51 protein-coding genes and 2 tRNA genes (1 of these 53 only partly in view) are annotated in these 55,608 nt (G+C 72.7%); 29 read left to right on the forward strand and 24 right to left on the reverse strand.

Annotated elements, in window-relative coordinates; all coding sequences use genetic code 11:
• Positions 1-143 precede the first annotated feature (143 nt).
• Together ACGFZN_RS22290 and ACGFZN_RS22295 are read right to left on the reverse strand one after the other, a co-directional pair.
• A complete protein-coding gene (locus ACGFZN_RS22290) occupies positions 144-839 on the reverse strand; it encodes an ABC transporter ATP-binding protein (protein WP_393860215.1) in 696 nt (231 codons plus the stop codon).
• A gap of 22 nt (positions 840-861) precedes the next feature.
• Positions 862-1,395, reverse strand: coding sequence for a PadR family transcriptional regulator (locus ACGFZN_RS22295; RefSeq protein WP_393860216.1), 534 nt, complete (start codon positions 1,393-1,395; stop codon positions 862-864).
• Positions 1,396-1,574: 179 nt separating this feature from the next.
• On the opposite strand from ACGFZN_RS22295, the gene ACGFZN_RS22300 reads away from it, so the two are divergent.
• The 3 genes from ACGFZN_RS22300 to ACGFZN_RS22310 are packed head-to-tail and all read left to right on the forward strand — an operon-like array spanning position 1,575 to position 4,320.
• Positions 1,575-1,868 (forward strand): hypothetical protein, encoded by a 294-nt coding sequence (locus ACGFZN_RS22300; protein WP_393860217.1) that lies wholly within the window; start codon positions 1,575-1,577, stop codon positions 1,866-1,868.
• Positions 1,869-4,031, forward strand: a complete 2,163-nt coding sequence (gene malQ, locus ACGFZN_RS22305; RefSeq protein ID WP_393860218.1) for a 4-alpha-glucanotransferase — start codon at positions 1,869-1,871, stop codon at positions 4,029-4,031.
• A gap of 4 nt (positions 4,032-4,035) precedes the next feature.
• Entirely contained in the window at positions 4,036-4,320 is a 285-nt protein-coding gene (locus ACGFZN_RS22310; RefSeq protein WP_393860219.1) for a hypothetical protein, read from the forward strand.
• A gap of 126 nt (positions 4,321-4,446) precedes the next feature.
• On the opposite strand, the gene ACGFZN_RS22315 is transcribed toward ACGFZN_RS22310, so the two are convergent.
• The gene (locus ACGFZN_RS22315; RefSeq protein ID WP_393860220.1) at positions 4,447-5,919 is read right to left on the reverse strand and encodes an MFS transporter; all 1,473 of its coding nucleotides are present in this window, start codon (positions 5,917-5,919) and stop codon (positions 4,447-4,449) included.
• Between the two features lie 242 nt (positions 5,920-6,161).
• Between ACGFZN_RS22315 and ACGFZN_RS22320 the strand changes: the two genes are divergently transcribed.
• Positions 6,162-7,046: a helix-turn-helix domain-containing protein gene (locus ACGFZN_RS22320; protein WP_393860221.1), complete on the forward strand. Its 885-nt coding sequence runs from the start codon at positions 6,162-6,164 to the stop codon at positions 7,044-7,046.
• Positions 7,047-7,142: 96 nt separating this feature from the next.
• On the opposite strand, the gene ACGFZN_RS22325 is transcribed toward ACGFZN_RS22320, so the two are convergent.
• Complete coding sequence (locus tag ACGFZN_RS22325) at positions 7,143-7,739, reverse strand: TetR family transcriptional regulator (protein ID WP_393860222.1); 597 nt, start codon at positions 7,737-7,739, stop codon at positions 7,143-7,145.
• A gap of 179 nt (positions 7,740-7,918) precedes the next feature.
• Here ACGFZN_RS22325 and ACGFZN_RS22330 point away from each other — a divergent pair, with 179 nt between their 5' ends.
• Positions 7,919-9,421: an FAD-dependent monooxygenase gene (locus ACGFZN_RS22330; protein ID WP_393860223.1), complete on the forward strand. Its 1,503-nt coding sequence runs from the start codon at positions 7,919-7,921 to the stop codon at positions 9,419-9,421.
• Here ACGFZN_RS22330 and ACGFZN_RS22335 read toward each other — a convergent pair.
• On the reverse strand, positions 9,418-9,924 hold the full coding sequence (locus ACGFZN_RS22335) for a MarR family winged helix-turn-helix transcriptional regulator (protein WP_393860224.1): 507 nt from the start codon (positions 9,922-9,924) through the stop codon (positions 9,418-9,420). The two genes, ACGFZN_RS22330 and ACGFZN_RS22335, sit on opposite strands and share 4 nt — an antisense overlap.
• Before the next feature lie 139 nt (positions 9,925-10,063).
• Between ACGFZN_RS22335 and ACGFZN_RS22340 the strand changes: the two genes are divergently transcribed.
• The 4 genes from ACGFZN_RS22340 to ACGFZN_RS22355 are packed head-to-tail and all read left to right on the forward strand — an operon-like array spanning position 10,064 to position 13,670.
• Entirely contained in the window at positions 10,064-10,993 is a 930-nt protein-coding gene (locus tag ACGFZN_RS22340) for an EamA family transporter (protein ID WP_393860225.1), read from the forward strand.
• Positions 10,994-11,032: 39 nt separating this feature from the next.
• A complete protein-coding gene (locus ACGFZN_RS22345) occupies positions 11,033-11,938 on the forward strand; it encodes a DMT family transporter (protein ID WP_393860516.1) in 906 nt (301 codons plus the stop codon).
• 16 nt (positions 11,939-11,954) lie between these two features.
• Complete coding sequence (locus ACGFZN_RS22350; protein ID WP_393860226.1) at positions 11,955-12,908, forward strand: LysR family transcriptional regulator; 954 nt, start codon at positions 11,955-11,957, stop codon at positions 12,906-12,908.
• 51 nt (positions 12,909-12,959) lie between these two features.
• Positions 12,960-13,670 (forward strand): type 1 glutamine amidotransferase, encoded by a 711-nt coding sequence (locus ACGFZN_RS22355; RefSeq protein ID WP_393860227.1) that lies wholly within the window; start codon positions 12,960-12,962, stop codon positions 13,668-13,670.
• Between the two features lie 65 nt (positions 13,671-13,735).
• Here ACGFZN_RS22355 and pepN (ACGFZN_RS22360) read toward each other — a convergent pair whose 3' ends face one another.
• Complete coding sequence (pepN, locus tag ACGFZN_RS22360; protein WP_393860228.1) at positions 13,736-16,312, reverse strand: aminopeptidase N; 2,577 nt, start codon at positions 16,310-16,312, stop codon at positions 13,736-13,738.
• 112 nt (positions 16,313-16,424) lie between these two features.
• On the opposite strand from pepN (ACGFZN_RS22360), the gene ACGFZN_RS22365 reads away from it, so the two are divergent.
• On the forward strand, positions 16,425-16,898 hold the full coding sequence (locus tag ACGFZN_RS22365) for a DUF1203 domain-containing protein (RefSeq protein WP_393860229.1): 474 nt from the start codon (positions 16,425-16,427) through the stop codon (positions 16,896-16,898).
• A gap of 94 nt (positions 16,899-16,992) precedes the next feature.
• Here the strand turns inward: ACGFZN_RS22365 and ACGFZN_RS22370 are convergent, their stop codons facing one another.
• A complete protein-coding gene (locus tag ACGFZN_RS22370) occupies positions 16,993-18,012 on the reverse strand; it encodes an aspartate-semialdehyde dehydrogenase (protein ID WP_393860230.1) in 1,020 nt (339 codons plus the stop codon).
• A gap of 331 nt (positions 18,013-18,343) precedes the next feature.
• Between ACGFZN_RS22370 and ACGFZN_RS22375 the strand changes: the two genes are divergently transcribed.
• Positions 18,344-18,901 (forward strand): RNA polymerase sigma factor, encoded by a 558-nt coding sequence (locus tag ACGFZN_RS22375; protein ID WP_393860517.1) that lies wholly within the window; start codon positions 18,344-18,346, stop codon positions 18,899-18,901.
• Between the two features lie 658 nt (positions 18,902-19,559).
• Complete coding sequence (locus tag ACGFZN_RS22380) at positions 19,560-20,348, forward strand: hypothetical protein (RefSeq protein ID WP_393860231.1); 789 nt, start codon at positions 19,560-19,562, stop codon at positions 20,346-20,348.
• A gap of 29 nt (positions 20,349-20,377) precedes the next feature.
• Here the strand turns inward: ACGFZN_RS22380 and ACGFZN_RS22385 are convergent, their stop codons facing one another.
• Positions 20,378-20,920 (reverse strand): CGNR zinc finger domain-containing protein, encoded by a 543-nt coding sequence (locus tag ACGFZN_RS22385; protein WP_393860232.1) that lies wholly within the window; start codon positions 20,918-20,920, stop codon positions 20,378-20,380.
• Between the two features lie 109 nt (positions 20,921-21,029).
• On the opposite strand from ACGFZN_RS22385, the gene ACGFZN_RS22390 reads away from it, so the two are divergent.
• The 6 genes from ACGFZN_RS22390 (at position 21,030) to ACGFZN_RS22415 (ending at position 27,516) form a co-directional block, all read left to right on the forward strand.
• On the forward strand, positions 21,030-21,476 hold the full coding sequence (locus tag ACGFZN_RS22390; protein ID WP_393860233.1) for a VOC family protein: 447 nt from the start codon (positions 21,030-21,032) through the stop codon (positions 21,474-21,476).
• A gap of 2 nt (positions 21,477-21,478) precedes the next feature.
• The gene (locus tag ACGFZN_RS22395; RefSeq protein WP_393860234.1) at positions 21,479-22,357 is read left to right on the forward strand and encodes a pyridoxamine 5'-phosphate oxidase family protein; all 879 of its coding nucleotides are present in this window, start codon (positions 21,479-21,481) and stop codon (positions 22,355-22,357) included.
• A gap of 9 nt (positions 22,358-22,366) precedes the next feature.
• Positions 22,367-22,852, forward strand: a complete 486-nt coding sequence (locus ACGFZN_RS22400; protein ID WP_393860235.1) for an NUDIX hydrolase — start codon at positions 22,367-22,369, stop codon at positions 22,850-22,852.
• Positions 22,853-23,053: 201 nt separating this feature from the next.
• Positions 23,054-24,811, forward strand: coding sequence for a TIGR03767 family metallophosphoesterase (locus tag ACGFZN_RS22405; RefSeq protein ID WP_393860236.1), 1,758 nt, complete (start codon positions 23,054-23,056; stop codon positions 24,809-24,811).
• Between the two features lie 94 nt (positions 24,812-24,905).
• The gene (locus tag ACGFZN_RS22410) at positions 24,906-26,045 is read left to right on the forward strand and encodes a serine hydrolase domain-containing protein (protein ID WP_393860237.1); all 1,140 of its coding nucleotides are present in this window, start codon (positions 24,906-24,908) and stop codon (positions 26,043-26,045) included.
• A 151-nt stretch (positions 26,046-26,196) separates the two neighbouring features.
• Positions 26,197-27,516, forward strand: coding sequence for a glycosyltransferase (locus ACGFZN_RS22415; protein WP_393860518.1), 1,320 nt, complete (start codon positions 26,197-26,199; stop codon positions 27,514-27,516).
• Between the two features lie 10 nt (positions 27,517-27,526).
• Here ACGFZN_RS22415 and ACGFZN_RS22420 read toward each other — a convergent pair whose 3' ends face one another.
• The 3 genes from ACGFZN_RS22420 to pepN (ACGFZN_RS22430) form a co-directional block, all read right to left on the reverse strand.
• Entirely contained in the window at positions 27,527-28,336 is an 810-nt protein-coding gene (locus ACGFZN_RS22420) for an SGNH/GDSL hydrolase family protein (protein WP_393860238.1), read from the reverse strand.
• A 107-nt stretch (positions 28,337-28,443) separates the two neighbouring features.
• Positions 28,444-29,481, reverse strand: a complete 1,038-nt coding sequence (locus ACGFZN_RS22425; RefSeq protein WP_393860239.1) for a hypothetical protein — start codon at positions 29,479-29,481, stop codon at positions 28,444-28,446.
• A 207-nt stretch (positions 29,482-29,688) separates the two neighbouring features.
• On the reverse strand, positions 29,689-32,268 hold the full coding sequence (gene pepN, locus ACGFZN_RS22430; RefSeq protein WP_393860240.1) for an aminopeptidase N: 2,580 nt from the start codon (positions 32,266-32,268) through the stop codon (positions 29,689-29,691).
• Positions 32,269-32,409: 141 nt separating this feature from the next.
• Between pepN (ACGFZN_RS22430) and ACGFZN_RS22435 the strand changes: the two genes are divergently transcribed.
• Positions 32,410-33,060 (forward strand): DsbA family protein, encoded by a 651-nt coding sequence (locus ACGFZN_RS22435; protein WP_393860241.1) that lies wholly within the window; start codon positions 32,410-32,412, stop codon positions 33,058-33,060.
• A 121-nt stretch (positions 33,061-33,181) separates the two neighbouring features.
• Here ACGFZN_RS22435 and ACGFZN_RS22440 read toward each other — a convergent pair whose 3' ends face one another.
• From ACGFZN_RS22440 to ACGFZN_RS22475, 8 genes are all read right to left on the reverse strand, one after another.
• Positions 33,182-33,829 carry a superoxide dismutase gene (locus tag ACGFZN_RS22440; protein ID WP_393860242.1) on the reverse strand — a complete coding sequence of 216 codons (648 nt, stop codon included), beginning with the start codon at positions 33,827-33,829 and terminating at the stop codon, positions 33,182-33,184.
• A 126-nt stretch (positions 33,830-33,955) separates the two neighbouring features.
• Positions 33,956-35,341, reverse strand: coding sequence for an amino acid permease (locus ACGFZN_RS22445; RefSeq protein ID WP_393860243.1), 1,386 nt, complete (start codon positions 35,339-35,341; stop codon positions 33,956-33,958).
• Between the two features lie 119 nt (positions 35,342-35,460).
• Entirely contained in the window at positions 35,461-36,357 is an 897-nt protein-coding gene (locus ACGFZN_RS22450; RefSeq protein WP_393860244.1) for a TauD/TfdA dioxygenase family protein, read from the reverse strand.
• Positions 36,358-36,370: 13 nt separating this feature from the next.
• Positions 36,371-37,705: an LLM class flavin-dependent oxidoreductase gene (locus ACGFZN_RS22455; RefSeq protein ID WP_393860245.1), complete on the reverse strand. Its 1,335-nt coding sequence runs from the start codon at positions 37,703-37,705 to the stop codon at positions 36,371-36,373.
• Positions 37,702-38,436 (reverse strand): ABC transporter ATP-binding protein, encoded by a 735-nt coding sequence (locus tag ACGFZN_RS22460; protein ID WP_393860246.1) that lies wholly within the window; start codon positions 38,434-38,436, stop codon positions 37,702-37,704. The genes ACGFZN_RS22455 and ACGFZN_RS22460 overlap by 4 nt, the downstream gene beginning before the upstream one ends.
• Entirely contained in the window at positions 38,412-39,257 is an 846-nt protein-coding gene (locus tag ACGFZN_RS22465) for an ABC transporter permease (RefSeq protein ID WP_393860247.1), read from the reverse strand. The genes ACGFZN_RS22460 and ACGFZN_RS22465 overlap by 25 nt, the downstream gene beginning before the upstream one ends.
• Positions 39,254-40,294 (reverse strand): ABC transporter substrate-binding protein, encoded by a 1,041-nt coding sequence (locus ACGFZN_RS22470; protein ID WP_393860248.1) that lies wholly within the window; start codon positions 40,292-40,294, stop codon positions 39,254-39,256. Before ACGFZN_RS22470 ends, ACGFZN_RS22465 begins: the two co-directional genes overlap by 4 nt.
• A gap of 206 nt (positions 40,295-40,500) precedes the next feature.
• Positions 40,501-41,700: an ROK family protein gene (locus ACGFZN_RS22475; RefSeq protein ID WP_393860249.1), complete on the reverse strand. Its 1,200-nt coding sequence runs from the start codon at positions 41,698-41,700 to the stop codon at positions 40,501-40,503.
• Between the two features lie 534 nt (positions 41,701-42,234).
• Between ACGFZN_RS22475 and ACGFZN_RS22480 the strand changes: the two genes are divergently transcribed.
• On the forward strand, positions 42,235-42,816 hold the full coding sequence (locus ACGFZN_RS22480) for a biotin transporter BioY (protein WP_393860250.1): 582 nt from the start codon (positions 42,235-42,237) through the stop codon (positions 42,814-42,816).
• 106 nt (positions 42,817-42,922) lie between these two features.
• Here ACGFZN_RS22480 and ACGFZN_RS22485 read toward each other — a convergent pair whose 3' ends face one another.
• Positions 42,923-43,738 (reverse strand): Fpg/Nei family DNA glycosylase, encoded by an 816-nt coding sequence (locus tag ACGFZN_RS22485; protein ID WP_393860251.1) that lies wholly within the window; start codon positions 43,736-43,738, stop codon positions 42,923-42,925.
• A 94-nt stretch (positions 43,739-43,832) separates the two neighbouring features.
• Positions 43,833-44,318 (reverse strand): ribose-5-phosphate isomerase, encoded by a 486-nt coding sequence (locus tag ACGFZN_RS22490; protein ID WP_393860252.1) that lies wholly within the window; start codon positions 44,316-44,318, stop codon positions 43,833-43,835.
• Between the two features lie 251 nt (positions 44,319-44,569).
• On the opposite strand from ACGFZN_RS22490, the gene ACGFZN_RS22495 reads away from it, so the two are divergent.
• Positions 44,570-45,997 (forward strand): amino acid permease, encoded by a 1,428-nt coding sequence (locus ACGFZN_RS22495; protein ID WP_393860253.1) that lies wholly within the window; start codon positions 44,570-44,572, stop codon positions 45,995-45,997.
• 127 nt (positions 45,998-46,124) lie between these two features.
• On the opposite strand, the gene ACGFZN_RS22500 is transcribed toward ACGFZN_RS22495, so the two are convergent.
• The gene (locus ACGFZN_RS22500; protein WP_393860254.1) at positions 46,125-47,369 is read right to left on the reverse strand and encodes a GNAT family N-acetyltransferase; all 1,245 of its coding nucleotides are present in this window, start codon (positions 47,367-47,369) and stop codon (positions 46,125-46,127) included.
• A 174-nt stretch (positions 47,370-47,543) separates the two neighbouring features.
• On the opposite strand from ACGFZN_RS22500, the gene ACGFZN_RS22505 reads away from it, so the two are divergent.
• Positions 47,544-48,716 (forward strand): PP2C family protein-serine/threonine phosphatase, encoded by a 1,173-nt coding sequence (locus ACGFZN_RS22505; protein ID WP_393860255.1) that lies wholly within the window; start codon positions 47,544-47,546, stop codon positions 48,714-48,716.
• A 26-nt stretch (positions 48,717-48,742) separates the two neighbouring features.
• Positions 48,743-49,195 (forward strand): HD domain-containing protein, encoded by a 453-nt coding sequence (locus ACGFZN_RS22510; protein WP_393860256.1) that lies wholly within the window; start codon positions 48,743-48,745, stop codon positions 49,193-49,195.
• Here the strand turns inward: ACGFZN_RS22510 and ACGFZN_RS22515 are convergent.
• Positions 49,192-50,316 (reverse strand): acyltransferase family protein, encoded by a 1,125-nt coding sequence (locus tag ACGFZN_RS22515; RefSeq protein ID WP_393860257.1) that lies wholly within the window; start codon positions 50,314-50,316, stop codon positions 49,192-49,194. The genes ACGFZN_RS22510 and ACGFZN_RS22515 overlap by 4 nt on opposite strands.
• 534 nt (positions 50,317-50,850) lie before the next feature.
• Here ACGFZN_RS22515 and ACGFZN_RS22520 point away from each other — a divergent pair.
• Complete coding sequence (locus ACGFZN_RS22520) at positions 50,851-51,045, forward strand: hypothetical protein (RefSeq protein WP_055703542.1); 195 nt, start codon at positions 50,851-50,853, stop codon at positions 51,043-51,045.
• Between the two features lie 353 nt (positions 51,046-51,398).
• Here the strand turns inward: ACGFZN_RS22520 and ACGFZN_RS22525 are convergent.
• Positions 51,399-51,469: transfer RNA gene (locus ACGFZN_RS22525), tRNA-Gly, on the reverse strand.
• A gap of 175 nt (positions 51,470-51,644) precedes the next feature.
• Here ACGFZN_RS22525 and ACGFZN_RS22530 point away from each other — a divergent pair.
• From ACGFZN_RS22530 to clpX, 5 genes are all read left to right on the forward strand, one after another.
• Positions 51,645-51,721 (forward strand) — tRNA-Pro (locus ACGFZN_RS22530).
• 178 nt (positions 51,722-51,899) lie between these two features.
• Positions 51,900-53,279, forward strand: a complete 1,380-nt coding sequence (tig, locus tag ACGFZN_RS22535; RefSeq protein ID WP_393860258.1) for a trigger factor — start codon at positions 51,900-51,902, stop codon at positions 53,277-53,279.
• Positions 53,280-53,527: 248 nt separating this feature from the next.
• Complete coding sequence (locus ACGFZN_RS22540; RefSeq protein ID WP_393860519.1) at positions 53,528-54,133, forward strand: ATP-dependent Clp protease proteolytic subunit; 606 nt, start codon at positions 53,528-53,530, stop codon at positions 54,131-54,133.
• A gap of 67 nt (positions 54,134-54,200) precedes the next feature.
• Positions 54,201-54,866: an ATP-dependent Clp protease proteolytic subunit gene (locus ACGFZN_RS22545; RefSeq protein WP_059249543.1), complete on the forward strand. Its 666-nt coding sequence runs from the start codon at positions 54,201-54,203 to the stop codon at positions 54,864-54,866.
• Between the two features lie 168 nt (positions 54,867-55,034).
• Positions 55,035-55,608 carry the start of an ATP-dependent Clp protease ATP-binding subunit ClpX gene (clpX, locus tag ACGFZN_RS22550; RefSeq protein ID WP_225100891.1) on the forward strand. The gene runs 713 nt beyond the window's last position, so 574 of the gene's 1,287 nt are visible here — the first part of the coding sequence; the start codon lies at positions 55,035-55,037; its stop codon lies beyond the right edge, outside the window.

Here is a 55,608-nt window from a genome sequence, read left to right on the forward strand (position 1 = left end):
CGCATCGACGTCCTCTTCGCCATGCTCCGAGACGGCACCTTCTACCAGTCGCCCGCCCCGGCTACAGCTTGACGAAGCCCATAGAGGCACCTTTTCCGAGACACCGGCGCGTGGCCGCCCCGTCATACCGTCACCGCCTGCCGTCACCGCGCCACCTCCGCCGGCGCCACGGTGCCGTCGTGCAGCCTGATCTCGCGGTCCGCGTAGGCCGCGACCTGGGCGTCGTGCGTGATCAGGAGCACCGCCGTACCCGACGCGCGGACGCTGTGGACCAGGGCCGTCATCACCTGCTCGGTGGCGAGGGAGTCCAGCGCGCCCGTCGGCTCGTCGGCGAAGACCACCCTGGGCCCGGTCACCAGCGCGCGGGCCAGGGCGACCCGCTGCTCCTGGCCGCCGCTCATCTCGCCGGGCCGCAGCGCCTGCTGTGCGCGCACCCCGAACCGCTCCAGCCACTCACCGGCCCGCTCCCGGGACTCGGCGCGGCCGGCTCCCGCCAGCATCAGCGGCAGCGCCACGTTGTCCACGGCCGTCAGCTCCGGGATCAGCTGCCCGAACTGGAAGACCACGCCGAAGTCGGTACGGCGCAGCTCGCTCAGCCGCTTCTCCGGGAGCCGGTCCAGCCGCTGCCCCGCGTACTCGACGGAGCCCGCGTCCGGCCGGACGATGCCCGCCAGACAGTGCAGCAGCGTGGACTTGCCGCTGCCGCTGGCCCCCGTCACGGCGAGGATCTCGCCCGCGTGCAGGTCGACGCCGGCGCCGCGCAGCGCCTGCCTCCTGCCGTGGGCCTTGACGAGGTCCCGGCCCGTGAGAACCGGGACCGAAGTGCCCAGTGCGCTCATGCTGCGATGCCCCCCTGCTCGGTCATGCTCCGTCGACCTCCGCGGTCAGAGTGGTGAGCCGGGCCGCCGTGGTGTTCATCCAGCGGAGGTCGGCGTCGAGGTGGTTGATGGCGTAGTCGGCCGACAGCACGGTCGCCAGATCGGTGCCGGGGTCGGTCTTGACGGCCGTGAGCTGCCGCATCCGCTCCATGTGCGCGGCCCGTTGGGCCCGCAGGTAGGCGGCCGGATCCCCGCCCGCCAGGATCGACACGACGACCTTGGCGAAGATCTCGTTCGTCACGAAGGGCGCGGGCGGTGCGATCTCGGCCGCCCAGCGGGCCAGTTCGCCCGCGCCGGCGTCCGTCGAGCGGTAGAGCGTCCGCTCCGGGCCGCCGTCCGCGTCGGTGCCCGCGACCTCCGCGAGCCCGTCCCGGACCAGGCGCTGCAGGGTCGTGTAGACCTGCCCGTACGCCAGCGGACGGGCCTGCGGGAAGCGTTCGTCGTGGCGTCGCTTCAGGTCGTAGCCGTGGCTCTGCCCTGCCGCGAGCAGCCCCAGGAGGATGTGACGGGTGCTCATGCCGATCATTATGCACTCACTACATGTACTGAGTGAATAGTGATCGCGCGAATGCCCGCGCACACCCCGCCGTCCCCTGTTCGACCGGTTGGCGAGAGTGGTCGCGTCGTCTTGGGGTAGGCCTGCCGTAATCCGTTCAAAGCGACAGCATCCGACCCGTCACCGACTAGGAGACCACCGTGGCCGCACTGGCTCACCTCTCGTTCCCGGCCCAGGCGAAACCCGGGGCGGAGCCCTCCGCCGACCACTACGACGCTCCGGCCTGCGGTTTCAGCGCGGAGAGCGCCTGCGCGCAGGCCCCGCTCACCAGTGAGCCGCCGCTGCCCGACGCCGAGCCCCTGACCAGTGAGCCGCCGCTCGCCGACGCCACCCCGTCGAGCAGCGAGTCGGACGCCTACGCCACGCCCTCGTACGAGGCCGACGACTTCCCCGCGCCGTCGTACGCACCCGGCGTCCACGGCACGGGAGCGTAGATGACCGCGGCGTCCGAGGACGTGGAGGACATCGGGGACTTCGAGGACGAGGACCTCGCCCGGCTCGCCGAGCTGCACGGCGTCGCCACCTCCTACAGCCCCGCCCCGGACCGTACGGTCGCCGTCCCCGCCTCCGCCGTGGCCGCCGCCCTGGCCGCCCTCGGCGTCGACGCGGCTGGACCCGCCGCCGTACGCGCATCGCTCGCCGCGCGGGAACGCGAACTGCGCGAGCGGCTGCTGCCGCCGACGCTCGTGCACTGGGCCGGCGACCCGCAGGGCCCCGCCGCCCTCGCCGCGCTGCCGCCCGGCACCTGCCTGAGCGTCGAGACCGAGGAGGGCGAGGAGCGGGACACCGCCGCGGATCTGCCGCTCGGCGTCCACCGGGTCACCGCCGTCGCACCCGACGGGCGCACCGGCCGCGCCCACCTCGTCGTCGCCCCCGACCGGCTGCCCGCCCCGCCCGGCCGCTCCCACGGCCTCCTCGTCCAGCTGTACTCCCTGCTCTCCCGCCGCTCCTGGGGCATGGGCGACCTCGGCGACCTCGCCGAGCTGGCCGGCTGGGCGGGCCGTACCGCCGGCGCGGGATTCGTCCAGGTCAACCCGCTGCACGCGGCCGTGCCCGGCGAACCCACCGACCCCTCGCCGTACCGGCCGTCCTCCCGCCGCTTCCCCGACCCCGTCCACCTGCGGATCGAGGACATCCCCGAGTACGCGTACGTCACCGACCGGGAACGGCTCGCCCCCCTGCTGGAGCGGGCCGAACGGCTGCGCACCGACGTCCTCGACAAGGGCGCCCTCATCGACCGCGACGCCGTGTGGGAGCTGAAGCGACAGGCCCTTCAGGCCGTCCTGGAGGTGCCGCTCGGGCCCGGCCGGCAGGCCGCCTACGACGACTTCCGCGCCGCCCACGGCCAGGCCCTCGACGACCACGCCACCTGGTGCGCCCTCGCCGAGATCCACGGCTCCGACTGGCGCCGCTGGCCCGGGGACCTGCGCGATCCCCGCTCGGCCGGCACCGCGCGCGCCCGCACCGAACTCGCCGGCCGCGTCGCCTTCCACGCCCGTCTCGCCTGGCTCACCGACGGCCAGCTCCGCACCGCCCAGCGCGTCGCGCTGGAGGCCGGCATGCCGGTCGGGATCGTGCACGACCTCGCCGTCGGCGTGCACCCCGACGGCGCCGACGCCTGGGCCCAGCAGGACGTGTTCGCCGCCGGCATGTCCGTCGGCGCCCCGCCCGACGCCTTCAACGCCCGCGGCCAGGACTGGGGCCTGCCGCCCTGGCGCCCCGACCGCCTCGCCGCCACCGGCTACGCCCCCTACCGCGACCTGCTGCGCGCCCTGTTCCGCTACGCCGGAGCCCTGCGCATCGACCACGTCATGGGCCTGTTCCGGCTCTGGTGGGTCCCGCAGGGCAGCGCGCCCACCGAAGGCACCTACGTCCGCTACGACGCCGACGCCATGCTCGCCGTCCTCGCCCTGGAGGCCACCCGCGCCGGGGCCGTCGTCATCGGCGAGGACCTCGGCACCGTCGAGCCCGGCGTCCGCGAGACCCTCCAGCGGCGCGGCGTGCTCGGCACCTCGGTGCTGTGGTTCGAACGCGACTGGGAGGGCGACGGCCGGCCGCTGCCGCCCGACCGCTGGCGCGCCGACTGCCTGGCCACCGTCACCACCCACGACCTGCCGCCCAGCGCCGCCCGGCTCACCGGCGACCACGTCGAGCTGCGCGACCGCCTCGGCCTGCTCACCCGCCCCGCGGCCGAGGAACGCGCCGAGGCGGACGCCGACACCGCCGAGTGGCTCGCCCTGCTCGGCAGCCTCGGCCTGCTGAACCTGACCGCGGCCGGGCCGCCCGGCACCGACGAGCAGGAGGAGATCCGCGCCCTGCACCGCTTCCTGCTGCGCACCCCGGCCCGGCTGATCGGCGTCTGGCTCCCGGACGGCGTCGGCGACCGCCGCCCGCAGAACCTGCCGGGAACCTGGGACCAGTACCCGAACTGGCGGCTGCCGATCGCCGACCGCGAGGGCCGGCCCGTCCCGCTGGAGGAGCTGACGGCGTCACCCGGACTGAGGGCGCTGCTCGCCGTGTTCACGCAGGTCGACGACGGGTCGGGCGCCGGTACGGGACCCCGGGCGCGCGGCGTTCGGGGTGGTTCGCTAATTTGAGACCGTGGACAAGAAGAACGCCCTGCGCGCCGGCGCCCTGGCCGCCGGTACGACGCTGATGATGCTGCTCATGTCGTCCCCCGCGCTCGCGCTGACCCGCGACGACGGCGACGACCCCGGCCCCGGCCTGAGCGTCATCCAGACGCTGGGCCTCTACGTGCTGATCCCGCTCGCGCTGTTCGCCGTCATCGCCGGCCTGGTCATGGCGCTGGACAAGTCGCACAAGAAGAAGGACGTCACCTCGTCCAACATCAGCGTGAAGTCCGGCTCGGACGCCGCCAAGGCCTGACCGGACGCCCGTTCTCCCGCCGGGGGCGCCGTCCTCCCGCGGTACGCGCCCGACGCCGTACCCGGGACAGGCCGGCGCCCGCGGCGTGTCCGCGCGCCGTCCGGCCGTCGCCCGCGTGCCCGGTGGTCAGCCGCGCGGCAGGAGGCGGCACAGGGCGGCGGTGGCGAGCAGGAGCGCCGCGACGGCGAGCAGGCCGACCCGCATGCCCGGCAGGGAGAATCCGCCGCCGGGCCCGGCGAGCAGACCGCCGAAGAGGGCGACGGCGAGCGCACCGCCGGTCTGCCGGAGCGCGTTCAGCAGCCCCGACGCGGTCCCTGCGCGCTCCCGCGGTACGGCGTCCATCAGCAGCGCGGTCAGCGCGGGCACCGCGAGCGCCCCGCCGACGCTCAGCGGCAGCAGCAGGACAAGCACCAGCCACACCGGTGTGCGCGCGGTCAGCGGCAGCAGCGCCAGCATCGCCAGGGCGAAGACCAGCTGCCCGGTGACGATCACCGGGCGCCGCCCGATCCGCTCCGCCAGCCGCGGCGAGACCAGGTTGGTCGCCGTCACCACCGCCGAGAGCGGCACGAACATCAGCCCGGCCGCGATCCCCGACATCCCGCGCACCTGCTGGTAGTACAGCCCGAGGACGAAGATCCCGCCGTAGAAGGCGGCGTTGACGGCGAAGCCCACCGCGAGCGGGACGGCCACCTCCCGCTTGGCGAGCATCTCCAGCGGGACCATGGGCCGGCGGTGCCGGGACTCCACCACGCGGAAGGCGTACCCCGAGGCGACGGCGAGCACGGCGGACCCCAGCACGGGCGGGCTGGTCCAGCCCAGGTGGCCGCCCTCGATCACTGCGAAAGCCAGCCCCGCGAGGGCCAGTACGGCGGTGATCTGGCCGCCGCCGTCCAGCGCGGCCGGCCGCCGCGGGGAGCGCGGCACGCGCACCAGCAGGCCGAGGATCACCGCGCCCACCGGCAGGTTGAGCAGGAACACGGCACGCCAGCCCGCCGTGTCCGTGAGCAGCCCGCCCAGCACGGGACCCGCGGCCATCGCCACCGAGCCGCCCACCGTCCACAGCGCGATCGCCCGGGCACGCGCCCGCGCGTCCTCGTACGCCTGCCGGATCAGCGCCAGCGAGGCCGGCATCACGATCGCGGCCGCGCCGCCCTGCGCCACCCGGGCGGCGACCAGTACGCCGATGCCGGGCGCGAGCGCGCAGCCGAGGGAGGCCAGGCTGAACAGGGCGACGCCCCAGGCGTAGGCGCGCCGGGCGCCGGCGCGGTCGGCGAGGGCGCCGGCGGAGAGCATCAGCGCGGCGAACATCAGCGTGTAGGCGTCCACCACCCACTGCAGCCCGGCCATCCCGCCGCTGAAGGAGCTCCGGATCGCGGGCAGGGCGATGTTCACGGCCGAGACGTCGACGGTGATCACGGTGAACCCGAGCAGGGACGCGACCAGCGAGACGCCGCTCCCGCGCGGCCCGGCGGCACCGGCGGGCGGCGCGGCCGGCCGCACCCGGTCCGGCCGTCGTCGCCGGACCGGGCGCCCCGTCGGCACGGGGGCGGGCCCGTGAGCGGAGGCGGTGGACGTGGACCGGGGCGGGGTGATCGGCATGGGGAATCCCTCGGGAGACGCTGTGACGGACGAGCGCGGTCGGTGGTGAGCGCGGCGGCAGCCGGCCGGGGCCGCGGTCCGGTGTCGTGCACCCCCTGGGCCCCGGCGGCCGGGCCGCCCGCTCCGCGTCCAACTCTGGGCCGCGCCACGGCCGTCGGGCAGACCGCGCTGTGCCGGGGGTGCCGCGTTCCAGGCCCTGACGCGGCCCCCCACGCCCCCGCCCCGCCTGTCACAATGACGGGATGGGGACTGCAGTGGACGCACGGGGCACCGAACTGGGCCGCTACCTGAAGGCCCGCAGGGCCCAGGTCCGCCCGGAGGACGTCGGTCTGCCGGCCGGCGCGGGCGTGCGCCGCACTCCGGGACTGCGCCGGGAGGAGCTGGCCGCGCTGGCCGGGGTGAGCGTCGACTACTACATCCGCCTGGAGCGAGGCCGGGAGACCAACCCGTCCCCCGCCGTCGTGGACGCCCTCGGCCGCGCCCTGCGGCTGCGCGGCGACGCCTACGAACGCCTGCACGAACTCGCCGAGCTGGCCTCCGGCCGGGTCTCGGAGCTGCCCGCCTGCTCCGACCACACCGTCCGCGACTCCGTGCTGCGCATGCTGGAGTCCGTGCGCCCGCTGCCCGCCTACGTGGTCAGCCGCCACAACCGCGTCCTGGCCGCGAACCCGCCCGGCCGGCGGCTGCTGCCCGGGCTCTGGGACTGGCCCGAGGAGCAGCGCAACCTGACCCGCTACCTCTTCCTCCACCCGGTCGGCCGGACGCTCTACGAGCCGTGGGAGGAGACCGTCGCCCACTCGGTCGCGCATCTGCGGGCGGTCGCCGGCGCCGACCCGGACGATCCCGAACTCACCGTGCTCGTCGGCGAACTCATCCTCAAATCACCGGAGTTCGCGAGGCTGTGGGAACGGTACGACGTCTGCGAGCGCGGCGGCGGCCAGAAGTGCTTCCGGCATCCGGCGGCCGGGCTCATGACCCTGACGTACGAGGTCATGCGACTCGCCCGGACGGGCGGCCAGCGGATGGTGGTCTACCAGGCGGCGCCCGGCACCCCCGACGAGCAGGCCATGCTCCGCCTGGAGAGCGCGGACGCGCGCCCGGAGCCGGCGGAGCCTGTGCGCGTCTGACCGGTCCGGCGGGCAGGTCCGCGGGCAGGAGTGGCCCCCTCGGCCGATGGGCGGCTCCGCCCTGTGCGGCGGCTCCGCCCTGTGCCGCCGCGCCGCTCAGGGGTGCGGCGCGGTGAGGTACCGCTGCACGGTCGGCCCGAGCCACGCCAGCAGCTCCGGACGGGTCAGCTCCCGCACCGGCGGCAGCCGCAGCACATAGCGGGTCAGGGCCAGCCCGAGCAGCTGCGCGGCGCACAGGGCGGCACGGGTGGGGACCTGCTCGGGGTCCGGGCACACCTGGGCGGCCACCGGCAGCAGCTGGTCCCGGAAGATGCCCTGCATCCGCTCGGCCCCGGCCTGGTTGGTGGCGCCGACCCGGAGCATGGCCGTCAGCTCCTCGTTCTCCTCCCACAGGCCGAGGAAGTGGGCGACCAGCGCGCGCCCGACCTCCTCCCTGGGCATCTCCGTCAGGTCGGGCAGCCGCAGGTCCAGCGCGACGGCCGCCGCGAACAGGCCCTCCTTGCTGCCGTAGTAGCGCATCACCATCGACGGGTCGATCCGCGCGTCCCGGGCGATCGCCCGGATGGTGGCCCGCTCATAGCCGTCGGCGGCGAACCGCTCGCGGGCTGCGTCGAGGATGGCGCTGCGGGTGGCATCGGAGCGGCGCGGCTGGTCGGAGGGGCGCGGCTGGGTCGTCTTCGAGCTGCCGGTCATGTCCACGAGCGTAGGCCAACATGCGTTGGCCAACAAGTGTTGACTCGCGTCTGCCGCCGGGCCTACCGTTGTCAACAAGCGTTGGCCAACAAGCGTTGACCCCCAGCGGGCGGCGTGCCCCCGGGTGCCGACCGACCCGCGGGCGTTGGCCAACAAGCGTTGGCATCCAGGAGGCCCTCATGTCCGGCACCACTGGCAACAACGGCACCACCACCGCGAAGGTCACCGGACCCGGCACCGACCCGCGCACCCCCTCCGTCATCGTGGTCGGCTCCGGCCCCACCGGCCTCCTGCTGGCCGGCGACCTCGCCGAAGCCGGCGTCCCGGTCACCGTCCTCGAGAAGCGCCCCCACAAGATCAGCAACCTCTCCCGTGCGTTCGTGCTGCACGCCCGCACCCTGGAGCAGCTCGACGCGCGCGCCGTCGCCGACGATCTCGAGAAGGCCGGGCAGCCCCTCGACCGCCTCCGTCTGTTCGGCCGGCTCGGCATCGACCTGGCCGCCCTCCCCTCCCGGTTCAACCACCTCCTGGTCCTCCCGCAGTACGAGGTCGAGAAGGTCCTGGAACGGCGGGCGGCCGAGGCGGGAGCCGACTTCCGGTACGAGACCGAGCTGACCGGGCTCGCCCAGGACGCGGACGGGGTGCGGGTCGAGGCGCGCGGCCCCGAGGGCGGTACGGAGACCTTCCGGGCGGCGTACGTCGTCGGCGCCGACGGCATGCGCAGCGCCGTCCGGGAGGCGATCGGACTGCCGTTCCCCGGCAAGTCGGTGATCCGGTCGGTCGTCCTGGCCGACGTCCGGCTCGCCGAGGAGCCGCCGGGCCTGCTCACCGTCAACGCCGTCGGCGACGCCTTCGCGTTCCTCGCGCCGTTCGGCGACGGCTACCACCGGGTGATCGGCTGGCACCGCGGCCGCAACGTCCCCGACGACGCGCCGCTGGACCTGGCCGAGGTCAAGGAGATCACCCGCCTCGCGCTCGGCCGGGACTTCGGGATGCACGACGCCCGCTGGATGTCCCGCTTCCACAGCGACGAACGGCAGGCCCCCGCCTACCGGGCCGACCGGGTCTTCCTCGCCGGTGACGCCGCCCATGTGCACACCCCGGCGGGCGGCCAGGGCATGAACACCGGGCTGCAGGACGCCGCCAACCTGAGCTGGAAGCTCGCCGCGGTCCTCACCGGGCACGCGGACCCCGCGCTGCTCGACACCTACCAGGCCGAGCGGCACCCCGTGGGCAGGGCGGTGCTGCGCAGCAGCGGCGGGATCGTCCGCCTCGCCATGGCCAAGCGCCCCTGGACCCTCGCCGCCCGCGCCGCGCTCACCACCTTCCTGAACACCGTCGGCCCCGCCCGGCGCCGGATCGCCGGCCAGGTCACCGGCATCGGCTACCGCTACCCCGCGCCCCGCGGCGCCCACCGGCTCACCGGCGCCCGTGTCCCGGACGTGGCCCTGTCCGGCGGCGGCCGCCTCTACGAGGCGCTGCGCGGCGGCCGGTTCGTGCTGATCACCCCGGAGCCGTACGAGGCGGGCCCCGGCCGCGCCGGCCGGCTGGCCGTGGCGCACTGGGCGAGCGGCCGCCGGACGAGCGTGCTGGTCCGCCCCGACGGATACGCGGCCTGGGCCGCCGACGCGGTCGGCGCTGCGGACATCGAGGCGGCGCTCACCGCGCACGTCGGAGGCTAGTGCGGGGCGTCCTGGGTTCCCGCGAGCAACTCCCGCAGCAAGCCGGCCAGTTGGCTGGCCTGTTCGTCGTCGAGGCGGGACAGGGCCGCCTGCTGCTCCGCAAGGCCCGCGCCGACCGCGCGGTCGACGATGTCGAGCCCCTTTCCGGTCAGCGTCACCTTCAGGCCCCTGCGGTCGTGCGGGTCGGGGGAGCGGCGCAGCAGGCCGGCCTTCTCCAGCTTGTCCAGCCGGCCGGTCATCCCGCCGGTGGTCAGCATGAGGGTCGCCGACAGCTGGCGCGGCGAGAGGGTGTAGGGCTCGCCGGCCCGGCGCAGGGTCGCCAGCACGTCGAACTCACCGCGGGAGATGCCGCAGGGCTGGTACGCCTTCTCCATGCGGTCGCCCATGAGGCGCGAGAGGCGGTAGATCCGCCCGAATACCTCCATGGCCCTGGTGTCGAGGTCGGGCCGCACGGCCGCCCACTGGTCGATGATCGCGTCGACCGGATCCTGTCCTGCGCTCATGCGCCGAGTATCGCCTCGCCGGATATGCACGGCAAGAAAGTAGCTTGCAAGCGAGTTGCTTAGTACTAAGCTAATTGCTGCCAAGCCATTTCGCCAAGCCATTTCGCCGAGCTACTTCGGCAGCCGAGGAGTCCCTGCCGTGAAGCGATCCGTCACCGTGTTCCTCACCGCGCTCGCCCCGGCTTCCTGGGGCACCACCTACGCCGTCACCACCGCGTTCCTGCCGCCGGACCTGCCGCTGTTCACGGCACTGCTGCGCGCCCTGCCCGCCGGGCTGCTCCTGCTGGCGCTGACCCGGGTGCTGCCCAGGGGCGGCTGGTGGTGGCGTTCCGCGGTGCTGGGGGCGCTCAACATCGGTGCCTTCTTCCCGCTGCTGTTCGTCTCGGCGTACCGCCTGCCCGGCGGGATGGCCGCCGTGGTCGGCTCGGTCCAGCCGCTGTTCGTCGTCGGCCTCTCGGCGCTGCTGCTGAGGCACCGCCCCGCACCGCGCACCCTGGTCACCGGTGCCGTCGCCGCGTTCGGCGTCAGTCTCGTCGTCCTGCGGGGGAGCGGAACGCTCGACGCGGTGGGCGTGCTCGCGGCCGTCGCGGCCACCGCCTCCATGGCCACCGGCACCGTGCTGACCAAGCGCTGGGGCCGCCCCGAGGGCGTCGGCCCGCTGGCGCTCACCGGCTGGCAGCTCACCGCCGGCGGCCTGCTCATCGCGCCGGTCGCCTTCCTCGCCGAGGGCGCGCCGCCCGCCCTGGACGGCCGCGCCACGGCGGGGTACCTCTACCTCGCCCTGGTCAACACCGCGGTGGCGTACTGGCTCTGGTTCCGCGGGATCGGCCGGCTCACCGCGACCCAGGTCGCCTTCCTCGGCCCGCTCTCCCCGCTGACCGCGGCCGTCACCGGCTGGGCGGCGCTCGGGCAGGCGCTCACACCGGTGCAGACGGCGGGCATGGCGCTGGCGTTCGCGGCGACGCTGGCGGGACAGCTCGGGACGGGCAGCCCCGGATCGTTCAGGACTGCTGAAAAGACTGATCGAGAAGATTCGATGGACCTGACCGGTCCGGCGTTGCGACGGTAGGGGCACACCCTCACCGGAAGGAGCCCCGTGGCCGCCGTCCTGCCCAGGACCACCACCCGATCCACCAGCACCCACCCCTCCAAGGCCGCACCCGCTGCCGGTCTCGCTCTCGCCGCCCTCGCCACGCTCGTCTGGTCCGGCAGCTTCGTCACCTCCCGGGCCCTGCACGACAGCGTGCCGCCCGTCCAGCACGCCTTCTGGCGCTGGGTCGTCGCGCTCCTCGCCGTCGCACCGTTCGGCGCCCGCCGGGCCTGGCGGCAGCGGGCCCTCGTCCGCCGCCACGCCCGGTACCTCGTCCTCGTCTCCCTCCTCGGCGTGGCCGGCTACAACACCCTCGTCAACCAGGCCGGACTGACCACACCGGCCCCCACCATGGGCCTGATCATGGCCGCCTCGCCGGTGCTCATGGCGGTGTTCGAACGGCTGGGCGGCGTACGGCTCGGCGCGCGGCGCACCACCGGGCTGCTCCTCGCCTGCGCGGGCGTCGCGCTGCTCGTCGGCGGCGGTACGGCCTTCTCGTCCGGCGACCTGTGGATGATCGCCGCCGCCTGCTGCTTCGCCGGCTACAGCGCCCTGCTGCGCCGCAGGCCCGCCGAACTCGACGGCAACGCCTTCCTGTTCACCACGTTCCTGACCGGCACGGTCCTGCTGCTGCCCGTACAGGCGGTGAGCGTGACCGCCCAGGGCACCTTCCACCCCGGTGCCGGCACGGTCCTGCCGGTCCTCTACGTGGGCGTGGCCTCCTCCGCCGTCGCCTTCTTCGCCTGGAACAAGGCCATCGCCCTGATCGGCGCGACCCGCGCGGGCATCGTCTACTACCTCCAGCCGGTCTGCGTGGCCGTCCTCTCCTGGGCCCTCCTCGGCGAGACGACCGGATGGCCGCAGCTGCTGTCCATGGCCCTCATCCTGGGCGGTGTGGTGCTGGGCGCGGGCGTCCGCCGGTGACGTGTAGCTTTCCGGCATGGCCGAGTGGGACATCCGGAAGCTGCAGATCCTGCGCACCCTGCGCGAGCGGGGGACGGTGACCGCGACGGCCGACGCCCTGCACATGACCCCGTCCGCGGTGTCCCAGCAGCTCACCAACCTCGCCCGGCAGCTCGGCGTGCCCCTGCTCCAGGCGCAGGGCCGCCGGGTCCGGCTCACCGAGGCGGCCCGCCTGGTGCTGACCCACACGGAACCGGTCTTCGAGCAACTGGAGCGCACCGAGGCCGCGTTGGCGGCGTACGTGCAGGGCGAGGCGGGCGAGGTCAGGGTCGGCGCGTTCCCGACGTCCGTGCCCGCCCTGGTCGTACCGGCCGTACGGGCGCTGCGGGAGGCGCACCCCGGGGTGACCGTCCGCGTGACGGAGGCGGAGGCCGCCGAGGCGTACGACCTCTTGACCGCCGGCGAGGTCGACCTCGCCCTGTCCCTCGCGGCCTCCGCGCCCGGCGCCGCCGACCCCCGCCTCACCCAGGTCCCGCTGCTCGCCGACCCGCTGGACCTCGCCCTGCCGCCCGGCCACCCCCTGGCCGCGGCGCCCGCCCCGGCCCTCCCCGACCTGGCGGCGGAACCCTGGATCTTCGGCGGCAGCGGCCCCTGGTCGGACATCACCCGCCGCGCCTGCGAGGCCGCGGGGTTCAGCCCCCACCAGGGCCACTCGGCCTCCGGCTGGACCGCCATCCTCGCCATGGTCGAGGCGGGCATGGGCGTCGCCCTGGTCCCGCGCATGGCCGCGGCCCGCCGCGACGGCGTGGTGATGCGCGACCTCGGCCCGGGCGGCCCGGTCCGGCACGTCACGGCGGCCGTCCGCAGGGGCGGCGAGTCGGCCCCCGCGGTGAGCCGCGTGCTGGAGGCGCTCCGCGAGGCGGGCCGGGCCCACGAGCGCTCCTCGCGGCGGACGGCTGCGGACGTGCGGCGCTTGCTGAGAGAGTCGTGACGGCGGCCGCCACCGCGGCCGTGGGCTGCGGGTGAAAGGCGGTGGCGGGCCATGGGACGTGCGGCCACGGCGCTGGTGGTGCAGCACACCGCGCACGGAGGGCCCGGGCGGTGGGGTGACTGGCTGGCCGAGGGCGGAGTCCGGCTGGAGGTGGTCCGGGGGGACACGCAGGCGTTGCCGGCGCGGCTGGAGCACGACGCGCTGATCGTGCTGGGCGGCGGGTACCTGCCGGACGACGACGAGCGGGCGCCGTGGCTGCCGGCGACGCGGGCCCTGATGAGCCGGGCCCTGGACCGGGACACGCCCGTGTTCGGGATCTGCCTCGGCGGCCAGATGCTCGCGCAGCTGGCGGGCGGCACGGTGGCAGCGGAGTACGGCGAACCGGAGTTCGGCAGCACCGCGCTGACCCTGCTCCCGGACGCGGCGCGGGACCCGCTCTTCGCGGGGCTGCCCGCGCGGCCGACGGCCGTGGAGAACCACGTCGACGCGATCGTCCGGCTGCCGCCCGGGGCACGCTGGCTGGCCCGCAGCGAGCGGTGCCCCCACCAGGCCTTCCGGATCGGGGACGCGGCCTGGGGAGTGCAGTTCCACCCCGAGACCGACCCCGACCGCATCGCGCGGTGGCCCGCCTCCCGGCTGGAGCGCTACGGAGTGGACCGGGCGCGGCTGCACCGCGACGCGCTGCGGGACGACGCGGCCGCCTCCCGGGTGTGGCGGCAGGTCGCCCTGCGCTTCGCGGCGCTGGTACGGGACCACCGGTAGCCGCGAACGGACAGGCGCCAGGGGCGCCCGGCACACGGTGCCGGGCGCCCCTGGCGCCGTACCGCCTACCTGCCCGCCGCGGCGTCCGCCGCCTGGGCCTTCAGCGCGCGCTCGATGCCCGCGCGGGACTCCGAGACGAGGCGGCGCAGGGCCGCGTTCGGCTCCGCCGTGGCCAGCCAGGTGTCCGTCCTGGCCAGGGTGGCCTCGGAGACCTGGATCGCCGGGTACAGGCCGACGGCGATCTGCTGGGCCATCTCGTGCGAACGCGACTCCCAGACGCCCTTGAGCACCTCGAAGTAGGCGTCCGCGTACGGCGCCAGCAGCTCGCGCTGGTCGGTCTGGACGAACCCGCCGATCACCGCCTCCTGCACGGCGTTCGGCAGCTTGTCGGAGTCGACGACCGAGGACCACGCCTCCGCCTTCGCCTCCTCCGTGGGCCGGGCCGCGCGGGCCGTCGCCGCGTGACGCTCGCCGGCGGCCGTCTTGTCCCGCTCGTACTCGGCCGCGATCTCCGCCTCGTCGTAGCGGCCGACCGCCGCGAGCCGCTCCACGAACGCCCAGCGCAGCTCCGTGTCGACGGCCAGCCCCTCGACGGTCTGCGTGCCCTCCAGCAGCGCCTCCAGCAGGTCCAGCTGCTCCGGGGTGCGGGCCGTGGCCGCGAAGGCGCGGGCCCAGGCCAGCTGGTGGTCGCTGCCCGGCTCCGCCGCCCGCAGGTGCGCGAGCGTCGCGTCGGTCCAGCGGGTCAGCAGGGACTCGCGGGCGGCCGGGTCGGCGTACAGGTCGATGGCCAGCTTGACCTGGCGGTGCAGCGACTGCACCACGCCGATGTCCGACTCCTTGCCGATGCCGGACAGGACGAGGGAGAGGTAGTCGCGGGTGGCCAGCTCGGCGTCCCGCGTCATGTCCCAGGCCGAGGCCCAGCACAGGGCGCGCGGCAGGGACTCCGTGAAGTCGCCGAGGTGCTCGGTGACGACCCTCAGGGACTCCTCGTCCAGGCGGACCTTGGCGTACGACAGGTCGTCGTCGTTGAGCAGGACGACCGCCGGGCGGCGCCGGCCCGTGAGCTGCGGCACGGCCGTCAGCGCACCGTCGACGTCCAGCTCGATCCGCTCGGTGCGCACCAGCTTGCCGGAGCCGCCGTCGAGGTCGTACAGGCCGATCGCGATGCGGTGCGGGCGCAGCACCGGCTCGCCCTTGGCGCCGGCGGGCAGCGCCGGGGCCTCCTGGCGGACGGCGAAGGAGGTGACGACGCCCTCCGCGTCCGTGGCGATCTCCGGCCGCAGCACGTTGATGCCCGCGGTCTCCAGCCACTTCTTCGACCAGGTCTTCAGGTCGCGGCCGGAGGTCTCCTCCAGGGCGCCGAGCAGGTCGGACAGGCGGGTGTTGCCGTAGGCGTGCCGCTTGAAGTAGGCCTGCACGCCCTTGAAGAACTCGTCCTCGCCGACGTAGGCGACCAGCTGCTTCAGCACGGAGGCGCCCTTGGCGTACGTGATGCCGTCGAAGTTGACGAGCACGTCGTCCAGGTCGCGGATGTCCGCCATGATCGGGTGCGTGGACGGCAGCTGGTCCTGCCGGTACGCCCACGTCTTCATCGAGTTGGCGAACGTGGTCCACGAGTGCGGCCAGCGCGAGCCGGGGGCGGCGGCCTGGCAGGCGATGGAGGTGTAGGTGGCGAACGACTCGTTCAGCCACAGGTCGTTCCACCACTCCATGGTGACCAGGTCGCCGAACCACATGTGGGCCAGCTCGTGCAGGATGGTCTCCGCGCGGACCTCGTACGCCGCGTCGGTCACCTTGGACCGGAAGACGTACTGGTCGCGGATGGTGACCGCGCCGGCGTTCTCCATCGCGCCCGCGTTGAACTCGGGCACGAACAGCTGGTCGTACTTGGCGAACGGGTATGCGTAGTCGAACTTCTCCTGGAACCAGTCGAAGCCCTGCCGGGTCACCTCGAAGATCGCGTCCGCGTCGAGGTACTCGGCGAGCGAGGGCCGGCAGTAGATGCCGAGCGGCACGCTCTGCCCGTCCTTCTCGTACACGCTGTGGACGCTGTGGTACGGGCCGACGATCAGCGCGGTGATGTACGTCGAGATGCGCGGGGTCGGCTCGAAGACCCAGACGTTGTCCTGGGGCTCGGGCGTCGGCGAGTTGGAGACGACGGTCCAGCCCTCGGGCGCCCGCACGGTGAACTGGAAGGTGGCCTTCAGGTCCGGCTGCTCGAAGGAGGCGAACACCCGGCGGGCGTCCGGCACCTCGAACTGGGTGTACAGGTAGGCCTGGTCGTCGACCGGGTCCACGAACTTGTGCAGGCCCTCGCCGGTGTTGGTGTAGGCGCAGTCCGCGACGACCCTCAGGACGTTGCGCCCCTGAAGCAGCCCCGGCAGGGCGATCCGCGAGTCCTTGAAGACCTCGGCCGCATCCAGCGCGTCCCCGTTCAGCGTGACCTCGTGGACGGCCGGCGCGACCAGGTCGATGAAGGACTCGGCGCCGTCACGGGCCACGTCGAAGCGCACCGTGGTCACGGACCGGTAGGTCGAGCCCTCCTGCGCGCCGGAGAGGTCGAGTTCGATCTCGTACGAGTCAACGGTGAGCAGCTCGGCCCGCTGCCGCGCCTCTTCGCGAGTCAGGTTTGTGCCAGGCACGCGGTCATCTCCTCGATATGTGTCGGTTGCGTCATCCTTCCACGGGACCCGCGGGGAACGCGATGTCCGGTTCCCGCCGGTCAACGCGGCGGCCCGGCGGGACGCTGGCGGTATGACGATCTACACGGCCCTCCCGATCCCGTCCGCCACCCTGGAGGAACTGCGCACCTCGGACGACGCCGGCCGCCCCCCGGCCCCCTTCACCGACGAGGAGGGCGGCGCCCCGCTGCGCTGCTGCCTGCGCCGCAGCGAACCCGGCGAACACATCGCCCTGGTCTCCTACGCGCCGCTGCGCCGCTGGGCCGCCGAGACGGGCGCGGACCCGGGGGCCTACGACGAGCAGGGCCCGGTGTTCATCCACGCCGGCGACTGCCCCGGCCCGTCCGGCGCCGGCCTGCCCTTCACAGGCGCCCACCGCACCCTGCGCCGCTACTCGGCCGACGGCCGCATCCTGGGCGGCCGCCTCGTGGAGAGGGACTTCCCCTCCGCCCTTGCCGAGGCCTTCGCCGACCCGGAGGTGGCGCTGGTGCACGTGCGGGCGGTGGAGTACGGCTGCTTCCTGTACGAGGTGCGGCGGCGGGGCTAGGGCTCTGTCCGCGGGCGACGGGCTCAGCCGGTGGGCGACCGGGGAAACGCCGAGGGGCGGCCACGTGACCGTGGCCGCCCCTCACCGTGGTGCGCTACTTCTCGGACAGCTCCGCCGCCACCAGCTCCGCGATCTGGACCGCGTTCAGCGCGGCGCCCTTGCGGAGGTTGTCGTTGGAGACGAACAGGGCGAGGCCGTTGTCCACCGTCTCGTCGCGGCGGATGCGGCCGACGTACGACGGGTCCTGGCCGGCCGCCTGCAGCGGGGTCGGGATGTCGGAGAGGGCGACGCCCGGCGCTCCCGCGAGCAGCTCGGTGGCGCGCTCGGGGGACAGGGGGCGGGCGAAACGGGCGTTGACCTGGAGGGAGTGGCCGGAGAAGACGGGTACGCGCACACAGGTGCCGGAGACCTTCAGCCCGGGGATCTCCAGGATCTTGCGGGACTCGTTGCGCAGCTTCTGCTCCTCGTCGGTCTCGTTCAGACCGTCGTCGACGAGGTTGCCGGCGAAGGGCAGCACGTTGAAGGCGATGGTGCGCTTGTAGACGTTCGGCTCGGGGAAGTCGACCGCCGCGCCGTCGTGGGTCAGCTTGTCGGCCTCGTCGGCCACCTTCAGCACCTGGCCGTGCAGCTCGGCCACGCCCGCCAGACCCGAGCCGGACACGGCCTGGTAGGTGGCGACGACCAGCGCCTCGAGGCCCGCCTCCTCGTGCAGCGGCTTCAGCACCGGCATCGCGGCCATCGTGGTGCAGTTCGGGTTCGCGATGATGCCCTTGGGGCGGTCGGCCACCGCGTGCGGGTTCACCTCGGAGACCACCAGGGGCACCTCGGGGTCCCGGCGCCAGGCGGAGGAGTTGTCGATCACGACGGCGCCCTGGGAGGCGACCTTCTCGGCCAGCGCCTTGGAGGTCGCGCCGCCCGCGGAGAACAGCACGATGTCCAGGCCGGTGTAGTCCGCGGTCGCCGCGTCCTCCACCGTCACCCCGTCCAGCACGGTGCCGGCCGAGCGCGCCGAGGCGAACAGGCGCAGCTCGGTCACCGGGAAGTTCCGCTCCGTGAGGATCCTGCGCATGACCGTGCCGACCTGACCGGTGGCTCCGACGATTCCGACCCTCACAGTGACTCCCTCTTTGTGTCTCGTGCCTGACCGGGGCTTTTCCATGATGCGGCCGACCCCGGTCCACCTGTCCAATTCTTTGCGACGCCTGCCCGAGGAGTGGGACACGATCAACCGCCGGACGGTTCCGGACGTCCCCCGCAAGCCCCGTCGAGCTGCAGAAATTCCCTCCGCCGGGCGCCTGGGCCGCAAGCCGTGCTGTCCGGCCCCTGCCCGTACGGTTTCCGGCCACACCGCGGTGTGACGTACGCCTCCGAGGGCCGCCGGAAACCCGTCCGAACGTTTCCGCCCGCTCCCGCGTCGTAGGGGCAAAGGCGTGAGGGGGTGGCTTGTGCTGCGCGGAGGGGCGCGCCGCGACCGGGGGGCGTACGCCGCCGGCGCGGACCGCGGGGACCGTACCGGCGGCGATCCGCTGGACGCGGCCCAGGAACGCCGTGTGCGGGCCGTGCTCGCGCTCGGCGGGGTGCCGCAGTCGGACCTGCCGGACGGGGTGCAGCAGGTACGGCTGCGGCTGCTGGAGCGGACCGCGAGCGGGCGGGAGGCGCCGCGGGACGTGTCGGCGTGGGCGGCGGTGGTCGCCTCCAACCTCGCCATGGACTGGCACCGGGCGAAGCGGCGCCAGGAGCGGCTGGGGGAGCGGCTGGCCGCGCTGCGCGAGCCCGCGCACGCCTCCGGCGAGGAGACCAGCCTGCTCTCCCTCGCCGTCGCCCGGGGCCTGGACGAACTGCCCGCCGCCCAGCGGCAGGTGCTCGTCCTCCGCTTCTTCGCCGACCTGCCCGTCCGGGACATCGCCGAGGAACTGGACATCCCCGAGGGCACGGTCAAGAGCAGGCTGCACACGGCGGTCCGCGCCCTGCGCGCCCGCCTGCACGAGGACGAGGTGGTGTGACATGACCGCCGGGCAGCACAGCACGGGGGACGCGGACGAGGCGGGACGCGCGGGGGACGCGCGGGGTACGGGGAGTTCCGAGGGCGTGGGGGGTGCGCGGGGCACAGGGGGTTCCGGCTCGGGGGGTTCGGGTGACGTCGGCGGGCTGCGGGGCTCGGGGGAGTCCGGTGGCATTGAGGGGCCGCGGGGTTCGGGTGGCGTGGGCGGGCCGCCGGGCTCGGGGGGCTCCGGGGGCTTGGGTGGCGCCGGCGAGCCGCGGGGCTTGGGGAGTTCCGGCGGCGACGGGGGTGTGCGGGGCTCCGGGGGGTCGGGCTCCGGGGGTTCGGGTGACCTCGGCGGGGTGCGGGGCTGCGGAAGTTCCGGCGGCGTCGGGGGTACGCGGGGCTCCGGGAGTCCCGGCGGCGCCGGCGAGCCGCGGGGCTTGGGCGGTTCCGGCGGCGTCGGGGGTGTGCGCGGCTCGGGGGGTCCTGGCGGCGACGGGGGTGCGCGGGGCTCGGGGGATCCGGGCAGCGACTCGCGCGGATCGCACGGCGAGAGCGGTGCTGCGGGGGCACGGGGACCGCAGAGCGAGAGTGGCGTTGCGGGTGCTCGGGGCACCGAGCACCCCGGCGGCTCGGTGAACGGTGTGGGCGGTGAGTACGGCGGTATGGACGCGTTGATGGCCGCGATCACGGGGGAGCCGCTGTCGGAGGAGGCCCGCCGGGATCCCGCCTTCCTCGCCGGGCACCGGGCGGCCGAGGCCGATCTGGCGGTGCTGAGGGATCAGCTCGGCCGGATCGCGCAGGCGCTGACCGGGGAGCAGGCCGAAGGTGTGCCGCGCACCGGGGAACCGGTGACACATGCCGGGGCGGTGCCCGCGCCCGGGGTTCGCGCCGGGCGCCGCCCCCCGCGTCCCGGCCGGCCCTCCGGGTCCCGCCGGGCGGTGCGGGTCGCGTTCGGGGCGCTCGCCGGGGCCGGGGCCTTCGCGCTGGTCGTCGGGTTCGGCTGGATGGTGACGCACTCCGGGGGCTCGGACGGCTCCGGTTCCGCCGCGGCGGCGAAGAGCGCGGGCGACGCCCGGGCCGGTGTCTCCCAGGACGACGGGCGGCCGACCGACCCGGTACGCGCCCTGGCCTGCTCCCGGCTGGTCGTGGAGGGCACCGTGGCGAAGGTGGAACCGCGGGAGCAGTCGCCCTGGAACCGGATAACGCTGAAGGTGATCCGCTCCTACAAGCCCGCGCACGGACCCGCCCGGGTGAACTTCCTGCTCGACGCCGGTGCGCGGCCGGCCCCGCGCACCGGACAGCACGTCCTCGTCCAGGTCGGCGCGGGCCGGCCCGACGCGAGCGTCTGGGCCGTCGGGGACACCCGCGTGGCGGTGAACCGCGCCTGGATCACCCAGGCCCTGCCCGCCTCCCGGCACACCACCTGCCCCACCGCCGAAGAGGCGCCAACGGGCACGCCGTGACCCCCTCGCGGAAGGGCCCGGCGCCGACGTCAGCCTTCCCTGGAGCGCGCGTAATGCCGTGAGGCCTTCGCGCGGTTGCCGCACGCCGCCATCGAGCACCAGCGGCGGGTGCCGTTGCGGGACGTGTCGAAGAAGTGCAGGATGCAGCCGCCCCCGGCGCAGGTCCGGATCCGCTCCGGCGCCCGGCTGATCAGCTCCAGGTAGTTCCGGGCGGCGAGCCAGGCCGGCCCCCAGGACGGGTCGGCGAACTCCGGCTCCTCGGCGGGGCCGTCCGCGGTCAGCCGGGCCCGGATCCGCCCGTGTTCCAGCACGGCGTCCACGAGCGGCGCCGCCTCGGCCGGCGGCCCGTCCACCGCCGCCTTGAGCGCGGTGCGCGCCGCGCGCAGATGCTCCAGCGCCTCGGGGCCGGCCGGGTGGTCCCCGGCCAGCCCGTTGCTCGCGAGCCACACCGCGAGGCCCTCCGTGCCGGCGAGCAGGTCCTGGGTGACGCCGTCCCGGTTCCACCGGGTGTTGAGCAGATCGAGCGCGAGCGGCTCACCGGTGAGCGGACGGGGATCGCGGCTGCTGGGCATGGAGCACTCCTTCCGACCTAACCACTCAAGTGTATGTGACCGGTTGACCCCGGCACATCTAACCCTCTACTGTCGAAGACAACAGTTAGGCACCTGGAAGGGAAGAACCATGGCCCCGCACCTCGCGCACGCAGGACTGAACGTCACCGACCTCGACCGCTCCCTCGCCCTCTACCGCGACCTCCTCGGCTTCGCCGTGCTCGCCGAGGGCAAGGAGGACGACCAGCGCTGGGCGATGCTGGGGGAGCCCGGAGGCGCCCCGCTCGTCACCCTCTGGCAGCAGGCGCAGGGGCCGTACGACAGCGGCCGGTCCGGGCTGCACCACCTCGCCCTCGCGGTCGGCTCGGTCGACCGCGTCCGCGCCTACGAGACCGTGCTGCGGGCCGCCGGAGTGGACTTCGCCCACGACGGCGTGGTCGCCCACCGCGAGGGCGGCGCCACGGGCGGGATCTTCTTCCACGACCCGGACGGCATCCGCGTGGAGATCTCCGCCCCGCTCGGCCCCGACGGCGCCCCGGCCCCCCACGCGGACGCCCCGACCTGCGGTTTCTTCTAGTCATGGGCGCCTACCACGCGGGCTCGCTCGCCCTGCAGGACCTCCTGGGCGTCCGCGACCGCGCCGCCCACGTGGGCCGCTCCCTCGGCCAGGACATCAAGCCGGTCGCGGCGGCCTTCCTGGAGATGCAGCCCCTGCTGGTGGTGGGCGCGGCGGATCCGGGGACGGGGCGGGTGTGGGCGTCGGCGCTCACGGGCCCGCCGGGCTTCGTCCGCGCCACCGGGCCGCGCCAGGTGTCCGTGAGCACCGGCGCCGGGCGGCTCGCCACCGCGCTGCAGACCCCCGGCACGCCCGTGGGCACCATCGCGCTGGACCCGCGCACCCGGCGCCGTATGCGCGTCAACGGCCGCCTGCGGCCGGCACCGGAGGGCTTCGCGGTGGAGGCGGACCAGGTCTTCTCCAACTGCCCCAAGTACATCCAGCGCAGGGCGTCGTACGAGACGGTCGCCGGCCGTACCCCCGCCACGCCCCGGCGGATCACCGAACTCACCGCCGAACAGGCGGAGTTCGTCCGGGCGGCCGACACCTTCTTCCTGGCCACGGTCCACCCCGGCGGAGCCGACGCCAGCCACCGGGGCGGCAACCCGGGGTTCGTCCGGGTCGTCTCCCCGCGCGAACTGACCTGGCCGGACTACCCCGGCAACGCCATGTTCCTGTCCCTGGGCAACCTGCGCAGCGACCCCCGCGCGGGACTGCTCCTCCTCGACTGGACCACCGGCACCACCCTCCAGCTCACCGGCGAGGCGCACACCGAGTTCACCGCCGGCGGCGGGCGCAGCGTGCGCTTCACCCTCACCGAGGCCCTGTGGACCCCGGCCGCCCTGCCGCTGCGCTGGTCGGCGCCCGAATACTCACCGGCGAATCCGGGCATCCCGCGCTAACGTCCGCGCATGCGACGGAACCTGAGGGTGGCGGCCTACGCCGTGTGCGTCCGCGACGAACAGATCCTCCTGGCCCGGTCACCCGGGCCCGACGGCACCCCCGAGTGGGTGCTGCCGGGCGGCGGCATGGAGCACGGCGAGGACCCGTACGACACCGTCCGCCGCGAGGTCATGGAGGAGACCGGTTACCGCATCGAGGTGACCGGTCTCCTCGGTGTCGACTCCTTCCGGCTCGTCCAGGCCGCCCGGTTCTGCCGCCGCAGGGACCACCACGCCCTGCGGCTCCTCTACGAAGGCGAGGTCGTCGGCGGAGAACTCCGGTACGAGGTCGGCGGATCCACGGATTTCGCCGCATGGCAGGACCTCTCGGCCGTGCCGGGCCTGAACCGGGTGCCCGTGGTCGACACCGCGCTGCGGCTGAGGCGGGAGCGTCCCGCGCACGGCCACCTCACCGCCGGAACCCCTCCTCTACCCCAGGAAGTGAACGAGGAGTGACCGCCTCCCGGCCGCGCGCGATCCACTCCATGACCGCGGCCGGTACCCCGTGATCCACGTACGGTGATCGGCGCTGCGCGTTGCCGCCGCGTTCACGCGCAGGTCATCCCCGGTGCCAACGATCCAAGGCGAGCGGGGCGTTCGCGTCAGCGACGGCCCGCGACCACTGCCGACGCGTTCGCACTCGGGGAGATCGCGCCAATGTCGCGCATACGCTCTGTCGCCGCCTCCACTGCTTCCAGCCTGGGGGTCAACCGCCGTACCGTCCTCGCCGCCGCCGGAGCCGTCTCGCTCTCCGCGGGCGTCGGCTACGCCCTCCGCCCCACCGACAGCGAGGCCGCCACCACCGCGGCGGCGCCGGTCGCCCACTCCCGGCAGGCCGGCCCGGCCGCCCTCGCCCCGTACACCAGGGGCACGACCCTCGCCTCCGTCGCCGCACCGCGGAACAGCTCCGGCTACCGGCGGCTCGGCGACGGTGCGGGCTGGAGCCGGGTCGTGCGCAGCGAGCTGGCCGCCCCCAAGTCCGGGCGGGCCGGCCGCCGCAGGACGCTCGCCGCGTTCGTGCAGTTCACCGACCTGCATCTGCAGGACGTGCAGCACCCGCTGCGGCTGGAGTACCTGCGCTCCACCGATGTGCACGCCTGGCGCCCGCAGGAGGCGCTCACCGTGCAGGGCGCCGTCTCGCTGGTGGAGCGGGTCAACGCGCTGCGGGGCGCCCCCGTCACCGGCGCCCCGCTGCACTTCGTGATGACGACCGGCGACAACACCGACAACAACGCCCACTCCGAACTGGAGTGGTTCATGAAGGTGATGAGCGGCGGCCGCATCACCCCCAACTCCGGTGACCCCAAGCACTACGAGGGCGTGCAGAACAGCGGCATGAAGCTGTACTGGCAGCCGGAGTCCACCAGCCGCGACAACGACAAGGCGCTCGGCTTCCCGCACCTGAAGGGCTACCTGGCCGCCGCGATCCGCGAGGTGCTCAGCCCCGGTCTGAAGCTGCCCTGGTACTCCACCGTCGGCAACCACGACGCCCTGCCGCTCGGCTGCTACGGCTCCCACGGCGACCCCTATCTCGCCGAGGCGGCCATCGGCGGCAAGAAGCTGTTCAGCGTCTCCGCCGCCGACGCCAAGAAGCTCCAGGACGCCATCAAGAAGGCCACCGACCCCAGGGGCGCCGGCTACCGCGACTTCCTCAAGGCGCACGCCCGCTCCATGCGCTCGGTCACGCCGGACGAGAAGCGCGTCCCCTACACCCAGGCCGACTACCTCAAGGCCCACCTGGACCCCGCCCACCAGGGACTCGGCCCGGTCGGGCACGGGTACTCCTCGGCCAACCTCGACGCGGGCACCCAGTACTACGCCTTCCGCATCTCCGACGACGTCATCGGCATCAGCCTCGACACCACCGACGCAGGCGGCCACTACGAGGGCTCCATCGGCACCGCCCAGCTGAAGTGGCTGGACAAGACGCTGAAGGACAACAAGGACTCCTACGCCGTCGTCTTCAGCCACCACACCAGCAAGTCGATGGACAACACCCGCCCCGACCCGGCCCGTCCGGGCGAGAAGCGGCACGGCGGCGCCGAGGTGGTCTCGGTGCTGAGCGCCCACGCCAACGTGCTGGCGTGGGTGAACGGTCACATCCACAAGAACGTGATCACCCCGCACCAGGCCTCCGGCGGCCGCTCCTTCTGGGAGATCTCCACCGCCTCCCACGTCGACTACCCCCACCTGGCCCGCATCATCGAGCTGGTGGACAACAAGGACGGCACGCTCTCGGTGTTCACCACCCTGATCGAGTCGGCCGCCCCGCACCGCACCGACTTCGCCGACCTCTCCCAGACCGGCCTCGCCGCCCTCTACCGCGAGCTGGCCTTCAACGCCCCCGGCGCCAACAAGACCCTGGCGGGCAGCGCGGCCGACCGGAACACCGAGCTGGTGCTCAAGAAGGGCTGAGAGTCACCCAACCGGCCCAACGCCGGGCAACCTTCGGGCATGCCGCGCCGGTTTCCTCCCCCGACCGCACCGGACAGCACAGGTTGGGGAAGACATGCGCGTACGCACGACCCTGGTGGCCGCCACGGCCGTACTCCTCTCGGCGGCCCTCGCGGCCCCGGCCGCCGCCACGGCCACGGCCCCGGGCCCCGGGCACGCGGGCACCGCCAAGGCCCTCCAGGCGGCGGTCGCGGCCGGCGTGCCCGGGGTGACCGCCACCGCCGAGGACGGCCACGGCACCTGGTCCTGGTCCTTTACGGCCGGGGTGGGCGATCTCGGCACGGGCCGGCCGCGCTCGGCCGCCGACCGGTACCGCGTCGGCAGCATCACCAAGACCTTCGTCGCCACCGTGCTGCTCCAGCTGGAGGCGGAGGGCCGGCTGTCGCTGGACGACACGGTGGACAAGTGGCTGCCGGGCGTCGTGCGCGGACACGGCCACGACGGGCGGCACATCACCGTCCGCCAGTTGCTCAACCACACCAGCGGCGTCTTCGACTACACCAGCGACACCGGCTTCTACCGCTCGGTCTTCACCGAGGACGGCTTCCTCCGGCACCGCTACGACACCCACACCCCCGGCGAGCTGGTGCGGATCGCCATGCGGCACCGGCCGGACTTCGCTCCCGGCGCCTCCTGGAAGTACTCCAACACCAACTACGTCCTGGCCGGCATGGTGATCGAGAAGGTGACGGGGCACCCGTACGCCACCGAGATCGAGCGCCGGATCATCGCGCCGCTGCGGCTGCGGGGCACCTCCGTTCCCGGCACCCGCGTCACCGTGCCCCGGCCGAGCAGCCGCGCCTACTCGAAATTCGCCGATCCGAAAAGCCCGGCCCGCGACGTCACCCAGCTGAATCCGTCCCTCGCCTCCGCCGCGGGTGAAATGATCTCGGACTCCGCCGACCTCGATCGTTTCTACAGCGCACTGCTCCGCGGAAAACTCCTCCCGCCCCGGCAGCTGGCGGAAATGAAGACCACCGTCGAGGCCACCGGCATCCCGGGCGCGCGCTACGGCCTCGGGATCATGGACCTGCGTCTGAGCTGCGGCGTTCACGTGTGGGGCCACGACGGCGGAATCCACGGCTCCCTGTCCTCGGCGGTCACGACGACGGACGGTGAGCATGCGATCGCATTCAATTTCAACGGCGACTGGGCCGGAGATCCGGAATCGGTGATCGACGGGGAATTCTGTTAGCCGCCGTTTCGTCCGCGTCATTCCGTGTTAACGCGGACGCAATGTCCGTACCGCCTCATATCGGCTAACCCGCTGTGGACGGGGTTGGCTCGATCTTTTTGATCATTCATGCAAGGCGGGTGGTCGCGTGCGCGCGAGGCACGGACTGCGGGTGCTGTCGGTCTACGAGGGCTTCTTCTCCGGAGGAGCCCGGATCGTGCACAGCGACGTCGTACGGGGACTGACCGAGGGCGGCCAGTCCCACCAGGTACTCAGCATTCACGACGAGGTCCGGCGCGAGGCCACCCGGCAGCGCATGGAGGACGACCCCTGCTACCGGGCGCTGACCGTCGACGGCATCGGCGTCACCTCGCTCGGCCGCAGCGCGGGCCTGGCCGACGGCGCGCTCGCGGCGAACGTTTTCAGCGGGCCCGAGCTGGCCGAAACCGCTCGGTCGATGGCCGGGGCGGATGTGATCCTCTCCCTGAAGGAGCAGCCGCTGGCCCTGCTCAACCAGGCCGGCCTGCCCCGCCGCCCGGTCGTGGTCTGCCTGCACCGCTCCGACCCGGAGAACCAGGGCCCCGCCCTCGACCAGCTCAAGGCCGCCCTCGCCGACGGCACGGTGGCCGCCTGCGTGTGCTGCGCCGAGTCCACCCGGGCCGCCTACGAGGCCGCCGGCATCCCGGGCCGCTTCCTGCGCGTCATCCCCAACGGCGTCGACCTGCTCCGCTTCCGCCCCGACCCCGCCGCCCGCCTCGCCGTGCGCGCCGCCCTCGGCATCGCGGACCGGGCGCCGGTGATCGTCTTCGCGGCCCGGTACGCCGCGATGAAGAACGTCCCGCTGCTGCTGAGGGCGGCCCGCGCCTGGCTGGCCCGCGAGGGCGGCGGGCACCTGCTGATGTGCGGCGCCGGGATGACGCCCGGCAACCCCGGGCTGCGCGCCGACCTCGCCGACGCCTTCGCCGACGCGCCGGACCTCACCGGGCGGGTGCATCTGCTCGGCGTGCGGCACGACATGCCGGCGGTGTACGCCGCCGCCGACGTCGTCGCCCTGACCTCCGTCTTCGGCGAGGCGGCGCCGCTGTGCCTGATCGAGGGCATGATGTGCGGCGCCGTCCCGGTCACCACGGACGTCGGCGACAGCGCGGACATCGTCACCGGCCACGGCTTCGTCACCCCGCCGGACCCGGGCGCGATCGCCCTGGCCTGGACCGCGGCGGTCGCCGGCCGCGCGCGGCTGGCCCCGGCGCTGCTGGCCGCCCGTGAGCGCTTCAGCCGCACCCGCATGATCGCCGCGTACGCCGCGCTGCTGGACGAGGTGTACGCCGCGCACGTCGCCGGGCACCGGATCGACGTACCGCACGCCCCGGCCGAGGCCACCGCCTCGCCGGCCCTCCCGGAGGGCGAGGCCGCGCGGTACGCCCTCGCCGGCGAAGCCGGCCTTCTCCAGGGCCCGGCACCCCTCGACGACGAGGGGGCGGACGAGCGGTAGCGGGCCGCGCTCAGGACACCCGGTCGAGCGCCGCGAGATAGCCGCGGGCCTGGCCGGGGGCCGTGGGGTGGTACGAGTCGGTCAGGGACAGCAGGTCGACGCTGTGCAGCCAGGGGGCGCCGGAGCAGATCTCGTGGCCGGTGAAGGCGGCGCGGACGTCGGCGAAGGCGAAGCCGTGCGCGGCGGCGCGCCGGGCGAGCACCGTGTCGAGCTGGTCCACCGCGCGGTTCAGGTCGGCCCGCTCGCTGTCCCGCAGGCCGGACCGGCAGGTGCCGTTGAGCCGGTACAGGTGCGGATAGCCGAGCACCACCACCCGCGCGGCGGGAGCCCGCTTCCTGATGGCCGAGTAGAGCCGGTCCAGGGCGGCCGGGAGGGGCCCCTGCAGGGTGGAGCGGGCGCCGGCCACGGCCGACCGGCACAGCCCGGCGCCGCCCAGCGCGCACGTCGTCATGACGGAGGCGAAGCCCGCGTCGCCGCCCCCGACCGTGAGCGTGACCAGCCGCGTACGGGGCCCGAGCGAGCCGAGCTGGTGGTCCAGCACGTCGGTGGTGCGGGCGTGGTCGCAGGCGGCGAAGGCGAAGGACGTCACCCCGTGGGCCTTCGCCCACAGCATGGGGTACGCGCGGCTGCTGCGCTTGCACTCCGCCCGGCCGGGGAGGTAGTCGCCGGCGCCGACGCCGGAGGAGTAGGAGTCGCCGAGGGCGGTGTAGCTCACGGCCGCCGTCCGGGGCGCCGCCTGCGCCGTCACGGGGGCAGCGGCGAGGCAGGCCGCGGCGAGCACCAGGGCGGACGTACACGCGGCTGTCCGGTTGTGTCGCATACCTCTCATCTTTCGTGGCCCGCACCGGTCCGCCCGCGAGGCTCCACCGTTCGGGTGACGCGGCCGGCGGGCCGGCCGCCGCCCTCCCGCCGCCTCCCGGTCCGTCGCTACCGGGGCAGCACCACGACATAGGCCGCCGGATCCCGGTCGGCGGCGGCCATCAGGGCCGTGCGCACCACCGCCGCCTGCTGCTCCATCGCCTGCCTGAGCTTCTTCGGGGTGATGTGGACGACCGTGATCCCGAGCCGTTCCAGGTACTCGCGCTTGCGCGCGTACTCCGACCACAGCTCGTCGTCGTCCTGCCGGGGCGCCCGCGTGTCCAGCTCCACCGCCACCGCCTGGTCCGGCCAGTACGCGTCCAGGCCGCCGAGGTGCGGGCCGCCGGGCAGCCGCAGGTCGACGTTCCACACCGGGTCGGGCAGGCCGTACTCGCGGACCATCCGGTACAGGCGGGCCTCGGCGATCGAGCGGCCCTCCGCCACCAGCGCGTCCACCGCGTCCACCACGTGCGGCCGGCTCAGCAGCTTCGCCTGCGTCAACTCCCTCACGACGGACGCCGGTTCGCAGTGCCCGCCGCGCACCGCCTCGGTCAGCAGCCGCCGTACCGCCTCCCCGTCCGTCAGCTCCGCCACCGCGTCCGCCAGCGCCCGCGGCACCGGCGCCACCGGCAGGCCCGTCACCGCGACCGGGGTGGGCAGGGCGGGGGTGCGCAGCACGCGGACGTAACCGGCGGAGCGCAGCCGGCGCAGTCGCGGCACCAGCACGTCCACGCGGTCCAGGGAGAGCAGCGGCGGGGTGGCGGAGAAGCCGTGCAGGGTGAGGGCCGCGAGACCGGTGATCACCGCCTCGGCGTACACCTGCTGGTGCGGGGCCTCGGCCGTGGGCTGGGCCGGGACGCCGGGCGCGGACTCGCGGGCCGCGTACAGCAGGGCCCCGTGCAGACGCTCCTCGCCCGTGGGCGGCCCGGGGCGCAGCAGGACCACGTTCGGCAGCAGCATCTGCCAGGGTCCGCCGGGGCGGCACTGCTCGTTCAGCTCGGCCGTCGTCACGCCGTGCGAGCGCAGTTGAGCCGTCGTCAGGACACGGCGGCGGACGTGGGACAGATGCCGGAGGGGGCGGGGGGAGAGCGGGGTGTTGTGCGTCATGGCGTCGGGATTCCCGCGCCCGGTCCCACCCTTAACCGCTGTTACACGCCCGTCGAGAAATGCGGACGATGCGGGACTAAAGGTCAGGTGTTCGGATGCCGACCGGGGAGGGGTAACCCCTGGTCTGATCGGGTGCGGACCAGGGGTTACGGTTCAGTTTGACCGAATTTCGTAACGGTCACCGACCGGGCAAGCTCAGGCCAAGGGTCAGTGGCCGGCGGCCGACGCGTCGCACGCCTGTGCCCGCAGCGCCCGCGCCAGGTCGTCCCGCGCCTCCAGCACCAGCCGGCGCAGCGCCGGCGCCGCGTCCGCGTGCTCCTGCAGCCACGAGTCCGTCGCCCGCAGCGTCTCGGCGCGGTCCTGCAGCGCCGGGAACAGCCCCCGCACGACGTCCATGCCGATCTGGATCGACCGCTCCCGCCACACCCGCTCGATCGCCGCGAAGTACAGCGGTGCGTACGGCGCGGTCAGCTCCCGCTGCGAGGGCTGGGCGAAGCCCGCGATCGTCGCCTCCACCAGCGCATTCGACAGCGTGTCGGACTCCACCACCTGCGCCCAGGCCTGCGCCTTGACCGCCGCCGACGGGCGGGCCGCCAGACAGCGGATCTGGTGGCGCTTGCCGGACGCCGTGTCGTCGCGGGCCAGTTCGGCCGCCAGCGCCGACTCGTCCGCCGCCCCGTGCGCGGCCAGCGGCTCCAGGAACGCCCAGCGCAGCTCCTGGTCCACCTGGAGGCCTTCCAGCTCCGTCGTGCCGTCCAGCAGGTCCCGCAGCAGCTTCAGGTCCGGCTCGGCGGAGGCCACCGTCGCGTAGAACCGCGCCCAGGCCAGCTGCTGCTCGCTGCCCGGCGCGGCCGCCCGCAGCTCCCGCAGCGCTCCCTCGGCCAGCAGGTCGCCGCCGGCCGCCCGCCACTCGGGCGCCGCGTAGTGCACCAGCGCCGAGTTGGCCCAGGCGTGCAGCATCTGCAGCACGCCGATGTCGGACTCGCGGCCCGCGAACCGCAGCACCAGGCCGATGAAGTCCCGCGCCGGCAGCAGCGCGTCCCGGGTCATGTTCCACAGCGCCGACCAGCACAGCGCCCGGGCCAGCGGGTCGGTCAGCGCGCCCAGGTGCTCCTTCAGCGTGGCCAGCGAGGTGTCGTCGAAGCGGGTCTTGCAGTACGTCAGGTCGTCGTCGTTGACCAGGACGAGATCCGGGGCCTCCGCGCCCGCGAGGTCCCCGACGACCGTGCGCGGCTCGTGCACGTCCGTCTCCACGCGCGCGTACCGCTCCAGCGCGCCGGCGCCCGCGCGCCGGTACAGGCCCACCGCGATCCGGTGCGGACGCAGCTCGGGATGCGACTCGGGCGCCTCCTGCACCACCGCCAGCTCGGCCACACGGCCCCCCGAGTCCAGCAGCACCTGGGGGGTCAGCGAGTTGACCCCGGCGGTCTGCAGCCAGGACCGCGCCCACGCCGACATGTCCCGGCCGCTGGTCTCGCCCAGCGCCGACAGCAGGTCGCCGAGCCGGGTGTTGCCGTAGGCGTGCCGCTTGAAGTAGCGGCGGGCGCCCTCCAGGAACGCGTCCTGCCCGACGTACGCCACCAGCTGCTTGAGCACCGAGGCGCCCTTGGCGTAGGTGATGCCGTCGAAGTTCAGCTTGGCGTCCTCCAGGTCGCGGATGTCCGCCGTGACCGGGTGCGTGGAGGGCAGCTGGTCCGCGCGGTACGCCCAGGCCTTGCGGCGGTTGGCGAAGGTGATCCAGGCGTCCTTGAAGCGGGTCGCGCCCACGTTCGCGAAGGTGCCCATGAAGTCCGCGAAGGACTCCTTGAGCCACAGGTCGTCCCACCACTCCATGGTGACCAGGTCGCCGAACCACATGTGCGCCATCTCGTGCAGGATCACGTTGGCGCGGGCCTCGTACGACGCCTGGGTCACCTTGCCGCGGAAGATGTACTCCTCGCGGAAGGTCACCAGGCCCGGGTTCTCCATGGCGCCGAGGTTGTACTCGGGCACGAACGCCTGGTCGTACTTGCCGAACGGGTACGGGTAGTCGAAGTGCTCGTGGAAGAAGTCCAGACCCTGCCTGGTGACCAGGAAGACGTCCTCGGCGTCGAAGTGCGGGGCCAGCCCCTTGCGGCACATCGCGCCGAGCGGGATCTCCAGCTTGGTGCCGTCCTCGAACGTGCGGGTGTAGGAGTCGGTGACGTAGTGGTACGGCCCCGCCACCACGCACGTGATGTACGTGGAGATGGGCTTGGTCTCCGCGAACCGCCAGACGCCGTCGGCGAGTTCGCCCGCGCCGTTGCTCCACACCGTCCAGCCCTCGGGTGCCCGCACCTCGAAGCGGTACGGCGCCTTCAGGTCCGGCTGCTCGAAGTTCGCGAAGACGCGGCGGGCGTCGGCCGGCTCGTACTGGGTGTAGAGGTAGACCTCGCCGTCCTCGGGGTCGACGAAGCGGTGCAGGCCCTCGCCGGTGCGGGAGTAGGCGCACTGCGCGTCCACCACCAGCTCGTTCTCCGCTGCCAGGTCCTCCAGCGCGATCCGCGCGCCGTCGAAGACCTCGCCCGGGTCCAGGTCCCGGCCGTTGAGCGACACCGCGGTGACGCTGGGCGCGATCAGGTCGGCGAAGGTGGAGGCGCCCGGTTCGTTGCAGCGGAAGCGGATCGTCGTCACCGAGCGGAACGTGCGCGGCTCGCCGCCGCCGTCGCCGACGGCGGACCTGAGGTCCAGGGACACGTCGTACCCGTCTACGGACAGCAGGGCGGCCCGCTCCCGGGCCTCGTCGCGGGACAGATTCTCACCGGGCACGGACGGCACTCCCTCGTGATCGCGTGGATGAGATGGAACAGGACCGATCCTGCCATGTGCCCCTGACAGGGGTCAGCAGGGAATGCCGATCGCGAGGGCGTCGTTGACGTTCGGAAAAGTGCCTTTTCGCTGAGGAGAGCCATGTCCGAGTCCGGCAAGACCCCCGTCGACTTCTGGTTCGACCCGCTGTGCCCGTGGGCCTGGATGACGTCCCGCTGGGTGCTGGAGGTGGAGAAGGTCCGGGACATCGAGGTCCGCTGGCACATCATGAGCCTCGCCGTCCTCAACGAGGACAAGCTGGACGAGCTGCCCGAGGAGTACCGGGAGATGCTCGCCACCAAGGCCTGGCAGCCGGTGCGCGTGGTCACCGCGGCCTGGCAGAAGCACGGCGCGGACGTCCTCGGCCCGCTCTACACCGCGCTCGGCACCCGCATCCACAACAACGGCGAGGGCCCGACCCTGGAGGCCGTCACCGGCGCCCTCGCGGACGTCGGCCTGCCCGCCGAGCTGATCGACTACGCCGAGCAGGAGGACTTCGAGTTCGACGCCGAGCTGCGCGCCTCCCACAAGGAGGGCATCGAGAAGGTCGGCCAGGACGTCGGCACCCCGGTGATCGCGCTGCCCGGCCCCGACGGCGAGCAGATCGCCTTCTTCGGCCCGGTCGTCACCCCCGCCCCCAAGGGCGAGGAGGCGGCCCGCCTGTGGGACGGCGCCGTCGCCGTCGCCTCGGTCCCGGGCTTCTACGAGCTGAAGCGCACCAGGACCAAGGGGCCGGACTTCAGCAACCTGTAGTCCGGGTGCCGTGATCGCACGGGAAGACCCCGCGAGGCCTGTCCTCGCGGGGTCCTCCTTTTTCCGCCTGCCCGCGTGAAGGGTGAGAAGACGAACACGAGGCAGGACGTCCAGGCGGCCGTCAGGGCGAGAGCAGCAGCACGCCGGCGCGGGACCTGGCGGCCTCGTACCGGCGGGCCACGTCCTGCCAGTCGACCACCTGCCACATGGCCTCGACGAAGTCCGCCTTCTGGTTCCTGTACTGCAGGTAGAAGGCGTGCTCCCAGGCGTCGAAGACCAGGATCGGGGTGGAGCCCTGACCGACGTTGCCCTGGTGGTCGTAGACCTGCTCCACGATCAGCCGGCCGCTGAGCGGCTCGTAGGACAGCACGCCCCAGCCGGAGCCCTGGGTGGTGGCGGCGGCCTTGGACAACTGCGCCTTGAAACCGGCGAAGGAGCCGAAGGACTCCTTGATCGCCTCGGCCAGCTCGCCGACGCCGTCCCGGGCGAGCGGCTCGCCGCCGCCCTCCTTCGGACCGGTCATGTTCTGCCAGTAGATCGAGTGCAGGATGTGGCCGGAGAGGTGGAAGGCCAGGTTCTTCTCCAGACCGTTGACCGATCCCCACTGCTCCTTGTCCCGCGCCTCGGCGAGCTGCTCCAGCGTGTCGTTGGCGCCCTTCACATAGGCCGCGTGGTGCTTGTCGTGGTGCAGCTCGATGATCTCCGGGCTGATCACAGGGGCCAGCGCGGCGTAGTCGTACGGCAGGTCGGGCAGCGTGTAGACGGGCATGGGCGATCCCCTCTGGAGAACTTGTTATTGCAAGTCTCTTGCAACAACAAGCTAGCAGCAAGAAGGTCTGGGCAACGGAAAGGCCCCCACGTGTCGCACGTGGGGGCCGGCGCCGGGGGTGAGGGCTCAGCGGCGGGCGCGGGCCCGCTGCCAGAGGTAGCCGACGATTGCCAGGACCACCGTCATGCCGCCGGTGGACAGCAGCTGGACCCGGGTGTCCGGCTCACGGGCCATCAGGACGAAGATCGTGGCCATGCCGGCCAGCGCCACCCAGGTCAGCCAGGGGAACCCCCACATGCGCACGACCAGCTTCTCGGGGGCCTCGCGCTCGATGCGGCGGCGCAGCAGCAGCTGGGAGACCGCGATGAAGATCCAGACGACCAGGATGACCGCGCCGATCATGTTCAGCAGCCAGGGGAAGACGTCGTCCGGGCGCCAGTAGCTCAGCAGCACGCAGACGAAACCGAAGAAGCAGGAGGTGAGCACCGCGATCCGGGGCACCCCGCCGGACAGCCTGACCAGCGCCTTCGGGCCCTGGCCGCGCTCGACCAGCGAGTAGGCGATGCGCGAGGAGCCGTAGATGTTGGCGTTCATCGCGGACAGCAGGGCGACCAGGACGACCACGTTCATCAGCTGGCCCGCGCCGGGGATGCCGAGATGGTCGAGCGTGGCGACGTACGGGCCCTTCGTCACCACCTCCTCGGAGTCCCACGGCACGAGGGTGACCACCACGGCCATCGAGCCGATGTAGAACAGGGCGATGCGCCACATGGCCGTGCGCACGGCCGAGGCCACGCCGCGCACCGGGTTCTCGGACTCGGCCGCCGCGATGGTGACCGTCTCCAGGCCGCCGTAGGCGAAGACGGAGGCGAGCAGGCCGACCAGCAGGCCGTGGTTGCCGTGCGGCATGAAGTCGGACAGGTTCGCGGCGCCGGGGGAGTGGGTGCCGGGCAGCACCCCGGCGATGGCCAGCACGCCGAGGACCAGGAACAGGCTGATCGCGCCCACCTTCAGCGCGGCGAACCAGAACTCGAACTCGCCGAAGTTCTTCACGGCGGCGAGGTTGGTGCCGCAGAACACCACCATGAACAGGGCCACCCACATCCACTGCGGGGTGCCCGGCAGCCAGCCCTGGACGATCTTCGCGGCGCCGATGCCCTCCAGGCCGACGGCCGTGCACAGCAGCACCCAGAAGGACCAGCCGGCGGCGAAGCCCGCCCAGGGGCCGATCGCCCGCTCGGCGTGCGCGGAGAAGGAACCGGAGGACGGGTAGGCGGCCGACATCTCGCCCAGCATCCGCATCACCAGCATCACCAGCAGGCCGGAGAGCGTGTAGGCGATCACGATGGACGGCCCGGCGGCGGCGATGCCGGCCCCCGATCCGACGAACAGACCCGCGCCGATGACCCCGCCCAGCGCGATCATCGACAGATGGCGCTGCTTGAGGCCGTGGGAGAGGGAGCCGCCGTCGTGCTGCTGCGGCGGCGTCTCGGTGGTCGTGCTGCTGGACATGGTCGCGGCTCTCCCGGCAGGGCAATGGTCGGGCAAAAACGCCGCCAGTCTGGGCGGCCCGTCCGCTCAGGCGAAGGGACCGCCCAGTATCCGGACACCCGGCATACGCAGGGTGACGGTTACGCAGCCGTGAGTACTGGCGTGTAGTGAGAGGCGTCGCCCTCGATCGCGTAGCTCTCCTTGCCCTCGATGCCGACCGGGACGTCACCGGCGACGGTGACCCGGTGCAGCCGGCGCGGCCGTCCGTCGTAGTTGTCGATGGCGTAGTGCTGGGTGATCCGGTTGTCGAAGAGCACGAGTTCGTTCTCCGACCAGCGGTGGCGCAGGATGTTCTCCGGCCGGGCGACGTACGCCTGGAGCAGGTCGAGCACCTTCCGGGACTCGCCGGCCGACAGGCCGGTGATCCGCTGCGCGAACCCGCCGATGAACAGTCCGCGTTCACCGGTCAGGGGGTGCACCCGGACCACCGGGTGGACCGTGCGGTAGGTGATCGACGTGAACTGGGCCCGCTGGGCGGCCTTTTCCTCGTCGATGTCCTCCTCCGGGACGGCGTAGTCGTAGTCGTTGGTGTGCTCGGCCCACAGGCTGTCGGCGAGGCGGCGCAGCGGCTCGGGCAGGTCGCGGTAGGCGGCGGCCGCGTTCGCGATCAGGGTCTCGCCGCCGTACGGCGGGACGGTGATCGAGCGCAGGGTGCTGGCCTGCGGCGGGTTCAGGACGAAGGTGACGTCGGTGTGCCAGTGGTTGGCGCGGCCCCGCTCGCTGTCGACGGGCAGCACGTTCGGGGCGCCGTCGACCGCGCCGACCGTCGGGTGGGCGGTGGTCAGGTCGCCGAAGTGCCGGGCGAAGGCCTGCTGGCCGGCGTCGTCCAGCCCGGCGGCGTCGAACACGAGCGCCTTGTGGACGTTCAGGGCCTCACGGATCTCTGCGACCTGCTCCGGGGCGAGCGGCCGGGTGATGTCGACACCGTGGACGCGGGCGCCGATGCGTGCGGTGAGCTTGGTGGTCTCGATGGACATGGGCGGGTCCTCTCTAGGCGAAGGCGGGGTTCAGGTACTGGTTGGCGGGCCGGGGCAGGCCGTAGCGCTCCCGGAGGGTCCGGCGCGGGCCGTAGGCGTCGCGGAACAGTCCGCGGGCGCGCAGCAGCGGTACGACGTGGTCGACGAACGCGTCCAGGCCGGAGGGCAGCACGGCGGGCATGATGTTGAAGCCGTCGGCGGCGCCCTGTCCGAACCAGGTCTCGATCTGGTCGGCGACCTGCTCCGGCGTCCCGGCGAAGGTGAGGTGACCGCGTCCGCCGCCGAGCCGCCCGATCAGCTGCCGGACGGTGAGCTTCTCGCGCCGGGCCAGTTCGACCACGAGCGTGTAGCGGGACTTGGCCCCTTCGACGGCGGACTCGGGCGGCAGGCCGGCCGGCAGCCGGGCGTCCAAGTCGAGCGACCCGGAAGGCAGTTGCAGCAAGCTCTCCAGCCGGGCCACTGCGTGGTCGGTCACGATGTGGTCCTCCAGCAGCTGCTCCGCCGCCCGTGCCTCCGCCTCCGTCGAGCCGAGGACGGGCACGATCCCGGGCAGCACCTTGATGTGCTCGGGGTTGCGTCCCGCCTGTGCGGTACGGGCCTTGAGGTCGGCGTAGAAGGCCTGGGCGCCGGCGAGGGTCTGCTGCGCGGTGAAGACCGCCTCCGCGTACCGGGCGGCGAACGCCTTGCCGTCCTCGCTCGACCCCGCCTGCACCAGCAGGGGATAACCCTGCGGCGTGCGGGGCACGTTGAGGGCGCCCGCGACGCTGAAGTACCTGCCCCGGTGCCGGGGTGGATGGATCCTGCTGTCGTCGCCCCAGACACCGGCCGCCTTGTCGGCGACGACCGCGTCGTCCTCCCAGCTGTCCCACAGCTTCAGGGCCACGTCGAGGAACTCGGCCGCGCGTGCGTACCGCTCGGCGTGCGCGGGCTCGGCGTCCAGTCCGAAGTTCCGGGCGGCCTCGGCGCCGGCGGTGGTGACGATGTTCCAGCCGGCCCGGCCGCCGCTGATGATGTCCAGCGACGCGAACTTGCGGGCCAGGTTGTAGGGCGAGTTGTAGGACGTGGACGCGGTGGCGATCAGGCCGATGTGCTCGGTGGCCGTCGCCAGCGCGGTCAGCAGGGTGAGCGGCTCCAGCGCGCCGGCCGGCCGCTGGGCGAGGCTGCCCCACAGCTGGGGGCCGTCGGCGAGGAAGAGCGAGTCGAAGGCGCCGCGCTCGGCGGTCCGGGCGAGCCGGACGTAGTGCTTCAGGTCGACGTGCGCGTGCGGGTCGCTCTCGGGGAGCCGCCATGAGGCCTCGTGATGGCCGGTGTCCATGAGGAACGCGTTCAGATGGAGTCTTCTTGTCACTGGTGATCCTCCGTGACGCCCAGCGCGGCCAGCAGCCGCTCGCGGTACTCGCCCAGCACCGGCTCGCGGTAGGAGCGCGGATGGGGATGGTCGATGGCCAGGTCGAGGCCGATCCGGCCCCGGTCCAGGACGAGCACCCGGTCGGCGAGCACGATGGCCTCGTCCACGTCGTGGGTGACCAGCAGGACGGACGGCCGGTGGCGCTGCCACAGGTCGCGCAGCAGGTGGTGCATCCTGATCCGGGTCAGCGCGTCCAGCGCGCCGAACGGCTCGTCCGCCAGCAGGAGTTCGGGCTCGCGGACCAGGGAGCGGGCCAGCGCGGCCCGCTGGGCCTCGCCGCCGGACAGCTCGCCGGGCCAGGCCCGCTCGCGGCCCTTCAGGCCGACCTCCGCGAGGGCGGCCCGGCCCCGGTCCCCGGCGTCCCTGCCGTCCGCGCCCAGCAGGACGTTGTCCAGCACCCGCCGCCAGGGCAGCAGCCGGGAGTCCTGGAAGACGACCGACACCCGCTCGGGCGCGCCGATCTCCCCGTCGCCCGCGACGCCGTGGTCGAGACCGGCGATGGCCCGCAGCAAGGTGCTCTTGCCGGAGCCGCTGTGTCCGAGCAGGGCCGTGAACTGGCCCGCGGGCAGCTCCAGATCGATGCCGTCGAGGACCGTACGGCCGTCGAACGACCGGGTCAGGCCCTGGATGCGTACGGCCGTCCGGGTCAGCTGCTCAGTGTGCGGCGCCACGACAGCACCCTCCGTTCGATCAGACGGACCACGCTGTCGGAGACCAGGCCGAAGACGCCGTAGATCAGCAGGCCGACCAGGATGACGTCGGTCTGGCCGTAGTTCTGCGCCTGGAACATCATGTAGCCGAGGCCGTTGGTGGCGTTGATCTGCTCCAGCACCACCAGGCCCAGCCAGGAACCGGTCACCCCGAGCCGGAGCCCGACGAAGAATCCGGGCAGCGCGCCCGGGATCACCACCTGGCGGACGAAGGCGAACCGGGACAGGCCCTGCACCTCGGCGAGTTCGACGTACCGGTCGTCGATGCCGGACAGCGCGGCATGCGTGTTCAGATAGACCGGGATGTAGACGACGATCGCGATGATGGCGACCTTGAAGGTCTCCCCGATGCCCAGCCAGAGGATGAACAGCGGGATGAGTCCGAGGGTCGGGATCGCCCGGTTGAGCTGCACGGTCCCGTCGATCAGCGCCTCCCCGGTCCGGCTGAGCCCGGAGGCCAGCGCGAGCAGCACGCCCGCGGCCAGTCCGATCGCGAAGCCGTATCCGGCCCGCTCCAGGGAGGTCAGGATGTCGGTGGGCAGGGTGCCGCCGGTCCACAGCCGGCCCGCGGTCCGCAGCACCGTCCAGGGCGCCGGGACGGCACCCGTGTCGAGCGCTCCGGCGGCCGACGCGGCGGCCCACAGGACGAGCAGAAGGAGCGGGCCGGTCAGCCGGGCGGCGGGCAGCCGGCGGCCGGGGGACAGGCGGCGGCGCCTGCGCACCCGGCCGGGCTCGGCGGCGGCCCGCGCCGGTGCGGCGGTCGTCGTGGTCACGGCGGTCATTTCCGGTACTCCTCCGGTACGGCCCTGGCGGCGATCGGCTCGAAGCGGTGATCGAACAGCGAGGAGACGTCGAACTTCTTCACGAACCCGCCCTCGGCGAGCAGATCCGCCGTCCCCTGCTCCCACCTGATCGCCTCGTCCCAGCTCGGCGGGAACAGGGGCTTGTTGGCGAGCTTGGAGATGCCCTGCGCCTGCTGCGGCGTCAGGTTCTGGGTCTTGACGTAGAACTCCTCGTTCCAGACGTCCGGGTGCTCGTACTGCCACACCTGGCCCTGGGCCCACCGCGGGATGTAGGCGGCGATCGCGGCGGCCTTCGCGGGGTCGTTCAGCACGGACTGCGGGGCCCACAGCAGATTGAGCAGGTCGACGACGTCGGTGGGAATGGTGCGGGCGCCCTTCGCCTCGTACTGCTTCAGATAGGCGGGCGCCTGGCTGTTGGCGAGCGGGGCCACGTCGACCTGCCCGGACTGCAGCGCGGTGAGGAACTGGTTGCTGGTCAGCGGCACCAGCGTCACCTCGTCGTACTTCAGGCCCGCCTGCTTCAGCGCCCGCAGCAGTACGACCCCCTGGGCCTGGCCCTGCGAGAAGGCGAGCCGCCTGCCCTTGAAGTCGCCGACCGCGCGGATGCCGCTGCCGGGCTTGGTGGCGAAGAGGTAGTTCGGCCTGCGGGTGAGGCCGATCGCCACGATCTTGGCGGCGTAGCCCTGGTAGTGCGCCTGGATCGGCGGGATGCCGGCGTTGTCGGCCACGTCCAGGGACCCCGCGCGAAAGGCGTTGATGACGTCGGGACCGGCCCCGATGTTCACCCAGCTCGACACCTTGAACGGCAGCGCGGGCAGTTTCGCCAGCCGGAACTGCAGCTGCTCGACGTTCTGGTACGAGGCGATCCGCAGGCTGGTGCCGGCCGGGACCTTGTCGGCGAGCGGCCTGGTGGCGGCGCCCTTGGTGTCGGCCGAGGCGTCCCCCTTGGCGCAGCCGCCGAGGCCCACGGCGGCGGACGCGCCCAGCAAAGAGGCAAGGAACACACGACGGTGCATGGCAGAACTCCCCGAGGTAAAGGAGGGGAAAGGCAGGAAGAATTCCGGATCGAGAAACCGGAGACAAAAACAGGAAGAGAGCCTGAAACACGCGCTTCACGCGCGGCAACGCGTCAGCAACAAAGAGTGCGACAGCTTGTAAGGAGGCTCATGACCAGGATGTTCCCGCCTTGAACTGATCCCTGTCAACATTCCGAGTTTCTGAATTAAATACCCTCAGGTGACACGCTCAGCGGATCCCGGAACACCACGTCGAGCGCGACCGATCCACCGGCCACCGCCAGCAAGCAATCCGGGAAACTCGTCGGCACGACGGCCGCCGCACGCCGGGTGCCCACCGCCTCCCGCAGCGCGCTCAGGCAGTCCTCGAAGTGGACGACCCCCACCTCGGTCACCACCACGGTCTCCGGATTGAGCACATCGAGCAGCAGCCCCGCCGCCCGCCCGGTCGCCCGGGACCGCTCCACCAGCAGCCGCCGGGCCACCGCGTCCCCGGCCGCCGCCGCGGCCACGATCCGCATCGGATCGGCCGCGCCGGTCACCCCCGCCGCGCCGGCCCGCCGGCACAACGTCCTTTCGCTCAGCTCCACTTGGAGGCAGCCGGTGCGGCCGCACGGGCACGGCTCGGTGCCGCCCGGCACCGGCAGGTGCGCGATCGCCCCGGCCGCCGAGCGCGGCCCGTGGTGCACCTCGTCATGGGTGGCGAAGGCCGCGTCGACCACGTTGCCCACGAACAGGTGCAGCACGCTCCCGCCGCTCCCGGCCCGGCCGAACAGCCGCTCCCCGTTCACCAACGCCCGCGCGTGGCCGTCCACATGGACCGGCAGGCCGGTGCGGGCGCCGAGCAGCTCCCGCACCGGCACCTCACGCCAGCCCAGCAGCTCGTGCTCGACCACGGTGCCCGTCTCCCGGTCCACCCAGCCGCCGACCGCCACCCCGACGCCCAGCGGCCGCCGGCCCGGCACGCCGGCGAGCAGTCCCGCAAGGCCCTCGGCCGCGCGCGCCAGCACCCAGCCGGGATCGGTCCGCTCGTGCCCCAGCTCGCGCCGGGCCACCACCCGGCCCCGCAGATCCAGCAGCGCCACCGTCGTGTACGGCACGGCCACATGCACCCCGGCGACCAGGAACCGTCCGTCGTCCAGGTCGACGGGGACGTGCGGCCGGCCCACCCCGCCCGAGCGGCGGGGCACGGCGGACTCCCGGATCAGGCCGAGACCGGCGAGCCGGGCGCAGTGCTCGGTCACCGACGCGGGCGACAGCCCGGTCAGCCGGGCGATGGTGCTGCGCGCCACCGGCCCGTGCTCCAGCACGGTCCGCAGCACGACACGGGCGCTGGTGCGCCGCCGGTCGCTGTCGGCGGCACGCGGAACGGGCGGGGCCGAAGGGGACACCGCGGTACGGGGCATGGGGAGACCGTCCTCGGGAACGGGGCCGACACGACTCGGAGCTGGACGAGCAGAGGCGCGCCGGGTGGTCCGCCCCTACCCCGGGCGGCGACAGGTGGCCGTGCCCTGGCGTCGCAGGTCGACATAGCGACGCGAGGTGAGATACCGGGCCTGGGCAACCATGCGGGAGAAGCTAGCAAAACGCCCCGGCGCTGCCCAGACGGCGCCCGACGGGCGAGACAGGCCGGCAAGGGCTGGGTCGGCCCGGCAGGGCTTGGGGTCGGCCCGGCAGGGCGGTGGACGGTTCGCCGCGCGTCGGGCGGCCCCGACAGCCTTTTGGCGGGACCATACAGACGGCTCGTCAGCCGATGAGGTAGCGCGGCCCACGCCACCTCCGTGACCGGTGTCACGCCGGACCCGGTGTAACCGCCACCCTTTGTCCGGAGCCCACCAAGCCCCGGTGCACGCCTTTGTCGACCGGTGACGGTGATCGGCGCGCGGGGCGCGGTATAGCGTCACGGTGTTCCCATCTGCCCACACACCCGCGGAGTCCCCATGAGCACCGCCACCGCCACCGCTCGCCCCGGCGCAGTCCTCGCCGACCTGCTCCCCGCGTCCCGCGTCCGCGACGCGGCCCTCGTCGTCGGCGGCGCCGTGCTCACCGGCCTCGCGGCCCAGGTGGCCGTCCCCGTGCCCGGCTCCCCGGTGCCGGTGACCGGCCAGACCTTCGCCGCGCTGCTCGTCGGCACCGCGCTCGGCGCCCGCCGCGGCTTCCTCTCCCTCGCCCTGTACGCGCTCGCCGGCGTCGCGGGCGTCCCGTGGTTCGCGGACGGCGCCTCCGGTGCCGGCATGGTCTCCTTCGGCTATGTCGTCGGCATGCTGCTCGCCTCGGCCGCCGTCGGCGCCCTGGCCCGGCGCGGCGCGGACCGCTCGCCGCTGCGCATGGCCGGCACGATGGTCCTCGGCGAGGCGATCATCTACGCCGTCGGCGTGCCCTACCTGGCCCTCGCCGCGCACGTCTCCCTCACCCAGGCCGTCGCCCTCGGCCTCACCCCGTTCCTGCTCGGCGACGCCCTGAAGGCCGCGCTGGCGATGGGCGCGCTGCCCGCCGCCTGGAAGTTCGCGAACAAGCGCTAGACGCGCCGCGGTTCGCGCGCAAGAGGCCCGCCGGGTTTTCGAGGTCTCCTCGGCCCCGGCGGGCCTCTTGCACGTCCCGGCGCCGTACGCGCCGGCGGTTCTTCCCTCAGACTCCGGGCTTCTGGCAGGTGGGGCACCAGAAGAGGTTGCGGGCGGCGAGGCCGGCGGTGCGGATCTCGTCGCCGCAGACGTGGCACGGCAGGCCGGCGCGGCGGTACACGTACACCTCGCCGCCGTGGTCGTCCACGCGGGGCGGCCGGCCCATGGCCTCCGGGGTGTGCTCGGGCCGGACGGTGTCGATCCGGTTGTTCCGCACCCCCTCGTGCATCAGCTCCACGAGGTCCGCCCACAGGGCGTCCCACTCGGCCGGGGTGATGTCCCTGCCCGCGCGGTAGGGGTCGATGCCGTGCCGGAACAGGACCTCGGCGCGGTAGACGTTGCCGACACCGGCGACGATCTTCTGGTCCATCAGCAGCGCGGCGATCGTGGTCCGGCTGCGGGAGATCCTGCGGTACGCCGCGGCCGGGTCGGCGTCGTCGCGCAGCGGGTCGGGGCCGAGCCGGTCGTGGACGGCCCGCTTCTCGGCGCCGGTGACCAGCGCGCAGGTCGTGGGTCCGCGCAGGTCCACGTACGCGGTGTCGTTCGCGAGCCGGAGACGGACGGTGTCGGCCGGCGGCGGCGCGGGGGCGTCACCGAAGGCGACCTTGCCGAAGAGGCCGAGGTGGATGTGGACCCAGTCGGCGTCCCGGAAGCGGAGGAAGAGGTGCTTGCCGTGGGCCTCGGTGGCCGTCAGCGGGGCCGAGTCCACCAGGGCGGCGGCGTCGGAAAACTTGCCCTGCGGGCTGGTGACGCGCGGTGCGGTGCCGAGGAACCGCTCGGCGTAGTCCCGGGCCAGCCGGTGAATGGTGTGCCCTTCCGGCACGGCGGGGTGTCCTTTCCTGCGATGGCGCCCGCGCACCCGCCCGCCTGCTCCCCGAGCGGAGCAGGCGGGGCCACGGGGCAGAGCCCTGCGGCGGTCAGCCCTGCGGGTGGTGCGCCGGGATCGGCGGCAGGTCACCCGTCGTCTCGTACGCCGACAGCATGTCGATCCGCCGCACGTGACGCTCGTCACCGGAGAACGGCGTGTTGAGGAAGACCTCGACGAACTTCGTCGCCTCCTCCGTGCTGTGCATACGCGCACCCACGGCGACCACGTTGGCGTTGTTGTGCTGCCGGCCCAGCGCCGCGGTCTCCTCGCTCCAGGCCAGCGCCGCCCGCACGCCCTTCACCTTGTTCGCGGCGATCTGCTCCCCGTTGCCGGAGCCGCCGATCACGATGCCGAGGGCGTCGGCGTCCGCCGCCGTGCGCTCCGCGGCACGCAGGCAGAAGGGCGGGTAGTCGTCCTGGGCGTCGTAGATGTGCGGACCGCAGTCGACGGGCTCGTGACCCGCCGCCTTGAGCCACTCGACGAGGTGGTTCTTCAGTTCGTAGCCAGCATGGTCGGAGCCGAGATACACGCGCATGCCATGAGTGTGACACGCGCACCACCGGGCAGCAGCCCCGGGTGGCGGCACCCGCCGACGCGGCCCGCCGGCCCTCCGTCGACGGACCCCTTGGCCAGGAGAAATGTGAGTAAGGCCATAGAACCTCAAGGGAACCTCAAATAACAATACGGATTCAGAGGTTCCCGAATCCATTCACCTCGGATTCACTGGACCGACTCGTACACCGCTAGTGCGAGATGCTCACCCCTGGCGTAAAGGAATTCCGTCCAATGACCCCTGGTTCGGGCCTTCAAGCAGGACTCAAGAACCGCCACCTGACGATGATCGCGATCGGTGGCGTCATCGGGGCCGGCCTCTTCGTCGGCTCCAGCACCGGTATCGCCACCGCTGGACCGGGCATTCTCCTGTCCTACGCCCTCGTCGGCACCCTCGTCGTCCTCGTGATGCGGATGCTGGGCGAGATGTCGGCCGCCAACCCCACCTCCGGCTCCTTCTCCGAGCACGCCGACCGTGCGCTCGGCCGCTGGGCCGGGTTCTCCATCGGCTGGCTCTACTGGTTCTTCTGGGTCGTCGTGCTGGCCGTCGAGGCCACCGCCGGCGCCAAGATCCTCTCGGGCTGGGTCCCGGCCGTGCCGCAGTGGGGCTGGGCGCTCATCGTGATGACCGTGCTGACCGCGACCAACCTGGTCTCCGTCGGCTCCTACGGCGAGTTCGAGTTCTGGTTCGCCGGCATCAAGGTCGTGGCGATCGGCGCGTTCATCGCCATCGGTGTGCTGGCCGTCTTCGGCGTGCTTCCGGGGGTGCACGCGGACAAGGCGTCCTTCGGCAACCTGACGCACCACGGCGGCTTCCTGCCGCACGGTCCCGGCTCCATCCTCACCGGTGTGCTGCTGGTCGTCTTCTCCTTCATGGGCAGCGAGATCGCGACCCTGGCGGCCGGCGAGTCCGAGGACCCGCAGCGCGCGGTCACCAAGGCCACCAACAGCATCATCTGGCGGATCGGCGTCTTCTACCTGGGCTCGATCCTCATCGTGGTCTCGCTGCTGCCGTGGAACGACCCGTCCCTCGAGAAGCAGGGCTCCTACGTCGCCGCGCTGAACTCGCTCGGCATCCCGAACGCCGGCCAGATCATGAACGTCGTCATCCTGACGGCGGTGCTGTCCTGCCTCAACTCCGGCCTCTACACCGCCTCCCGCATGGCCTTCTCGCTCGGCCAGCGCGGTGACGCGCCGAAGTCGTTCGCCCGCACCACCGCGCGCGGCGTGCCGATGGCGGCGATCCTGTCCTCGGTCGTGTTCGGCTTCGTGGCGGTCTTCTTCAACTACGAGTTCCCCGACACGATCTTCCTCTTCCTGCTCAACTCCAGCGGCGCCGTGGCCCTGTTCGTCTGGCTGGCGATCTGCTTCTCGCAGCTGCGGATGCGCCGGATCATCCAGCGCGAGGCGCCGGAGAAGCTCGTCGTGAAGATGTGGCTCTACCCGTACCTGACCTGGGTGACGGCCGCCTTCATCATCGGCGTCCTCGGCTACATGCTGACCGACACCAAGGGGGAGAGCAGCGGCCGTACGACCGTGCTGCTGTCGGTGGGCGTCGCGGTGGTCGTGGTGCTGATCGCCCTGGTGAAGGAGAGCATCGCGGCCAAGCGCCGCACCGCCTCGGCCGTCGAGGCCCCGGCCGACAAGGTCTCCGTCGGCTGACCGGCCCTTCCCTCCCTGCCTTGCGGCCACAGCACGGTGAAGCATCCCTTCACCGTGCTGCCGGCCGTCGGGAACGTCGTCGGGAACGCCGTCGGGATCGTCGCCGTCCGGAACAAGGAGCGGCGGGCTAGAACCCGTGCGGCAGCCAGGGCGCCACCGGAGAGCCGAAGGCCACGGACGCCTCCGTCAGGGATCCCGGCCGCAGCTCCCGCACCCGGCCGGCCGCCGCCAGCGACAGCAGCGTCACCCCGCCGAGGTACGCGGCCGCCAACTCCCGTACGGACAGGGAGAGGTCGGCAGCGTCGGCGGTGCGCTCGCACGACGCGCCCTTGGTGTCGCCCGTCAGCCGCCAGCGCCCCGCGTTCCACGGGCAGAAGGCGTCCTCCACCTCCAGCACCACGTCCACCGGCGTCTGATAGGTGCGCGCGGACAGTGCCGCACCGACCTCGACGAGCCGGACGTACGCGTCGTCCCGCAGGCGCGGCCGGCAGCGGCGCGGGTCCGAGACCAGGTACCGCCAGGCGTCGTCGACCGGCCGCGACGGCACCGACAGCGTCGTCATCAGGTCGAGGCCGAACAGGAACCGCCACAGCGCCGCCTCCGTCACCGGATCGAGCGCGGCCAGGTCCTTGAGCTTCACCGTGCCGTCGTGCCCGCTCTCGCCCCAGCCCAGCTTGGTGCTGTACCGCACGTACCCGGTGATCTCACCGTCCCGCTCGGCGACCGCGCACCGCAGCGCCGACGCCCCCTCCCGCGCGCTCTCGGCGTCGAGGAGAACCGTCCGCTCCCAGCCGGGCAACCGGGCCAGCATCCCCGGCCGCCGCGGCACCAGCGCCGCGTACACCGCCTCGCAGGCCGGCAGGACCTCGGCGGGCGAGGCGTACCGCAGGCGTACGTCGTCCACGCCGGGCGGCAGGGACAGCGTGACCCGGCCCGTGTCGATCTCGGCGCTCGTACGGAAGGTCGCCGCGCCGTACCCGAAGCGGCCGTAGATCGCCGGCTCGGACGCGGTCAGCACCGCCAGCGGCTCGCGGCCCAGCGCCCGTACGTCGTCCAGCTGCCGGCGCATCATCGCGGTCAGCACCCCGCGCCGCCGGTGCGTGCCCGCCACGCTCACCATGGTCACCCCGGCCGCCGGGACCGCCGCCCCGCCCGGCACGGTCATCCGGAAGCTGAACGCGCCCGACGTGCCGACGATCTCGTCCCCGTCCCAGGCGGCCACGGAGCGGTCGAACTCGGTGAGCGACCGGTCCAGCTCGCGCTCCTCGGCCGGCGCCGGCGGGGCACCGAAGGCGCGGTACAGCACGTCGTACCACCGGTCCCAGTCGGACTCGCGCAGCACCCTCAACTCGGTTACCCGGTCAGACCCCATGGGCCATGCCTATCAGCGGGCCGCGGGCCGGGCCAGCGAATTTCCCGCACGCGGCGGCGCGAGCGGGCCCGGGTGCCGTTCACTGTGAGACGCACCGCGAAGCCCGCCCCGCACGGGGGACAAGTGGGACCTCCCGTGCCAGGCAGCCGGTCCGATGGATAGGGTCGCGAACTAATGGCAGCAGGACGAGAGCGGCGATCGAAGGCCGATACGCTGACGGCCCGGTGGAAGATGCAGTGGCACCGGGCCCGCACCGGCCTGCGCAGAAGCGCCGTCGACTACTTCCGCGGCGACGGCTCCGACTGGATCGCGTTCGCCGGACTGCTGCTCACCATCCCCGTCCTCATGGCCATGACGCTGGTCGATTCGGTGTGGTGCTCCCCGGCCACCCTGGTGCTGCCGATCGTCGCCGGCGGGCTGCTGCTGCGCCCGGCGAGCCTGCTCGGCCTGTACGCGGCCGGCGCCACCGCGCTGATCGTGGAGTCGGTACGCCTCGGCCCCTACACCGAGGGACCCTCCCGGGTCACCCCCGGTGTGGTGCTGGTGGTGGCCGCCTGCGGTTTCTTCGGGCTGCTCACGGCCCAGTTCCGCAGCCGGGTCGGGGTGCCCTGGCGGCGCGGCGGCACCATGCTGTTCGACCTGCGCGAGCGGATCCGGGTGCAGAGCAAGCTGCCGAAGCTGCCGCAGGGCTGGCACCACGAGATGGCGCTGCGGCCGGCCGGCGGGCAGTCCTTCTCCGGTGACTTCGTCGTCGCGGCCCGGACGAACGGCGGCCGCACCCTGGAAGTCGTCCTCACCGACGTGTCCGGCAAGGGCATGGACGCCGGATCGCGCGCCCTGCTGCTGTCGGGCGCCTTCGGCGGGCTGCTGGGCTCCCTGCCCCCGCACGCCTTCCTCCCGGCCGCCAACGGCTACCTCCTCCGCCAGGACTGGGAGGAGGGCTTCGCCACCTCCATCCATCTCGTCCTGGACCTCGACTCCGGGGACTACGAGCTGTACTCCGCGGGCCATCCGCCGGGGCTGCAGCTCAGCGCGGGCAGCGGACGCTGGGAGGAGAAGGCCGCCGAGGGGCCGCTGCTCGGCGTGTACGACGGCGCCCAGTTCGACCCCGTGAAGGGCTCGCTGCGCCCCGGGGACGTGCTGATGCTGTTCACGGACGGTCTGGTGGAGACCTCCGACCGGGACATCGTCGAGGGCATCGACCGCCTCACCGGCGAGGCCGACCGCTATGTCGCGGGCGGCTTCCACGGCGCCGCCTGGCACCTCATCGAGGCCGTCGCGAAGGACGTCAACGACGACCGGGCCCTGCTGCTGATCTGCCGCCAGGCGACGGCGGCGCCCCGCTGAGCGGCGCTCCGGGCCACACTGGGGCGATGACCACCCTCACGCTCGCCCAGGTCGAGGCCGTCGCCCGCGCGGCCCACGAGGGCCAGACCGACAAGGCGGGACGGCCGTACGCCGAGCATCTCGCCGCCGTCGCTGCCGGGGTGCGCGCCCGGGGCGGCGACGTGGAGCAGATCGCCGCGGCCTGGCTGCACGACGCCGTCGAGGACGACGCGCTCAGCCGCCGGTGGCTGGAACAGGCGGCGCTGACCGCGCGGACGAAGGCCATCGTGGACGCCCTCACCAAACGGCCGGGGGAGGAGCCGGAGGCGTACGCCCGGCGCATCCTCGCCACGGACGGCGCGCGGCTGGTGAAGGAGGCCGACCTCGCGCACAACGCCGACCCGCGGCGGCTCGCCGTCCTGGACGAGCCGACCCGGACACGGCTGACCGAGAAGTACGCCCGGATGCGCGCCCTTCTCGGTCTGCCGGAGCCAGCCTAGGCGCCGACCTTCTCCCGCTCGCGTTCCTTCTGCCCGCGCCGGCGGGCGAGTTCGGCCGGGTCCTGCTTGAACGCCCACTCCATCCGCGGCTCCATCGCGAACCGGAAGACCCGCTGGACGGGCCTGGTGCACAGCAGGGTGACGGCGGCCCCCGCGAGGAGGGTCACCAGGATCTCGCCCAGCGGGCGGTGCAGCCAGGCGTGGTCGAACAGGCCGCGGTAGTCGGCGAACTTCACCAGGAAGCCGTGCAGCAGATAGCCGTACAGGGTGCCCGCGCCCAGGGCCGTGAACCAGGTCCTGCGGCTCGGCACCCAGGAGTAGAAGCAGGCCGTCAGCAGCAGCGAGCAGCCCATCAGCGCGAGCGTCATCACCGGGCCGCACCACCAGGGCGCGCCCAGCTCCTGCGCCGCGTCACGGTGGTAGAACCACGCGGTGTTCATGCGCGGCACCGCCCACCAGCCGACCACCAGCGCGGCGGCGAACACCGGCACCGCGGCGATCCGCACCGAGCGGCGGCGTACCCGCTGGAAGTGCTCGGGCTTCATGCACAGGCCGAGCACGAAATACGGCAGGAACTGCAGGACGCGCTGCAGGTCCAGGTCGTCGCCGATGTTCGGGGTGACGGACGCCAGCATGGCGATGCCGAGGGCCACCGCGAACGGCGAGCGCACCAGCTTCCAGATCGGCGTCGTCAGCCGCCAGACGAACAGGGCGACCAGGAACCAGGTCAGGTACCAGGGGTCGAGGAGGCTGATCTCCTCGTGCGAGCCCGTGATGAGGTTCTTGAACGTCGGGTACGCCGTCTCGAACAGGACGTACGGCACCACGACACCGGTGATCAGCCGCTTCAGCCGGTCCGGGCGCATGTCGAAACTGCGCGAGAAGTAGCCCGAGATGATGATGAACGCCGGCATGTGGAAGCAGTACACGACGGTGTAGAGCGCCTCCAGGATCCGGCTGTCGCCCTTGAGCGGCTCCCAGGAGTGACCCATCGCGACGAGCACGATCGCCAGGTACTTGGCGTTGTCGAAGAACGCGTCGCGCTGTTTGCCGCCCGGCTGCCGACTGCCGGGTTTTTCACCGGGTCTGTCCGCGTTCGCCGGACCCTCCTGCGCACTCATCGGGGTACGCGGACCGGGCACTCCGGCCGCCGGCGACTGCGCCGGGGGGAGCGGCCTGCGGTTCTGGCCGGGAGACGAGGCGGCGTCAAACATCTCAGGCACCCTAGCGTTGTCCATGGGATTTCGTAAAACCCCGGCAGTCATTCCTGGTTATCCCGTTCGGGTACCCGCTGATTTACAGAACTTGCCTGCCCTGTCCACGTGATGACAGGAACACGGGAGCCGCAGGATCACCCTCGATGTCCCGATTCATCCGCACTAAATGGGGCATACGGCGTCTCTGTGCCATCAATTCGAATTACCTGCGCACAGGATGTGTGGAGACAGCAACGAAGTCGCGTAATTCCCGCGCCGGTCACGCACCGGCGGCCCGGCCGAATTCCCGTGCGGCGCATCGCCCGCAGCGGTCGGGTGTCCGACGTTGCGTCACGGTCCGCATGGGCGGGCCGGGTTGGTGGCACGATGGTTCTGGCGGGGGTGCGCGGGCCGTACCTCCGGGCCGGGAGAGCGGACCGACCGAGGGTGTGATCAGTTGTGGCCATTTCACTGTCTGTGGTGCTGCTGTTGGCGATCATCCTTGTAGTGCTCCTGAGAGGGGGCAACATCAAGGCGGGCCCCGCGATCGTCGCGGTCCTCTTCGGCTTCTTCCTCGCGTCGACCGGCATGGCCCCGTCCATCGACCGCTTCCTGAACTCGATAGCGGACTCGATCAGCTCGATCAAGTTCTGACGGCGCGCCGCCGGGGGGGTGCGCCGACGGGGCGGCGTACGGCCTCCGGGCCGACCGGGGCGTAGGGCGTGGGGGTCGACCGGGTCGGGTGTACGGCGTGGGGGTGGACCGGGCGGGTGCACGGGCGTCCGGGCCGGCGGCGGGTGCGGAGCGGGCGCCGGCGCCGCGGGCAAATGTGATGGCGTGCGCACAGCGCGCGACGGTTCGGCGGTGTACGCCGCCCAACCGGCCGGCCCCGGTCCCGCCGCCCGCCCCGTCACCCTCCCGGGTCCCGTCCCGCACGCGGCCCCCGGAACGGCTGAAGGCCCGGGGAGAGGGAAAACCAACCTCTCACCCGGGCCTTCGGCGCCAAGAGCGGGCGACGGGAATCGAACCCGCGTAGCTAGTTTGGAAGACTAGGGCTCTACCATTGAGCTACGCCCGCGACAGTGCGCCGCAGGTCGGTGACCGCGGCACTGGAAGGCATCGTAGCGGGTCGGCCGCCGCGGAGGCCAACGAGTTGATCCGGTAAGCCGCCGCGGGGCCGCCCGGCGGGCGCGGCCTCGCGGAATGCGGCCGACGCCGTGGCCCGGTGCATGTACCCTACGTGTCGCACCAGACGGGGTGTGGCGCAGCTTGGTAGCGCGTCCGCTTTGGGAGCGGAAGGCCGTGGGTTCAAATCCCGCCACCCCGACCACCGGCCCGACGGCACCCGATGATCGCCTTTTGGGGCGCTGACCGGCTGCGGTTACTATGCAAGCTGCGCGCCCGTGTGTCCGGCCCTCACGGCCTATGAACTCCTCCGGGCGGCGAAATCCGCCGGACCTGTCTGGCTCCGGCAGAACCCAAGCAGTCAGCCACAAGGAGACCGAACCGTGAAGAGCGCCGTGGAGACCCTGAACCCGACCCGGGTTCGGCTCACTGTCGAGGTGCCCTTCGAGGAGCTCAAGGACAGCCTCGACGCGGCGTACAAGAAGATCAACCAGCAGGTCACGGTGAAGGGCTTCCGCAAGGGCAAGATCCCCGCCCGGGTCATCGACCAGCGGTTCGGTCGGGGCGCCGTGCTCGAGGAGGCCGTCAACGACGCGCTTCCGAAGTTCTACACCGAGGCGGTCAACGAGGCGGAGCTGAGCCCGCTCGGCCAGCCCGAGGTCGACATCACCGAGCTGAAGGACGGCGAGACGCTGAACTTCACCGCCGAGGTCGACGTCCGTCCGGCCCTGGAGATCCCGGACTACTCCGGCATCGAGGTCGAGGTCGACGCCGTCGAGGTGACCGACGAGGACGTCGAGAAGTCCGTGGAGCAGCTGCGTGAGCGCTTCGCGTCGACCACTCCCGTCGAGCGCGCCGCCGAGGACGGCGACGTCGTCACCATCGACCTGCAGGCCAAGATCGACGGCGAGGTCCTCGAGGACGGCATCGCCAACGGCGTGTCCTACACCATCGGCTCCGGCGAGCTCCTCGACGGCATCGACGACGCGGTCAAGGGCCTGTCCGCCGGTGAGGAGGCCACCTTCACCTCCGAGCTGAAGGGCGGCTCCGCCGCGGGCAAGGAGGCCGAGGTCACCGTCAAGGTCACCCAGGTCGCCAAGCGCGAACTGCCCGAGCTGGACGACGACTTCGCGCAGCTCGCCTCCGAGTTCGACACCCTCGAGGAGCTGAAGGCCGACAGCCGCAAGCGCCTCGCGAACATGAAGCAGTTCGACCAGGCCACCCAGGCCCAGGAGCGCGTCCTGGAGAAGCTGCTCGAGCTGGTCGAGGTCCCGGTCCCCGAGAAGCTGCTCGAGGACGAGATCAACACCCGCAAGCACAACCTGGAGCACCACCAGCTGGGGCAGATGGGTCTCACCCTCGACAAGTACCTGGAGATCCAGGGCAAGACCGCCGAGGAGTTCGACGCCGAGACCCGCGAGGCGGCGGTCAAGGGCATCAAGACCCAGTTCGTCCTGGACGAGCTGGTCAAGAAGGAGCAGCTCAACGTCAACCAGGAGGAGCTCACCGAGCACCTCATGCGGCGCGCCGCCTCCTCCGGCATGTCCCCCGACCAGTTCGCCCAGGCCGTCGTCGAGGGCGGCCAGGTGCCGCTCCTGGTCGGCGAGGTCGCCCGCGGCAAGGCCCTGGCCGTCGTGGTCGAGGCCGCCACGGTGAAGGACACCAACGGCGAGATCGTCGACCTGGACGACGAGGAGGACGAGGAGACGCCGGCCGAGGCCGCCGAGGCGTCGGAGACCTCCGAGGAGAACGCCGAGGGCTGAGCAGCCCTACGGCGCCGTCAAGGCACGTACAACGGGCCCTGGGGACTGTCCCCGGGGCCCGTTCGTCGTACGCGGACCCCGCAGACCGCACCCGGCACTCGGCGGAGCCCCACGCGCTACGCCCCCGGCGAACACCCGCATTCCCGGGATTCCCCGAAGGGACCATCGCGTTAGGGTCCATGAAAGGCAGAACAATGAGACGGCCCGGCGCCGTCGCAAGACGAGCAGGTGGATACGTGACGAATCTGATGCCCTCCGCCGCCGGCGAGCCTTCCATCGGTGGTGGCCTCGGCGACCAGGTCTACAACCGGCTGCTCAACGAGCGGATCATCTTCCTCGGCCAGCAGGTTGACGACGACATCGCCAACAAGATCACGGCCCAGATGCTCCTCCTGGCCGCCGACCCGAACAAGGACATCTACCTGTACATCAACAGCCCCGGCGGTTCGGTGACGGCCGGCATGGCGATCTACGACACCATGCAGTACATCCCGAACGACGTGGTGACGATCGCCATGGGCATGGCAGCCTCGATGGGCCAGTTCCTGCTCACCGGCGGCACCGCGGGCAAGCGCTTCGCCCTCCCGCACGCGGACATCATGATGCACCAGGGCTCCGCCGGCCTCGGCGGCACGGTCTCGGACATCAAGATCCAGGCCGAGTACCTGATGCGCACCAAGAAGCGCATGTCGGAGCTGACCGCGCTCCACTCCGGCCAGACCGTCGAGACGATCATCCGCGACGGCGACCGCGACCGCTGGTTCACCCCGGAGGAGGCCAAGGAGTACGGTCTCATTGACGAGATCATCACGCACGCCTCGGGTGTTCCGGGAGGCGGCGGCACCGGTGCCTGACCGGCCCGGCCACGCCACGCACCGCGACGACACCAGCCCCCCGAACGCCACCAGGACGGTGAACCCCATGAGCAACTTCCCCGGCGCCGCCAGCGGCATGTACGAAGGGCCCCGCCCCGACAGCCGCTATGTCATCCCGCGCTTCGTCGAGCGCACCTCCCAGGGCATCCGCGAGTACGACCCGTACGCGAAGCTCTTCGAGGAGCGCGTGATCTTCCTGGGCGTCCAGATCGACGACGCCTCCGCCAACGACGTCATGGCGCAGCTGCTGTGCCTGGAGTCGATGGACCCCGACCGGGACATCTCGATCTACATCAACAGCCCCGGCGGCGACATGACCGCCCTCACGGCGATCTACGACACGATGCAGTTCGTGAAGCCCGACATCCAGACGGTCTGCATGGGCCAGGCGGCCTCCGCCGCGGCCATCCTGCTCGCCGCCGGTACGCCCGGCAAGCGCATGGCGCTGCCGAACTCCCGTGTGCTGATCCACCAGCCGGCGGGCTCCACCGGCCGCGGCCAGCTCTCCGACCTGGAGATCATCGCCAACGAGTTCACCCGGATGCGTGAGCAGCTGGAGAACATGCTGGCCAAGCACTCGAACCGGCCGATCGAGCAGGTCCGTGAGGACATCGAGCGGGACAAGATCCTCACGGCCGAGGAGGCGCTGGAGTACGGCCTCGTCGACCAGATCATCTCCACCCGCAAGCTGAACAACGCCGCGGTCCGCTGACGCGGCAGGCATACCACGGGCCCCCTTGGCAGGGCCCACCTCACAGTGAACCCTGCCAAGGGGGGCCCGAACACGGGGCCCGGCAAGGTACCGTCGACATAAGGCAGCACCAGGAGCCGCTGGACTCGAAAGTGTCCGGGCGTCTCCCAGGCGAAGGGGAAGCACACCGTGGCACGCATCGGTGACGGCGGCGATCTGCTCAAGTGCTCGTTCTGCGGCAAGAGCCAGAAGCAGGTCAAGAAGCTCATCGCAGGGCCCGGTGTGTACATCTGCGACGAGTGCATCGATCTCTGCAACGAGATCATCGAGGAGGAACTCGCCGAGACGAGCGAGGTGCGCTGGGAGGAACTCCCCAAGCCCCGCGAGATCTACGAGTTCCTCGAGGGCTACGTGGTCGGCCAGGAAGCGGCGAAGAAGGCCCTCTCGGTCGCGGTGTACAACCACTACAAGCGGGTCCAGGCGGGCGAGAACGGCGGCGCGAGCGGCCGTGACGACGCCATCGAGCTGGCGAAGTCCAACATCCTCCTGCTGGGCCCCACGGGCTCCGGCAAGACCCTCCTCGCGCAGACCCTGGCCCGCATGCTGAACGTCCCCTTCGCGATCGCCGACGCGACGGCGCTGACGGAGGCGGGCTATGTCGGCGAGGACGTCGAGAACATCCTGCTGAAGCTGATCCAGGCGGCGGACTACGACGTCAAGAAGGCCGAGACCGGGATCATCTACATCGACGAGATCGACAAGG

The sequence above is a fragment of the Streptomyces sp. NPDC048192 genome (assembly GCF_043202415.1).
Taxonomy (GTDB): Bacteria; Actinomycetota; Actinomycetes; order Streptomycetales; family Streptomycetaceae; genus Streptomyces.

What these genes read in the sequence shown, in the direction of transcription:
- ACGFZN_RS22465 (WP_393860247.1), bottom strand. Translation starts at nt 39,257, where the DNA reads ATGACCGCCGTGACCACGACGACCGCCGCACCGGCGCGGGCCGCCGCC.
- ACGFZN_RS22405 (WP_393860236.1), top strand. Translation starts at nt 23,054, where the DNA reads ATGTCGCGCATACGCTCTGTCGCCGCCTCCACTGCTTCCAGCCTGGGG.
- malQ (WP_393860218.1), top strand. Translation starts at nt 1,869, where the DNA reads ATGACCGCGGCGTCCGAGGACGTGGAGGACATCGGGGACTTCGAGGAC.
- ACGFZN_RS22425 (WP_393860239.1), bottom strand. Translation starts at nt 29,481, where the DNA reads ATGACGCACAACACCCCGCTCTCCCCCCGCCCCCTCCGGCATCTGTCC.
- ACGFZN_RS22330 (WP_393860223.1), top strand. Translation starts at nt 7,919, where the DNA reads ATGTCCGGCACCACTGGCAACAACGGCACCACCACCGCGAAGGTCACC.
- ACGFZN_RS22290 (WP_393860215.1), bottom strand. Translation starts at nt 839, where the DNA reads ATGAGCGCACTGGGCACTTCGGTCCCGGTTCTCACGGGCCGGGACCTC.
- ACGFZN_RS22440 (WP_393860242.1), bottom strand. Translation starts at nt 33,829, where the DNA reads ATGCCCGTCTACACGCTGCCCGACCTGCCGTACGACTACGCCGCGCTG.
- ACGFZN_RS22385 (WP_393860232.1), bottom strand. Translation starts at nt 20,920, where the DNA reads ATGCCCAGCAGCCGCGATCCCCGTCCGCTCACCGGTGAGCCGCTCGCG.
- ACGFZN_RS22295 (WP_393860216.1), bottom strand. Translation starts at nt 1,395, where the DNA reads ATGAGCACCCGTCACATCCTCCTGGGGCTGCTCGCGGCAGGGCAGAGC.
- ACGFZN_RS22365 (WP_393860229.1), top strand. Translation starts at nt 16,425, where the DNA reads ATGACGATCTACACGGCCCTCCCGATCCCGTCCGCCACCCTGGAGGAA.
- ACGFZN_RS22380 (WP_393860231.1), top strand. Translation starts at nt 19,560, where the DNA reads ATGGCCGCGATCACGGGGGAGCCGCTGTCGGAGGAGGCCCGCCGGGAT.
- ACGFZN_RS22470 (WP_393860248.1), bottom strand. Translation starts at nt 40,294, where the DNA reads ATGCACCGTCGTGTGTTCCTTGCCTCTTTGCTGGGCGCGTCCGCCGCC.
- ACGFZN_RS22495 (WP_393860253.1), top strand. Translation starts at nt 44,570, where the DNA reads ATGACCCCTGGTTCGGGCCTTCAAGCAGGACTCAAGAACCGCCACCTG.
- ACGFZN_RS22515 (WP_393860257.1), bottom strand. Translation starts at nt 50,316, where the DNA reads ATGAGTGCGCAGGAGGGTCCGGCGAACGCGGACAGACCCGGTGAAAAA.
- ACGFZN_RS22450 (WP_393860244.1), bottom strand. Translation starts at nt 36,357, where the DNA reads ATGTCCATCGAGACCACCAAGCTCACCGCACGCATCGGCGCCCGCGTC.
- ACGFZN_RS22320 (WP_393860221.1), top strand. Translation starts at nt 6,162, where the DNA reads ATGGGGACTGCAGTGGACGCACGGGGCACCGAACTGGGCCGCTACCTG.
- ACGFZN_RS22445 (WP_393860243.1), bottom strand. Translation starts at nt 35,341, where the DNA reads ATGTCCAGCAGCACGACCACCGAGACGCCGCCGCAGCAGCACGACGGC.
- ACGFZN_RS22500 (WP_393860254.1), bottom strand. Translation starts at nt 47,369, where the DNA reads ATGGGGTCTGACCGGGTAACCGAGTTGAGGGTGCTGCGCGAGTCCGAC.
- ACGFZN_RS22350 (WP_393860226.1), top strand. Translation starts at nt 11,955, where the DNA reads ATGGCCGAGTGGGACATCCGGAAGCTGCAGATCCTGCGCACCCTGCGC.
- ACGFZN_RS22335 (WP_393860224.1), bottom strand. Translation starts at nt 9,924, where the DNA reads ATGAGCGCAGGACAGGATCCGGTCGACGCGATCATCGACCAGTGGGCG.
- ACGFZN_RS22315 (WP_393860220.1), bottom strand. Translation starts at nt 5,919, where the DNA reads ATGCCGATCACCCCGCCCCGGTCCACGTCCACCGCCTCCGCTCACGGG.
- ACGFZN_RS22390 (WP_393860233.1), top strand. Translation starts at nt 21,030, where the DNA reads ATGGCCCCGCACCTCGCGCACGCAGGACTGAACGTCACCGACCTCGAC.
- ACGFZN_RS22435 (WP_393860241.1), top strand. Translation starts at nt 32,410, where the DNA reads ATGTCCGAGTCCGGCAAGACCCCCGTCGACTTCTGGTTCGACCCGCTG.
- ACGFZN_RS22505 (WP_393860255.1), top strand. Translation starts at nt 47,544, where the DNA reads ATGGCAGCAGGACGAGAGCGGCGATCGAAGGCCGATACGCTGACGGCC.
- ACGFZN_RS22395 (WP_393860234.1), top strand. Translation starts at nt 21,479, where the DNA reads ATGGGCGCCTACCACGCGGGCTCGCTCGCCCTGCAGGACCTCCTGGGC.
- ACGFZN_RS22540 (WP_393860519.1), top strand. Translation starts at nt 53,528, where the DNA reads ATGCCCTCCGCCGCCGGCGAGCCTTCCATCGGTGGTGGCCTCGGCGAC.
- ACGFZN_RS22355 (WP_393860227.1), top strand. Translation starts at nt 12,960, where the DNA reads ATGGGACGTGCGGCCACGGCGCTGGTGGTGCAGCACACCGCGCACGGA.
- ACGFZN_RS22420 (WP_393860238.1), bottom strand. Translation starts at nt 28,336, where the DNA reads ATGCGACACAACCGGACAGCCGCGTGTACGTCCGCCCTGGTGCTCGCC.
- ACGFZN_RS22400 (WP_393860235.1), top strand. Translation starts at nt 22,367, where the DNA reads ATGCGACGGAACCTGAGGGTGGCGGCCTACGCCGTGTGCGTCCGCGAC.
- ACGFZN_RS22325 (WP_393860222.1), bottom strand. Translation starts at nt 7,739, where the DNA reads ATGACCGGCAGCTCGAAGACGACCCAGCCGCGCCCCTCCGACCAGCCG.
- ACGFZN_RS22490 (WP_393860252.1), bottom strand. Translation starts at nt 44,318, where the DNA reads ATGCGCGTGTATCTCGGCTCCGACCATGCTGGCTACGAACTGAAGAAC.
- ACGFZN_RS22480 (WP_393860250.1), top strand. Translation starts at nt 42,235, where the DNA reads ATGAGCACCGCCACCGCCACCGCTCGCCCCGGCGCAGTCCTCGCCGAC.
- ACGFZN_RS22475 (WP_393860249.1), bottom strand. Translation starts at nt 41,700, where the DNA reads ATGCCCCGTACCGCGGTGTCCCCTTCGGCCCCGCCCGTTCCGCGTGCC.
- ACGFZN_RS22510 (WP_393860256.1), top strand. Translation starts at nt 48,743, where the DNA reads ATGACCACCCTCACGCTCGCCCAGGTCGAGGCCGTCGCCCGCGCGGCC.
- ACGFZN_RS22410 (WP_393860237.1), top strand. Translation starts at nt 24,906, where the DNA reads ATGCGCGTACGCACGACCCTGGTGGCCGCCACGGCCGTACTCCTCTCG.
- ACGFZN_RS22545 (WP_059249543.1), top strand. Translation starts at nt 54,201, where the DNA reads ATGAGCAACTTCCCCGGCGCCGCCAGCGGCATGTACGAAGGGCCCCGC.